The organism is Bradyrhizobium sp. BLXBL-03 (assembly GCF_051853015.1).
In the GTDB taxonomy this organism is placed as follows: domain Bacteria; phylum Pseudomonadota; class Alphaproteobacteria; order Rhizobiales; family Xanthobacteraceae; genus Bradyrhizobium; species Bradyrhizobium manausense.
The window spans coordinates 7,105,761-7,163,431 of record NZ_CP182470.1 but is presented as its reverse complement, the minus strand read 5'-3'; the positions used below and the strand labels follow the sequence as shown (position 1 = coordinate 7,163,431).

The 57,671-nt window shown below is 58.8% G+C and carries 50 protein-coding genes and 4 pseudogenes (1 of these 54 only partly in view); 34 read left to right on the top strand and 20 right to left on the bottom strand.

Annotated features, from left to right (window positions below; translation table 11 throughout):
• The first annotated feature begins 16 nt into the window (after positions 1–16).
• From ACNJX9_RS34090 to ACNJX9_RS34075, 4 genes are all read left to right on the top strand, one after another.
• Positions 17–412 (top strand): hypothetical protein, encoded by a 396-nt coding sequence (locus ACNJX9_RS34090; RefSeq protein ID WP_439406419.1) that lies wholly within the window; start codon positions 17–19, stop codon positions 410–412.
• Positions 413–817: 405 nt separating this feature from the next.
• Positions 818–1,114, top strand: coding sequence for a hypothetical protein (locus tag ACNJX9_RS34085; RefSeq protein WP_439406417.1), 297 nt, complete (start codon positions 818–820; stop codon positions 1,112–1,114).
• A gap of 281 nt (positions 1,115–1,395) precedes the next feature.
• Positions 1,396–1,608: a hypothetical protein gene (locus tag ACNJX9_RS34080; protein WP_439406416.1), complete on the top strand. Its 213-nt coding sequence runs from the start codon at positions 1,396–1,398 to the stop codon at positions 1,606–1,608.
• A 220-nt stretch (positions 1,609–1,828) separates the two neighbouring features.
• Entirely contained in the window at positions 1,829–2,824 is a 996-nt protein-coding gene (locus ACNJX9_RS34075) for a beta family protein (RefSeq protein ID WP_439406415.1), read from the top strand.
• On the opposite strand, the gene ACNJX9_RS34070 is transcribed toward ACNJX9_RS34075, so the two are convergent.
• The 5 genes from ACNJX9_RS34070 to ACNJX9_RS34050 form a co-directional block, all read right to left on the bottom strand.
• Positions 2,720–3,382: a sce7726 family protein gene (locus ACNJX9_RS34070; RefSeq protein WP_439406413.1), complete on the bottom strand. Its 663-nt coding sequence runs from the start codon at positions 3,380–3,382 to the stop codon at positions 2,720–2,722. The two genes, ACNJX9_RS34075 and ACNJX9_RS34070, sit on opposite strands and share 105 nt — an antisense overlap.
• A gap of 87 nt (positions 3,383–3,469) precedes the next feature.
• Positions 3,470–3,628, bottom strand: coding sequence for a hypothetical protein (locus ACNJX9_RS34065; protein WP_439406412.1), 159 nt, complete (start codon positions 3,626–3,628; stop codon positions 3,470–3,472).
• Between the two features lie 88 nt (positions 3,629–3,716).
• Positions 3,717–4,196, bottom strand: coding sequence for a hypothetical protein (locus tag ACNJX9_RS34060; RefSeq protein ID WP_439406410.1), 480 nt, complete (start codon positions 4,194–4,196; stop codon positions 3,717–3,719).
• 125 nt (positions 4,197–4,321) lie between these two features.
• Entirely contained in the window at positions 4,322–4,666 is a 345-nt protein-coding gene (locus tag ACNJX9_RS34055) for a hypothetical protein (protein ID WP_439406408.1), read from the bottom strand.
• A 259-nt stretch (positions 4,667–4,925) separates the two neighbouring features.
• Entirely contained in the window at positions 4,926–5,294 is a 369-nt protein-coding gene (locus ACNJX9_RS34050) for a hypothetical protein (RefSeq protein ID WP_439406407.1), read from the bottom strand.
• 176 nt (positions 5,295–5,470) lie between these two features.
• On the opposite strand from ACNJX9_RS34050, the gene ACNJX9_RS34045 reads away from it, so the two are divergent.
• Together ACNJX9_RS34045 and ACNJX9_RS34040 are read left to right on the top strand one after the other, a co-directional pair.
• The gene (locus tag ACNJX9_RS34045) at positions 5,471–5,923 is read left to right on the top strand and encodes a hypothetical protein (protein WP_439406405.1); all 453 of its coding nucleotides are present in this window, start codon (positions 5,471–5,473) and stop codon (positions 5,921–5,923) included.
• Positions 5,924–6,354: 431 nt separating this feature from the next.
• The gene (locus ACNJX9_RS34040) at positions 6,355–6,942 is read left to right on the top strand and encodes a hypothetical protein (protein WP_439406403.1); all 588 of its coding nucleotides are present in this window, start codon (positions 6,355–6,357) and stop codon (positions 6,940–6,942) included.
• A 102-nt stretch (positions 6,943–7,044) separates the two neighbouring features.
• On the opposite strand, the gene ACNJX9_RS34035 is transcribed toward ACNJX9_RS34040, so the two are convergent.
• The 4 genes from ACNJX9_RS34035 to ACNJX9_RS34020 all read right to left on the bottom strand — a co-directional run bounded on the left by ACNJX9_RS34035 (position 7,045) and on the right by ACNJX9_RS34020 (position 10,077).
• Positions 7,045–7,317, bottom strand: coding sequence for a hypothetical protein (locus tag ACNJX9_RS34035; protein ID WP_439406402.1), 273 nt, complete (start codon positions 7,315–7,317; stop codon positions 7,045–7,047).
• A gap of 54 nt (positions 7,318–7,371) precedes the next feature.
• Positions 7,372–8,193 carry a phage baseplate assembly protein gene (locus ACNJX9_RS34030; RefSeq protein ID WP_439406401.1) on the bottom strand — a complete coding sequence of 274 codons (822 nt, stop codon included), beginning with the start codon at positions 8,191–8,193 and terminating at the stop codon, positions 7,372–7,374.
• 280 nt (positions 8,194–8,473) lie between these two features.
• On the bottom strand, positions 8,474–9,331 hold the full coding sequence (locus tag ACNJX9_RS34025) for a hypothetical protein (RefSeq protein WP_439406400.1): 858 nt from the start codon (positions 9,329–9,331) through the stop codon (positions 8,474–8,476).
• Positions 9,328–10,077, bottom strand: coding sequence for a S49 family peptidase (locus tag ACNJX9_RS34020; protein WP_439406399.1), 750 nt, complete (start codon positions 10,075–10,077; stop codon positions 9,328–9,330). The genes ACNJX9_RS34025 and ACNJX9_RS34020 overlap by 4 nt, the downstream gene beginning before the upstream one ends.
• On the opposite strand from ACNJX9_RS34020, the gene ACNJX9_RS34015 reads away from it, so the two are divergent.
• Both ACNJX9_RS34015 and ACNJX9_RS34010 read left to right on the top strand, forming a co-directional pair.
• Positions 10,042–10,815 (top strand): hypothetical protein, encoded by a 774-nt coding sequence (locus tag ACNJX9_RS34015; protein ID WP_439406398.1) that lies wholly within the window; start codon positions 10,042–10,044, stop codon positions 10,813–10,815. The two genes, ACNJX9_RS34020 and ACNJX9_RS34015, sit on opposite strands and share 36 nt — an antisense overlap.
• 336 nt (positions 10,816–11,151) lie before the next feature.
• Positions 11,152–11,703, top strand: a complete 552-nt coding sequence (locus ACNJX9_RS34010) for a hypothetical protein (RefSeq protein ID WP_439406397.1) — start codon at positions 11,152–11,154, stop codon at positions 11,701–11,703.
• On the opposite strand, the gene ACNJX9_RS34005 is transcribed toward ACNJX9_RS34010, so the two are convergent.
• The 4 genes from ACNJX9_RS34005 to ACNJX9_RS33990 all read right to left on the bottom strand — a co-directional run bounded on the left by ACNJX9_RS34005 (position 11,687) and on the right by ACNJX9_RS33990 (position 13,963).
• Positions 11,687–12,157 carry a hypothetical protein gene (locus ACNJX9_RS34005; protein ID WP_439406396.1) on the bottom strand — a complete coding sequence of 157 codons (471 nt, stop codon included), beginning with the start codon at positions 12,155–12,157 and terminating at the stop codon, positions 11,687–11,689. The genes ACNJX9_RS34010 and ACNJX9_RS34005 overlap by 17 nt on opposite strands.
• 92 nt (positions 12,158–12,249) lie before the next feature.
• The gene (locus ACNJX9_RS34000; RefSeq protein ID WP_439406395.1) at positions 12,250–12,681 is read right to left on the bottom strand and encodes a hypothetical protein; all 432 of its coding nucleotides are present in this window, start codon (positions 12,679–12,681) and stop codon (positions 12,250–12,252) included.
• 107 nt (positions 12,682–12,788) lie between these two features.
• Positions 12,789–13,235 carry a hypothetical protein gene (locus tag ACNJX9_RS33995; RefSeq protein WP_439406394.1) on the bottom strand — a complete coding sequence of 149 codons (447 nt, stop codon included), beginning with the start codon at positions 13,233–13,235 and terminating at the stop codon, positions 12,789–12,791.
• A gap of 389 nt (positions 13,236–13,624) precedes the next feature.
• A complete protein-coding gene (locus ACNJX9_RS33990) occupies positions 13,625–13,963 on the bottom strand; it encodes a hypothetical protein (RefSeq protein WP_439410259.1) in 339 nt (112 codons plus the stop codon).
• Here ACNJX9_RS33990 and ACNJX9_RS33985 point away from each other — a divergent pair.
• Positions 13,905–14,024: pseudogene (locus ACNJX9_RS33985) on the top strand (IS110 family transposase); the annotation flags it as partial. The gene ACNJX9_RS33990 and the pseudogene ACNJX9_RS33985 sit on opposite strands and share 59 nt — an antisense overlap.
• Here ACNJX9_RS33985 and ACNJX9_RS33980 read toward each other — a convergent pair.
• A complete protein-coding gene (locus ACNJX9_RS33980) occupies positions 13,975–14,577 on the bottom strand; it encodes a hypothetical protein (protein ID WP_439410258.1) in 603 nt (200 codons plus the stop codon). The pseudogene ACNJX9_RS33985 and the gene ACNJX9_RS33980 overlap by 50 nt on opposite strands.
• A gap of 1,162 nt (positions 14,578–15,739) precedes the next feature.
• Here ACNJX9_RS33980 and ACNJX9_RS33975 point away from each other — a divergent pair.
• From ACNJX9_RS33975 to ACNJX9_RS33950, 6 genes and pseudogenes are all read left to right on the top strand, one after another.
• Positions 15,740–17,812, top strand: a complete 2,073-nt coding sequence (locus tag ACNJX9_RS33975) for a methyl-accepting chemotaxis protein (protein WP_439406393.1) — start codon at positions 15,740–15,742, stop codon at positions 17,810–17,812.
• Between the two features lie 68 nt (positions 17,813–17,880).
• Positions 17,881–18,186 carry a hypothetical protein gene (locus ACNJX9_RS33970; RefSeq protein ID WP_439406392.1) on the top strand — a complete coding sequence of 102 codons (306 nt, stop codon included), beginning with the start codon at positions 17,881–17,883 and terminating at the stop codon, positions 18,184–18,186.
• Positions 18,187–18,756: 570 nt separating this feature from the next.
• Positions 18,757–19,662 (top strand): annotated as a pseudogene (locus ACNJX9_RS33965) (IS5 family transposase); the annotation flags it as partial.
• Between the two features lie 23 nt (positions 19,663–19,685).
• A complete protein-coding gene (locus ACNJX9_RS33960; protein ID WP_128944741.1) occupies positions 19,686–20,729 on the top strand; it encodes an IS110 family transposase in 1,044 nt (347 codons plus the stop codon).
• 286 nt (positions 20,730–21,015) lie between these two features.
• A pseudogene (locus ACNJX9_RS33955) lies at positions 21,016–21,504 on the top strand (IS5/IS1182 family transposase); the annotation flags it as partial.
• A gap of 181 nt (positions 21,505–21,685) precedes the next feature.
• A complete protein-coding gene (locus ACNJX9_RS33950) occupies positions 21,686–23,374 on the top strand; it encodes a hypothetical protein (protein ID WP_439406391.1) in 1,689 nt (562 codons plus the stop codon).
• A 1,281-nt stretch (positions 23,375–24,655) separates the two neighbouring features.
• Here ACNJX9_RS33950 and ACNJX9_RS33945 read toward each other — a convergent pair.
• On the bottom strand, positions 24,656–25,375 hold the full coding sequence (locus ACNJX9_RS33945) for a GNAT family N-acetyltransferase (RefSeq protein ID WP_439406390.1): 720 nt from the start codon (positions 25,373–25,375) through the stop codon (positions 24,656–24,658).
• 1,338 nt (positions 25,376–26,713) lie between these two features.
• Here ACNJX9_RS33945 and panB point away from each other — a divergent pair.
• The 5 genes from panB to ACNJX9_RS33920 all read left to right on the top strand — a co-directional run bounded on the left by panB (position 26,714) and on the right by ACNJX9_RS33920 (position 32,411).
• On the top strand, positions 26,714–27,586 hold the full coding sequence (panB, locus tag ACNJX9_RS33940; RefSeq protein WP_439406389.1) for a 3-methyl-2-oxobutanoate hydroxymethyltransferase: 873 nt from the start codon (positions 26,714–26,716) through the stop codon (positions 27,584–27,586).
• A 14-nt stretch (positions 27,587–27,600) separates the two neighbouring features.
• Positions 27,601–28,467 carry a pantoate--beta-alanine ligase gene (gene panC / locus ACNJX9_RS33935; RefSeq protein ID WP_439406388.1) on the top strand — a complete coding sequence of 289 codons (867 nt, stop codon included), beginning with the start codon at positions 27,601–27,603 and terminating at the stop codon, positions 28,465–28,467.
• 1,731 nt (positions 28,468–30,198) lie between these two features.
• On the top strand, positions 30,199–31,134 hold the full coding sequence (locus ACNJX9_RS33930; RefSeq protein ID WP_439406387.1) for a S1/P1 nuclease: 936 nt from the start codon (positions 30,199–30,201) through the stop codon (positions 31,132–31,134).
• 462 nt (positions 31,135–31,596) lie between these two features.
• The gene (locus ACNJX9_RS33925; protein ID WP_439406386.1) at positions 31,597–31,800 is read left to right on the top strand and encodes a hypothetical protein; all 204 of its coding nucleotides are present in this window, start codon (positions 31,597–31,599) and stop codon (positions 31,798–31,800) included.
• Between the two features lie 407 nt (positions 31,801–32,207).
• The gene (locus ACNJX9_RS33920) at positions 32,208–32,411 is read left to right on the top strand and encodes a hypothetical protein (RefSeq protein WP_439406385.1); all 204 of its coding nucleotides are present in this window, start codon (positions 32,208–32,210) and stop codon (positions 32,409–32,411) included.
• Positions 32,412–32,653: 242 nt separating this feature from the next.
• Here the strand turns inward: ACNJX9_RS33920 and ACNJX9_RS33915 are convergent, their stop codons facing one another.
• Complete coding sequence (locus tag ACNJX9_RS33915; RefSeq protein ID WP_439410174.1) at positions 32,654–33,694, bottom strand: cytochrome-c peroxidase; 1,041 nt, start codon at positions 33,692–33,694, stop codon at positions 32,654–32,656.
• Between the two features lie 798 nt (positions 33,695–34,492).
• Here ACNJX9_RS33915 and ACNJX9_RS33910 point away from each other — a divergent pair.
• The 4 genes from ACNJX9_RS33910 (at position 34,493) to ACNJX9_RS33895 (ending at position 36,903) form a co-directional block, all read left to right on the top strand.
• Positions 34,493–35,293 (top strand): lytic polysaccharide monooxygenase, encoded by an 801-nt coding sequence (locus tag ACNJX9_RS33910; RefSeq protein ID WP_439406384.1) that lies wholly within the window; start codon positions 34,493–34,495, stop codon positions 35,291–35,293.
• Between the two features lie 548 nt (positions 35,294–35,841).
• Positions 35,842–36,081, top strand: a complete 240-nt coding sequence (locus ACNJX9_RS33905; protein WP_439406383.1) for a type II toxin-antitoxin system HicB family antitoxin — start codon at positions 35,842–35,844, stop codon at positions 36,079–36,081.
• A 280-nt stretch (positions 36,082–36,361) separates the two neighbouring features.
• Positions 36,362–36,661: a hypothetical protein gene (locus ACNJX9_RS33900; RefSeq protein WP_439406382.1), complete on the top strand. Its 300-nt coding sequence runs from the start codon at positions 36,362–36,364 to the stop codon at positions 36,659–36,661.
• Positions 36,658–36,903 (top strand): hypothetical protein, encoded by a 246-nt coding sequence (locus ACNJX9_RS33895; RefSeq protein WP_439406381.1) that lies wholly within the window; start codon positions 36,658–36,660, stop codon positions 36,901–36,903. The genes ACNJX9_RS33900 and ACNJX9_RS33895 overlap by 4 nt, the downstream gene beginning before the upstream one ends.
• Here the strand turns inward: ACNJX9_RS33895 and ACNJX9_RS33890 are convergent.
• Positions 36,869–37,711 carry a GSU2403 family nucleotidyltransferase fold protein gene (locus tag ACNJX9_RS33890; RefSeq protein WP_439406380.1) on the bottom strand — a complete coding sequence of 281 codons (843 nt, stop codon included), beginning with the start codon at positions 37,709–37,711 and terminating at the stop codon, positions 36,869–36,871. The two genes, ACNJX9_RS33895 and ACNJX9_RS33890, sit on opposite strands and share 35 nt — an antisense overlap.
• A gap of 664 nt (positions 37,712–38,375) precedes the next feature.
• On the opposite strand from ACNJX9_RS33890, the gene ACNJX9_RS33885 reads away from it, so the two are divergent.
• From ACNJX9_RS33885 to ACNJX9_RS33870, 4 genes are read left to right on the top strand one after another with little or no spacing between them, the layout of a single operon-like run.
• Positions 38,376–39,905: a Wadjet anti-phage system protein JetA family protein gene (locus tag ACNJX9_RS33885; RefSeq protein WP_439406379.1), complete on the top strand. Its 1,530-nt coding sequence runs from the start codon at positions 38,376–38,378 to the stop codon at positions 39,903–39,905.
• Positions 39,895–40,533: a DUF4194 domain-containing protein gene (locus ACNJX9_RS33880; RefSeq protein WP_439406378.1), complete on the top strand. Its 639-nt coding sequence runs from the start codon at positions 39,895–39,897 to the stop codon at positions 40,531–40,533. The genes ACNJX9_RS33885 and ACNJX9_RS33880 overlap by 11 nt, the downstream gene beginning before the upstream one ends.
• Positions 40,530–43,964 carry an SbcC/MukB-like Walker B domain-containing protein gene (locus tag ACNJX9_RS33875; RefSeq protein ID WP_439406377.1) on the top strand — a complete coding sequence of 1,145 codons (3,435 nt, stop codon included), beginning with the start codon at positions 40,530–40,532 and terminating at the stop codon, positions 43,962–43,964. The genes ACNJX9_RS33880 and ACNJX9_RS33875 overlap by 4 nt, the downstream gene beginning before the upstream one ends.
• Positions 43,965–43,966: 2 nt before the next feature.
• On the top strand, positions 43,967–45,166 hold the full coding sequence (locus tag ACNJX9_RS33870) for a Wadjet anti-phage system protein JetD domain-containing protein (RefSeq protein ID WP_439406376.1): 1,200 nt from the start codon (positions 43,967–43,969) through the stop codon (positions 45,164–45,166).
• Positions 45,167–45,213: 47 nt separating this feature from the next.
• Here ACNJX9_RS33870 and ACNJX9_RS33865 read toward each other — a convergent pair.
• Positions 45,214–45,878: pseudogene (locus tag ACNJX9_RS33865) on the bottom strand (LysR substrate-binding domain-containing protein); the annotation flags it as partial.
• A 479-nt stretch (positions 45,879–46,357) separates the two neighbouring features.
• Here ACNJX9_RS33865 and ACNJX9_RS33860 point away from each other — a divergent pair.
• Complete coding sequence (locus tag ACNJX9_RS33860; protein WP_439406375.1) at positions 46,358–46,666, top strand: hypothetical protein; 309 nt, start codon at positions 46,358–46,360, stop codon at positions 46,664–46,666.
• On the opposite strand, the gene ACNJX9_RS33855 is transcribed toward ACNJX9_RS33860, so the two are convergent.
• Positions 46,656–47,897, bottom strand: a complete 1,242-nt coding sequence (locus ACNJX9_RS33855; protein WP_439406374.1) for a cytochrome P450 — start codon at positions 47,895–47,897, stop codon at positions 46,656–46,658. The two genes, ACNJX9_RS33860 and ACNJX9_RS33855, sit on opposite strands and share 11 nt — an antisense overlap.
• A 449-nt stretch (positions 47,898–48,346) precedes the next feature.
• On the opposite strand from ACNJX9_RS33855, the gene ACNJX9_RS33850 reads away from it, so the two are divergent.
• From ACNJX9_RS33850 to ACNJX9_RS33830, 5 genes are all read left to right on the top strand, one after another.
• Positions 48,347–49,537: an acyl-CoA dehydrogenase family protein gene (locus ACNJX9_RS33850; RefSeq protein WP_439410173.1), complete on the top strand. Its 1,191-nt coding sequence runs from the start codon at positions 48,347–48,349 to the stop codon at positions 49,535–49,537.
• Positions 49,538–52,057: 2,520 nt separating this feature from the next.
• Positions 52,058–52,264: a cold-shock protein gene (locus ACNJX9_RS33845; protein ID WP_439406372.1), complete on the top strand. Its 207-nt coding sequence runs from the start codon at positions 52,058–52,060 to the stop codon at positions 52,262–52,264.
• A gap of 645 nt (positions 52,265–52,909) precedes the next feature.
• Complete coding sequence (locus ACNJX9_RS33840; protein ID WP_157083370.1) at positions 52,910–53,962, top strand: hypothetical protein; 1,053 nt, start codon at positions 52,910–52,912, stop codon at positions 53,960–53,962.
• 966 nt (positions 53,963–54,928) lie between these two features.
• Entirely contained in the window at positions 54,929–55,942 is a 1,014-nt protein-coding gene (locus ACNJX9_RS33835) for a hypothetical protein (protein WP_439406370.1), read from the top strand.
• Between the two features lie 464 nt (positions 55,943–56,406).
• Positions 56,407–57,258 (top strand): YopJ family acetyltransferase, encoded by an 852-nt coding sequence (locus ACNJX9_RS33830; protein ID WP_439406368.1) that lies wholly within the window; start codon positions 56,407–56,409, stop codon positions 57,256–57,258.
• 395 nt (positions 57,259–57,653) lie between these two features.
• Here the strand turns inward: ACNJX9_RS33830 and ACNJX9_RS33825 are convergent, their stop codons facing one another.
• A protein-coding gene (locus ACNJX9_RS33825) for a MarR family winged helix-turn-helix transcriptional regulator (RefSeq protein ID WP_439406367.1) crosses the window boundary here: on the bottom strand, positions 57,654–57,671 show its final stretch. It continues 465 nt past the right edge of the window; only the last 18 of its 483 coding nucleotides appear in the window; the start codon falls outside the window, past its right edge; it ends in the stop codon at positions 57,654–57,656.

Below are 57,671 nucleotides of genomic sequence, written 5' to 3'. Positions count from 1 at the left end.
CAAAAGAGGGGCCAAAATGTCGAAGCCCAATTTCGGTGCCGTCCATCGCCGCATTGAATGGAGCGACGACCGGATCGCATGGGTCCGTTTCCTCGCGGAAGAGCGTCGACTGACCGCGCGCGAAATCGCGCTCGACATCGGCTTGGCCGCGAACCAGGCGCCGCGGATCTTTGAACTGTGCAAGCGCTGCGATATTCAGCTGTCGGGGCAGGGCGGGCGACCGCGGCAGGAAATCGCCGGCGCCCACGTTTATCGCGTCAGCGTTCAGGATCGCAATTCCGGCCTGCTCGCGCGCCTCGCTGGCCGTCACTCGCTTGACCCCGGTCGGATCGCTGAAATGATCATGAATGCGGCATTGGAGACCGGCGACACCTTTTGCGAAAACCTTCTGGACTTAGAAGCAGGTCAATGACGCCGGCGCAGCAAGGCGCGGTTGCTCCGCTGGATTGATCGCGTCGGGATGCTGGCGACATCGACACTCGATTAAAGCGTTGCGCACAAAATCGATCCGCAAAGTGTGTCCTTACCTGTTGGGGCGGCTGGTCGGGATCGCCGCGGGCATCGTGAGCCGGCCCCTCGCTGGTCAATGCCGAGTGCTGATTTCCCTCCTGGCGATGGATAAATTCGAAGAAAAGCACCGTTTGACGTCGGCTAGGCTCCGGCTGCCCACCTCAACACGGGCACCCGTCCGAGCCCCAGCCGCGCCAGCCCCGGCTGGGGCTTCTTCGTGCAGCTGGACATCGCGATCGGTCGCCCGACGCCAGAAACGCTAAGGTGTCCAGTCATGGAGCTGCTACTTTGATTAGGAGAAAATGTGGTGACCTTTGACAATTGGCTGACAACCGGCGTCGTCGCGTTCTCGATTGTTGCGGGATCGGCATGGTTTCGATCTGCAATCGCCAAGGTCAAGGTACCAAAGGAGAATGGCAAGATCGTCGACTATCGAATGTCCCTAGGGGACCTTCCGAATAGCTACCAGCTCATTGTTGACGGGGTCGACGTCTACCTTACGGCTGCGTTGCAGGCAAAGTGGAATGCTGGAGCCGCGGCGGCCGCGTCAATAGCTGCGCTGCTTCAGGCGGTGCAAGCTTGGTTTCACTGGCCGATCTCGTGAGGACGCGCTGATCAGGTTCGGATCGTCTGGATCGTGCTCGACAAGGATCGGCGACAGTGCCGGCGGCGCGATAGTCGAGGGGTGTCAAGGGCGGCTTGCTTCAGCGTGGATCCGGTGAAGGGTTTGCCCTCAAGGCTTACGATGATATCGCCCCTGATGACCGCCGCTGCGCCCCTATAGCCGCAACCATCACGCGTTTTAAGAAGCGAGGTCCGGTAACGGAGGCAAACCCAACCGGACCTCGCAGCCGCCGATCCTGAGGGGAGGGCCGACGAAGGCGAATGGATCGCATAGAGAGTGCGCCGTTTTGCGTCTTTCAGGAGGATCATTTCGACGGAAAGCGTCGTTCGGCCGCGAGCCGAATGGGCTTTGAGGGGCTGGTCTTTAAGCGCTGGAAGCGGCGGGCCTTCATCGAAGCCAATGCAACTCAAAGGCCGCGCGAGCGCGCGCCGGCCGAGCCGCGCCACTTCGCGCAGAAAGAAGGCGGGCGATAAGCGATCAACGCCGATTATCGTCAGGGTTGCGATGCTAGCCGTTCGCCAACCCGCTCCGGGGTGGGTTGGTGAAGGCTTTCGCAACGCGGCGGCGGTGGTCGCTCTCGCTATGATCGTCGGCAGCAACTCTGTGCCGCCGGCGGCTTCACTGCGCGCCCATCTGCGGGATGACCATCCTCTACGGAGCGGACCCGAGTACTGCAATAATTTGAGGGTCCTAATGCCATTCATCTATCGCCCGATGCTCAAGACGAAAACCGGAGAGGCTACCGCTCTGCTGCAGCTGGCGCCGGCTCAGAGAGACAGGATCGAACCCGTCTTTCATGTCGGGGAGAAGCCGCCGGCGAAGTTTGTGGCACGCATGGCGGCCGCGTGGTCCAGCCGGAGGTGCTTCCTGGACGGAGCTTTCAATTTCAACGTCACAGGCGGACCGCAGAACTTCTACAGCATTCTCCGAGGATTGGTTGCGGCCGGGGTACAGGTCATTCCAGTTATCGAGATCGGCGCTGTCGCTGCCTACAATCAGGCGGCGCGCTCTCAAATCGGCCGCGGCGGTCCCGGCGCGATGTTGAAATGCACGCCAAGCCAGCTGCCGGGAGCAATCGGATACGCGCAACAGCAGCTGCAGCTCGCGCCTTCCGACGTCGATCTCCTGGTCGACGCGGGCCACGTAGCCGAGTTCGATCCAACATCTTTCGCCGGCTATCTTGGCAGCATCCTGCAAGCGAACTTGGGCGCATCCTGGAGGTCCGTTACGCTGGCGAGCTCATCAGCTCCGAAAGACTTCGGCCAGCTTGGACCGGGCCTGACCATCGTGCCGCGAATAGACTGGCTGACCTGGCGCCAGCTGCCGCAAAGCGATCGACCTATCGATTACGCCGACTTCGGGATCTCGCATCGAGACCTTACTGAACCGCCAGGGATGGCCATGGCTTCGGCAACAGTGAGCGTGCGCTACACGATCGATGACAACTGGATTATGATCAAAGGAAAGCGCACCACGGGAGCGTCAGGCATTCCAATGGGCGACCAATACCGGGCGCATGCGCGAACGCTGGTACGAAGGCCTGAGTTCGGTGGACTGCCGGGTTGTTGGGGCGACCAGAGGATATCAACGATCGCAGCCAACCCCAGCGTGAGCGCAGGCGGAAGGTCTCAATGGGTCGAGATCGACGCCAACCGCCATTTCGCGTTTATCGTCGACCGACTTCCTTGACCAATTGGTCCGAGCTTTCAGCGTTTCGCGAACCTCAAGCCTGAGGAGATCGATCGGAAGTTCCGAAGCCAAGCGGCGGCATAATTTCTCGGCGGCCGCACTGCGAAAGCCCTTGACGAGCCCGTGGCGCTCCAAGATCGCCACGGCCTCTGGCCGCCAAAGCAAGCGAGCCACCTGCAGAGCATCAACGGCCGGATTTCCATAGCTCGGCCGATCTTCCTGCAGACACACTGAAAGATCATCGGCCATGCTGGCGATCATAACTCCCCACCACTCGGGGATAAGCACCGACGCCTTCTTCGAATGATGATCGGCGACAACCAAAGTGACGCGATCGAAAACCTGGCTGTAGAGAGCCTGCTGAGCCGGGAGCCGCACGAGTGTGTCGCGGGCGCTTTTTATCTCGTAGCCGGAAAGCTCGCCGTTGATCACTGCGATGTCGACGCGGACGGAGCCAGCCCAAATGCCCATCTCCTCCACGATGCGCGTTCGCGCGTCGTCGTGGTGCTGTTCATCGAGATCCCGCCGCAGGGCCTGTCGGACGTCGAAATCTCTCATCTACGGTTCTCAATGCCTCCTAGCGCCCTGCATTAGCGCACATAGGACGAGTCTACAACACAGGCGTTAACCGGAGACGAAGCGGCATCAAAGGCCGGCGCAGACCGCCGTCACACCAGGCTCGCAGCGCGCGCGAAATCCAAGCCAGACGGCAGAGAACGTCGGGACGCTGAGACCGCAATAGGCGGCCGCCTGATCCAGCCGCAGCGCCGCGGGCCAGAATGGTAGGTCGGAAAACTCAATCATGGGGCCGCCCCTTCAGGAAACCATCCGCTGTATTCTGACGCGCCGGTCGCCGCGCTGACCGCGACGACCGGCGAAACGGCAACGCGCGCTATCGCTCGCCTTTGATTTTGCCCGGGATCATTGTAACGCCCGCCGGTGGGTGGATCACTTTCCGCTGCTGAAATCCCGAGACGATATCGTCGTCGACGTCCTTAGCGCCATAGATGAACTGCGGGTTGAAAAGGCACTTGTCCGACGTCACGGCGACCTTCAGCTGGTCGCAGTATTTTTCCAGCCACTCCCGAGCCGAGGCCGGTTCAACGACGGCCGTGAAGATGGCAAGGAAAACAGGGCCTCCCGCGGTGCAACGGTAGTCGTCCACGTCCGCGTAGTAGCAGTGCATCCTTTTGAGCAGGATAGGCTTGTCGAGGTACTTCCGCGTCCCAATGAAGAGGTCGCTGGGGTCAACGACTTTGTAATCGACGTCGCCTGATTTCTTTTCCGCCGGCGCGGTGGTCGACGTTTGTGCTCCGGCTGCCGAACTGAGCATGATCGTCGCTACCGTGGCGGCCAAAATATTTCGTATCATTGCATTCCCCTCTATCCGGGCTGGCTGCGCGCGCGCCCGGCTCATTCATGCTATCGCCGCGTGACCGGCGATTTGCAGAATTGTTGTGCCAAACTGCGCACAGAAACGTCCGAAGACGGTCAACATCAATCTGTCCGCGCCGCCGATCCAGCCAGCGCCAGCGTCCGATCGTATCGAAGCAGCATCGCTTCCCAGGAGCCCGGCCGGTACGACGTGCGCGTGACCGCCTCGGGCGTCCACTCAACGTGAAGCACAAGCTTTCCGCAAAAACGGACGTCGAGGGTCGACGTCCGGTCCTTGTCATCGGTGGGTCGCGAAAGCGTCAGCCGGAACTCATTGTAACGGACTTCCGAGATCCGATAGCGGTCGCCGGCGCGAACAATATTGCAGCGCTCTCCGCACCTGCGGATGATGCCCATCGCCAGCTTGCTGATGGTTTTCATCCGTCCGGTGCGGTCGGCGTTTGTCATGTGGTGCAGCGCATCTACATGCCTGTCGGCCCGCGCCACTGTATTTGGAAGTACATGTGGCCGTGGTCCTGTTCAGCAGCGCAGCATGTATCGCCAGTAGCGGGCGAACAGGCTGTCGCTGGTTGCGCGGTCGGGAGTGCTCGTGCAGCGCTCCCAGTAGAACCTTCGTATGTGATCGAAGTGGTGCATCGTCCGGTCTCCGGTTTGGTGACAAAGCGCCCCATTTTCATGGGGCGCCCCGCGGGGAGCGGGTCGATCGCTAGCACTCGGCGATCCTTAGGATTTCCTGAACGAAGCGTGTTAGGTCCTTTGGCCGGTATTGGAGAAGGCCTTCCGCGCCACGTGCCAATAATACCTGGGCCTGGATCGCAGCGTCTGCCTTCGATGCTAAGGGGGTGGCTAGGATCGCATCAGCGACGGCCTCCAAAGCGTCATACGCCGCGTCGCAGGCGGCTTCGGCCGCGTCAGAGTAGTCGGTATCGGCAGTTTGATCCGCTAGAGCGTAGATTTCTCTCTTTGCATCGGCCGTCGTCTGAAACTGCTTCCAAAGCAATTCAATCGGTGTCGGCTTCGTTAGGGAGTGCGCCCAAGGTCCGACAATGATATTGGTCCGTTCAGCTTGCTGCATGATCTAATCCATCGTGTTGCAGGTTAGGGCCGGTCATCAGTTCGCAGCTGATGGCCGGTCCGGTTGAACCTACTCAAAAAATCGGCAAATGCAACGCGGGAAGAAACCCGTAGCCGTATGTGCAGTACCGGCACAATTCCCGGTTTATTACCGGTTTGCCGGAGCGGAAGGCGCCCTTGATCTCCAAACCGCCCACAACAGAGCCGCCCGATCGATCCCCTGAGGAACAGGAAGCGATCGGCAAGTCGATCAGAAACTCGACCTCACGTGATCAAGCCAGACAGCGACGACTGAACGGCGACACAATCAAGGACCGGCATCGGCGACAGGTCACACTCGAAGACTTGCCACTGTTCGCCAGCGAGATGGACGTTTCCGTCGCGCTGATGGGACCGGGTCGCTATTCTGAATTTCGCGCGATTGTCCCGCTGCTCGAACGACGCGGCTTTCCGAAGATCGATGGGCTAATGGGCGGTCGTTACACGCCGGCTGTGCGGGCGTTCTTCGATCTGGAATATGGCCTCTACGCACAGGGCCGGGGTTCAGTGTACGGTGCGATTGACGGGCCGGAAAATTTCGGATCGTACCAAGGTCGCGCGAGAAAGCGGAAGCCGAAGACGGACACCTGATCGCCGCCGTCTATCGGGCGCAGGCCGACGCGCTGGATATCGAGGCGCAGGCTAAGCGGCGGCTTGCGGATGAATACGACGCGGCGCAGGCGCGGGGCGAAGTTCAGAAGCGCGGGGACCACCGGCGCAAAGAAGTCCGCGGCGGGGACTTCAAGCCGACAGCCGCTGATATTGGCTTAGATCGTAGGGCAATTCAGGAGGCCCGCCAGATCGGAGACGCCGAAGCGCGTGACCCGGGCATCATTCGGCGGACGGTCGATGAGGCCGTGAAAGCAGGCAAAGAACCGACGAAGGCGAGCGCAGAACATTCAAATCGCCGTCAGTTAACCGGGTATATTCCCGGCGTGGATTGCGGGAGTAACCAGTTCGCCACGCATCGACTTAACAACTTTTCTCGCCCTTCATCGTGCCTGGTGAAGGGAGGCCGGCAAATGAAACGCCAGCGGCGAAGCAAGTACGAAGGTCTCAACGCATCGGATCGGGCCCGGGCACGAATTCAGTTCGAAGGACGCACCCCGGACGGACATCCTCTGTGGACCAAAGAGGAGGATTATGTTGTTGGAGAGCTTTTCCCCGACTATCGCGCGATGCAACGGAAGCTGCGGCGTCGATCAAAACAGGCGCTGTATTCGCGAGCCATGAAGCTCAAACTCACTCGGTCAGTCTCCCATTGGACAACGAGCGAGATTGCGCGCCTGCGGGGGCGCTGGGGAAATGCAACAAAGGCTGAGCTGATCGCGGAGTTTCCACGGCATAGCTGGGACGGCATTCAAGGCAAGGGCAGAACTTTTGGCATCCGAAGACGGCCATGGCAGCCCAAACTGACCGGTCAACAGATGTTAGATGCGATCCGGCAGAGGGCTGCCGATCTCAGAATTTCGCTGCGCGATCTCGATCGAACGTGCGCCGGACGACGTTACTTCGCCAATAGCAGTCGCCGGTCTCAGAAGCCGCGTCGTAACGTCCTACTCCGAGCAATCGCCGCCCTCGGCGGGCGCGTCGAGATCGTGTGGCGATGAACCTTAGGCGTGCATACCGATCAAGTCATGGTCGGCGTTACAATGTCGTCGCGGCCGTACTGGAAGTGATGCTTGATCGGCGTGGGCCGGTGTCCAAGACATTCACGAAGGCCGGCACGCACCGATCTTCGCCCGAACCCGCGCCTCAATGTTGTCTGCCAGTTGTTGAAGGTACTCCTCGACGGCGAGCTTTTGAAATTCATCGAGTGTCGGCATGTTTATGCCAGTTCGAATGCCGTCGATTACCTCGCGACCTAATCCAGACTCCAAGGCTTCCAACAACGGTGCGGTGATTTGCACGACGACCGCCTCAGCGGCGGCCAACCTCGCTGTGAAGCGGTCGATTTCGTTGAGGACGTCGCGTGGCGCATCCAAGTCACCAACTCCCGCTTGCGCCGCCGCTGTTGCCCAGCGCCGGCCTTGCCCCGCTCAAATGTCAGTCGGGAAAAACCACGTCGGACCCGACTTATTGCCCTTGCCGCCGCCGGCGCCCTCGCCGTCATAGGCGCGCGGGTCGACAAGGTTCAGCGTCGCAATGCTGCCGCCGTCGTTTTGGCTGTAATCGACACTTTCGATCAGCATGTCCTGCGCGATGTCGAGGAACGGGCTTTCGGTCCAAGTCAGATTGCCCGGCGCCCAAAGCTGGCCGCCGTCGTCGTGGAAGCCTTGGACAACGATCGTCGCCTTGAGCGCGTTGCCGGCCGCGCGATCCTTGCGGTTTTTCGCGCGCTTCTTCGCGCGATCCTTGGTCGTGTCTTCGTCCTGGATGATGATGATTGGGCGATGCCGCTTGACCGCGCCGTCCTGTTCTTCGGCTTCGATTTCCAGATTGTCGTCGCCGTGACCGAAGGGGCGCTGACCGCGGACGACAATCTTCGAATGCCGGTTCGATCCGTTATGGTGCGCGGTCCCTGACAGAATGTTCTGACCTTCGATCAGCGGGCCGTTCCGCCCCTGCGCGCCCTTCGTGATCTTGGCGTTACCTTCCGGCGTACCCATGATCGTCATGCCTTGCTGGCGCGTCAGCTTTTCGACGCAGCGGAAGCATGTTTCGCCGGGCGTCAACTGGTACTGCTCAACCTTTTCCAGTTGCTGGTCGGTCTCGAATTTCGGGGCGAAGTTGCTCGAAATCTCTTGGCCAATTTCTAGAGGGTCTTTGTTTTCGAACTGGCCTGTTTCGTGTTCGCCGCTGCCGTCGATCAGGTCGGCCGACTTCCCGCGACGAAATCCGCGGCCCAAGACGACGTCCATGCACCGAAACCAAGAACGGCGTGAACGTCGGAATGCTTCACAGTCCCGCGCGTTTCGATCGGCTCCACGCTCGTCGACGCAGGCTGGACACCAATTCTCCACGATTTCCCCCCGGATCGCTGGCCCGCCGTCAGTCGCAGGACCAACCTCGGTCGCAGTGAAAACACCCCATCCAACCGGGCCCGCGCCAAGCGTCCATTCCTGTGAGGGTCGTTTCCGCGCCGCAAATGTCGCAACGAATTGTCGTGGTTTCGCTCATCAACGAACCTTTCTGGGGAAGTTACGCAGCATCGGATGCGGCGTCGTCGGTAGCGATGAATTCTTCGAGTATCGGCCGGGCGGCCTTTCCCTTCTGGTTCGCCTCGATGGTGCTCAATGCATCTGCGACCCTATCCGGAAGAACGAATGCCCCATCAAAGAGCGGGCCGGCGCTGTCCCATCGAGGGAAGCGAAGATCGGTCGAAATCGGCGCGGCGTATCGCGGACCTTCCGCGGGATGGTACCGAACGTGTCGGAAGGTTCGTTTTTCGCAGTATGACGCCTGCTGTGCGCCAAATCCCGCATGCAAACTGCCGCCCTGAACGGCATCTTGATCTCCGACGCGCTCCCCAGTTGAAGAGTAAACCCACTGCTCGACTGGCCTGCTCGAAATGTCGTGGCGAGGCAGCGCCAGAGCGCCGCGCGCGAGATCGTCCGCGTAGGGAAGCTGGGAAAAGTCGCCTGGCGCGGCCTTGTTCAGAAGATCCGTGGCTGCCCGCGCTTCCGCCAATTCTCGAAGCGTCGGGGCTAGGACATCCCAAGCCTTGCGAAGTGCCTTTTGCGCAGCAGCGGCTACCTTTGCGTTCGCTTCCTGCTGCGCGGCATGGCGTCGCGCGAATTCTTCGCGCGCTTCGTCGGCGAGAGCGTTTTCGTGCTCAGCAGCAAGAATGTCGCGACGCTCAGCCTGTAGCACCGCCTTGCGTTCTGCGGTGGCGATGCTCTCTTCGAACTTGCCGGCCGCTGCGTCGTTACCGTCGCGGATCGCCTCGCGACGCCTTGTTTGCAGATCAGCGAGGGCAGCGGCGCCGGCAGCAATTTCCTTATCGAGCGTATCGATCCGGGCGCTCAGCGCTGCGGACTTTGATTTGTTGAAGATCATGGTGTTTCCTTTCCGTCGATTACAAGACCGAGCGGTGTGTCGCCCGAACGGCGACAGTCGGCGCGGAGGACGTCAGCCTCCGTCGGCGATTGCTCCAAAATCGCTGTGATATTTCCGACGGGGATGCTGGTCTGGGACGCAAGGTGCTGAGCAAACTTGCGCCGGCCGTGCGCTGCCGGCAGGCTCAACACCGCGTCGATACGAGCCATCGCCGCGGCAAGTCCGTCGTCGGTCACGCCGAGTTGGAGGCCCTCCGCGCGCCCTTCAGCGCGCGCGGCTGCAAGATCGGCCGCGGTGAACGTCAGCGCCGCCGGGGGCGGGGGGAGGCGGTGCAATTGCGCTGATGCCGTCAGTTCGGAAAGCACGCTTTCGAAACTGCCGACGGCATCGGCAAGACCAACCGCGACAGCGTCGGCCCCAATGTAGGTTCGCGCTTCGGTCGCGCGAATTGCGGCTTCGTTCATGCCCGGCCGCCCCTTGGCGACGCTGCCGACGAACAGGTCATAGAACCGATCAATTTCGGCTTGGAGTTCGCCTTTAACTTCCGTGGTTAGCGGTTCGTACGGATTGCCGTCAACTTTGCGCGCTCCGGCATGGATTAGCGTCGGCTTGATCCCCTGCTTTGCGATGGCAACCGAATAGTCAGCGTGCAGCATGACGACGCCGACCGATCCGCAAATTCCTGAAGACGTCGTGACGATCCGCGTCGCTTGCGCGGCAATGGCGTAGGCGGCGCTTGCCGCCATATCCAATTCGGCGCCAAGTCCACATTTCTGACGCCGCAGGATTTGGCAGTTGCCCAACAACTGAGGGGCCTTTATGGGAACGATATCCCGGCTGCTCTGGCTAGCAGTGAAGCCACTGGCCTACGCTTCAACGCCACCATCAAAGAGTTAGCCAACCTCGGCCAGCAGGTAAACAGCGGATTCTTGGTAGACTTCGAAACCAAGATCCGCAACGGGGCGTCCGCAATGGACGCGCTTAAGGAGGCCGGTCTTAACGCGCTGGGCAAAATTGCTGACAAGTTGGCGCAGATGGCTGCGGATAATCTCTGGTCGTCTGCGTTTGGCGGCGGAGGCGGTGGCGGGCTATTTAGCCTATTTGGTGGAGGTAGTGGCATCAACGCGAACGGATCGATTGCAGGTGCAATTGGGCCAACGTCGGTTGGTGGTGCTCCACTCGTTGGGCAATTCGCGTCCGGTACTGATTCTGCGCCTGGCGGTCTGTCCCTGGTCGGCGAAAACGGCCCAGAGCTTATGAACGTCCCGCGCGGCGCTCAGATCATTCCTAACGATGTTCTGCGCGGTGGTGGCGTGGGAGGTGGAGGTGTCACTGTTCACGGTGGATCTGTCTACATTCAAGGCGATGCCAGCGAGAAGACGGTTGCATTGATTAAGGCTGCGATGACGCGGCAGAACGCGGAATTGCCAATGCGTGTTGTGGCTGCGGTGAAGGATGCGAAGGCGAGAAGGGTGTTGGGGTGAGCAGGCTTATCCGCAACTATTTGATGCTTGCGGGCCCCGAATACTTGAAGGTATGCGCGTGAACCCTCTATGGTTGATTGAGGAAATCATCAGAGGGAGAAGGGTTATGGCGGCTGCGGGCCACGGCTTGCTGATAAAATACGGGCTTGCGAGCGAACCAAACGATGCGCAGACTCGGCGTTGGGCAGAGTTAGTCCGCGAGTTAACCCGCCAGGGCATGTCAAGAGACGTTGCCGGGGACGCTGCGGCCAAGCAGATTTTTCCAGACTACCGTACTCGCTACTATGCATCGGAGAGCGATACGATCGATACCCTATTGCGCCTCGCTGAACAGAAGTGATCGACCTCGCACACTTGTTTGAGCTGGCCAAGGACAATTTCTCTCCGGTCCAGTGGATTTTCGGGGGCGCCATTGGTTTTTTGGCGACTCGTTGGACACTGACAAAGAAGGAGCGTTTAGACGCCGAGCAGAAGCTTTTCGAAAATGGTAGAGACCTGATGCTGGCGCAGAACGCGCGCTACCAGGAATTCACCACGGTCTTTCAGAAATACATCAGCAAGAAGGACGACCCCACGTTCGACGACTTCTTATCGATCGCGACCGCCGGAGATAACTATTTTCATCAGCTCGCTATAATCAGCAATGCGATTTTGGCTGCCAAGGTTGATAAGCAGTCGCGGGATGCGACGTTAGTTCCAAGCATCGAGCGCGCCATAAAAAGCAATCTACCTGGTTACTATTCAACGCTCCAAAGCATTGCCGCCCGCAAAGGGTACGAATATCACGGCAAGCTTGAGCGAGCAAAATATACGGCGCTTTACGCAGTGGTTGAGAAATACGGTAGGATAGAGACCCTCGAAGAGAACGATGTTACGACAGCGGGATAGTTTGATTGCCGCCGTCCATCCCATACGTGTACTTCACAAGCTTGTTGCCGCGCTGGTTTTCCTGCAGCTCCACCACTTGGACAGGAGTTGCCACCGATGCATCGATATTTCTTGAGCACATGAATGCAATCAGAGACTCGAACGTATCGGCAATGTGATCGGTTACCTGAGACGTATATGCGGAAATCGGTATTCGCGGCTGAGTGAACTTGGGGTGGTACACGGCAATCGATGGAGGAACGATCTCGTTATTTGGCGTTAAAGAGAAATCAAAAACCTCAACACGCTCATTTGGTTTCCTGTGCTCGATGCAGTTGCGAGTGGTCCTAATTGATTTGCAGAAATTCGCCACATCTGACGTCAACCCAATGTATTGGCTGTCGCCTTCGTGTTTTCGCGCTACTTCCTCCGCAAGTCCTTCAAACCAGCCCTTAAACTTGCTTCCGTAGAACATCGAAGCAATCGCAAAGAGTGCTTGGAGCGAGTGATCGGCGCGTTGAATGAACTCTTTGCAGCGCGGCTCTAGGTTAGGCGCCGATGGGAGCGCTAGAGAACGCCCTTGATCTGCAAATCTGCAAGCCGACTCTCTACGTCATCATCCTGCCTTCTGAACTCGGTTGCAAGGTCGGACATCGCAGCCAAATTCTTCAAGCATTCGAAGCTTAGCTCGATTGCCTTCGCAGACTCGAAGTCGGGACCGAGGAATCCCTTCTCAAAAAGCTGCTTGGCGGTTAGCAGCGTTTTGGCTACCAGCGGCGAGTCAGAACTGTAGTCTAAAACCTTCTGCTGCGAGTTTGGCACATTGATATTAGTGCGACCGGGATCAATTTCGTCTGCCAACATGACCCGATAGATTGAGTCGGTCTTTACGGAGTGAAGACGATCGCCAATCTTAATCATTCCCGTGATGCGGCTTCCGGATGAGCCCACCTCCATGGACATCGCGGAATCGCGAAGATGATCAATCGGGCGCTTCATCGGTGCAACTTTAGTAACTGCGGTTGCGGTCAACGAGGTAAATGCCAGCGTGTCATCGGGCGGGTCTAACTCCGCCCGATGACTTGCCTCAAAATCGCTGCGAGACTTCAGAGCTTCAGACCGTTGAGCAGTCCGAAAGGCACCCCCAGCCTATTCGCTGCCGACACTCCGCCGGACAGCCCCATGACGCCACCGAGACTTGCAAGCGAGTTGTGCTGCTTGTTCAAGGGCGGGCACAGCGTACGGATGAGCCGCTCTTCCACCTCGTGAAAATGCACCTTGCTCTGTGCGTTGGTGCGGTGGACCCATAGCTCGGTCGCTCCATCGCGCTTAGCTTCCTCAATACGGTCATGAGAGCCGATCCGAGTGGCGAGATCCTCGGCTCTTCCGATGTAGTGCACAAAGCCGTAGGGCGAGACGAGAGCATAAACGCAGTCGCGCCCTTGAGGCCTGGCATCAATCGGGTATCGCTGAAACTCAAACGTCCACTGCGAGTCTTGCAGCGAGCGTTTTTCCGCAAAAGGGGGATTGATCAAAGCGTCGTAAAGTGACATCGGTAGTTCTCCATTGCGAGAGCGCCCGGTTTCCCGATTCCCCAAGAAAAGGCCCCGGGCGCGGTTCGCGACACGAATCATTTCGCGCCGCACTTTAGAGAACACACATAGAACAGAGTCGACGCAACCCCGTCGCGACCCGGGGCAGGGGTTATTCGACCTTTTCACAGCATGCTGTGCAAAAGATGCCGAGCCTCATTACTGGCGTCGCCCCACAGGCGGCGCCACTACCTCAATCCTGGAATCGCGCCGGCCCGTCAGCTCAACTCGCGTATTGTCCAACGAGACGTGTTGCCAGCCTTAGAAGAACGCGACCACCGCAGGCCAGCCGCTGCTAGACCAGCACGATTGGATTGCCCTCGATTGGGCCTTCTAGTTGCGCTTGTACGCTAGCCTTGTTTCGATAGATCTTTCAGTATTATTCCATCATGATCCCCGTCCGCATTGTCATAGCCGCCGCTTTTATTCTTTGCCTGGCTCGTCCAGCTCAAGCCGAAGTCATGGATTTCCTGCTCGGCTTCGCCGCCTGTAGGCAGATCAAAGAGGACGCCCCGAGACTGAAATGCTTCGACGAGTTGGGGGTTAAGAAAGCTGCGGAGTCTGGGGACAACAAGACCACCAAAGTCGTCGGTTGGTCTTACACGGAAAGCAAATCCCCGGTTGCCGGTGAAGACCGATCGGAATGACGCCCGTGGGATCGCGCAGGTGGTGAGAACGGGATGGTTCAAGCCTGTTCACGTCAAGAGCATCGGCAGCCAAAGGGCGCGGACGCTGGCCGCGGCTCGCAAGCATAGGATCGGACCAAATCGTCTGGATCCGAAGCGCTTTTCAATCTGGCTGTGGTTTCGGTTAGAGTAGAGAGCGCGGCTTGCATTTGATTGGGCTGCGAACTGAGCGTCGTTCGAAAATACTGTCGCTGCTGCTCTGTGGCGCGATCGAGCGACGATCCATAGATCGCTGCAATAGCAATTTCCTTTGCTAGGCGCGTATAGCTCTGCCACATGAGATAGAACATCAGCGGGGGGACTTGGCGGTTCGCGAGCATCTCGTAGCAGCGCGGTCCCGCATTTTCGATCGCCCACCACTGCTGCGCGAGCACCACGAAATGGCGGAAGTCTCGGCCCGTTCGCCTGAACTTGTCAGGGTCGACGCCGGCGAGGAATGCGCAGTGATCGAGCCAATTTAGGCCGGCAATGATCGCGGTCGGATAATCGTCAAAAGGAACGCCCCTGAAGTCGACGACAGTTTCCTCGTGCGGAAGCTGCCTAAGAAAGGCATCCATCATTTCGGCCTGGCGCACGGCGCTAACCAAAAGCTCTACGTCGCGCCTCGGCACCATCATGACGTAGCGGCAGGCCTCAAGCCGAGTGTGCCCCAAATTGCCCGAACATTTCCATCGGCATCGTTCAGCGTGCGGTTACACGCCGGATAGACTAGCCGCCCTTCATCCGTCTCTTTCAGGTACCATGGAAGCAGCTTATCGAGAGCTGACAGCAGCGCCAGAGGTTCGAAGAGGTTGCCTAGAGCCCCTTCGGCCGAAGGCAAGGCCGGCTTCTTTGATCGTCCCCATCCCAACATCGTAGGCGCCCCCGGTCACGCTCCATCGACGCCGATTACAGCGGAGCTTGCCGGAGGACGCAAGGCCGCCGATTTCTAGCCGCTGATTGGTCTAGGGGCGGCCCGAATTGGTTAGCGGATTGTTAACTGGTGTTCGGCAGGTTTGCGGTCACTGGAGCGCATCGCTGCCTAATTCGTCGCGCGATGGTCGCTTACCCGCCACACCCTTGTCGTTGTGGTTTAGAAGGGCCTTGACGTAGTCGACCGGCAGACGTGCTGATTGCACGATTGTCGCTGCCGTTCGCCGAAGGCCCTGAGGCGTGAAGGCCGCCAGTTCTATGTTTTCCAGTAGGTGGCGGACGGGTGCGAGGTCTTGCCAAGCTCTTGGTGTCACGCCAGCGCGTCGGCGGCGAAGGCGTCGGCGTCGTCCTAGTTATTGAACGTGTCCTCGGTGACGGTACCCCACTTTTGTTCAATCCGTTTCAGTTTCCACAGACATTGTTCGCGATTCCTCGCTGAGGCTAGCCAACGGACCAGTCCCAATGCCGAATGAATGAGCCCGTTCGTTTGGCCGAATTCCTCGAAAAGTCCGCTGCTAACAGGCAAAAGCTGAGATCAAAAAGGAATTGGAAAAAACGAAGCCTTCCCGCCGCGATGAGTGTTACCGATCTCGACGCGTGAATCCGGCGCAATAGCGCCTAAGATCGCGTAATTTAGGCGCGGGCTGCCGCCTGCGCCGCGAGTCTGCAGCGCCAGGGGCATGATATGCCGATATCGTAACCAGTCTTTCGACTGTCGATGATCGGCGAGTAGGCCGATAGACCGCGCAGAGCAAGCCGAAGGACAAAGAACGCAAAACAACCGCCTGCCCGCGCTTGTCACGGCATGCCCATCGAGCCCAGTCTCTCCGTCAATCTCGTGTAACAAACCCAAATTAGAGGCTACGAATGGTCAGCATCTCGCCGAGCCATCGTTTCGATCGTGCTGATCAGAAATGCCGAAATGACAACGGATTGATTGGCAATCTGATGCTTGCTCCAGTCGTTGCGCTGCGGCTCATGTTGCCAATTTTTGGTCGGCTTCGGCCAAGCCTGCGAACCAAGATTGCCATGCTTGGAATAGGGGGCGTGCTCGTCACAGGGACGACTTGCATTCTTGGGCTCAATTATGTTGCAGAGGTTCAGCGGGAGGCAGACCAGAGCATTCACCTTCGTGCTCACTTGTCGGCGATTTCAGAAGCGTTTCTTGAGTCACAGCAGCTTGCACTGGAGTTTTTGCGCAGCCACGATGAAGCGTTGATCGCGCGCCACTCAGGCGGCATCAGGAAGGAGCTGGCCAGCCTAGACCAGATCGAGGCGTATGTTGCTTCCTTGTTGGAGAGCGATCCTCTGAAAGATGTGTCTTTCCTGCGTGCCGGAATCGGCCTTTATGCAACACGTTTCAACAACATCGTTTCGGCGCAGCGCGTGCTCGGGTTCACTGAGAATGATGGCTTGCAGGGCAAGCTGCGAAATGCCGTGCATCACGTTGAATCCTACCTTACGCAGATCAATCAGCCGCAGCTAACTGTGTTGATGCTGATGATGCGACGACACGAAAAGGATTTCATGCTGCGGCGTGATGAGAAGTACGGGGCTGAGCTGGATAAGCGCGCCGCCGAGTTCGAGACCGCCCTTGCTGCTTTGGAGTTGGCGCCAGCCGCCAAATCAGAACTGAACAAGCTTATCGAGTCCTACCGATCGAGCTTCGTGGCGTTCCTGGTCGCGCAACAAGCATTGGACGAGCAGGTCGATGATCTCGGGCAGATCTACGGTCGAAATCGTCCCCTGCTGTTGAAAGCGATTGCGGCGGCTGATGCCAGCGCTGCCGCTGCGGAAGAGCGCGCGTCGCGAATCCGCCATATGCTGGCTTGGGGAATTGGGCTTGCCACGCTCGTCATCGGGTTCGTTGCCATCGTTGTCGGGCAGACAATGGCCGGGCTGATCACACGCATGACCAAAGCGATGCGCCAACTGGCGGCCGGCCAGTTCGAGGTGACTCTACCCGGACTTAGCCGTTCTGACGAGATCGGCGAAATGGCGCAGGCCATGGAATCGTTCAAGCTCAAATTGAGTGAGAAGGCTCAGGCCGAGTTTGCAGCGAATCTGGAACAGGACCGCTTGGCGGGGATGCGGCGGAAGGCGGAGCTTGAGAAGCTTGCCAGGACATTTGAAGATGCGGTAAGCGGCGTCCTCGACACACTCTCATCCGCCTCGACCGAGCTGGAGGCTTCCGCTCGCAGCCTGGCGGATACGGCGCACGATACACAGGAAGTCTCTGACAAGGTAGCTTTAGCCTCGGAGGAAAGCTCAAGCGGTGTTCGGGTTGTCGCTGCACGTACCGCCGAGTTGATGGCGTCTGCAATGGAAGTTGGACGCCAGGTCGAGCAATCTGCTGAAATCGCCAGGGGAGCGGAGCGTCAAGCCGAAGAAACCGACCGAAGGATAAAACACCTATCCGCCACGGCGCTAAAGGTTGGTGGCGTGGTCGAGTTGATCGCCGCAATTGCCAGGCAAACAAACCTTTTGGCTCTTAACGCAACGATCGAGGCTGCGCGTGCGGGCAAGGCCGGCAGCGGCTTTGCCGTTGTGGCGCACGAGGTAAAGTCGCTGGCAAGGCAGACTACCAAGGCGACCTCGGACATCGCAGGACAAATCGCAGATATTCAGGCGGCCACCGAGGAGTCGGTTACTGCGATCGCGGAGATCGGCAGCAACATCAGTAGGATCTCGCAAATCGCGTCCACGATTGCTGCTGCCATAGAAGAGCAGGGTACAGCAACTCGGCACATTGCGGAGAATATTCAACATGCGGCAGAAATGTCGTCGCAGGTAGCAACCAACATCCGGCAGGTTGCAGGGAGCGCCTCGAGTACAGGGGCCTCATCCTCCCACATGCTGGCATCTGCGAATGCGCTGGCCCAAAGCAGCCACCGTCTCAAACTCGAGGTCGATGGCTTTCTCGCCGGAGTCAGGTCGTGACCATCTGAATTTCCTAAGGAAAATTAGATGATGTGGTGTAATTATTTGCTCTGATTGAGGGTCTGAGAATGCCTGCCTATCTTGCGTCGTATGATTTGAAGGAGACCAAGCCTGATCCACACCCAACCTTTTTGAAGCAAGCAGCGGCGCAGGGCTGGAAACTGTGGATCCTTAGCTCAAACAACGTTCGGTATCGGCTTCCAAACACAACGCTGATCGGCACATTTGATAATTTGGCCGTTGCCGAGGCCAGGCTCGAAGCAGCCCGCTTGGCAACAGAGAACGAAATGGGCCGCAACGTCACGACGAGCAAGTGGATTGTTGCGGAATACGGACCCACCCGATTCAATTCAGACGAGCGGCAAAGCGCGTAAGACCGTCGGAGCGTACATCCAATCCTCGCACTTTGCTCGTCGGCCTGGAGCTTGCGTCAGGGCCGGGATTTGAGAATAGCGTGGGGTTTAAGCGAGTTCGCTAACCACCTGCGGCGATGACGGCGCGGGGAAGGCAGCATTGTGGAGCGGCCGAATCGGCCTGCTCTGGATGCACCTTTCGACAACGCATGTTATCTTCTCTTGGTCTGTCGCGAAGAGTTTGGTGAGGTGTCGCAACGTTCCTTGCTCATCTCCTCTCTCCTTTATGTGTGGCCCAGCGGCCGTTCCGGCGAGCGGGACACAGGCACCGCGCCCGTTAGGTTAGCGCCGGCGCGAGGGTTGCCCTTTCGACGGACGGAAATCCGCGTCAGATCAGCCGATTGCATGGCCAGCGGATGTTTAGTCGTCCGTGAAGAGCGGCTAAGCGATTGAGCTGGGATCGCAATATTCGTTGTGGCCTGTTTTGGGATTGCAGGGTTTTGATGCTTCGGGCATCGGAACCCTGCAATTTTGTTTTGAGGATTCCATCGAATCGCCAGTCATGATTCCGTCCTCGCATCGGAGGTGGCGATGCGACCGAAGAAGCCCAAAGCGACGGGATCGGGCGATCTGTTCCGAGCCAGGCTGGACCAGATCATCAACATGAAGCACGAGCTGGTTCAGCTCGCCGGCAAGGTCGACTGGGACTGGATCGACGGCGAGATCGCGCCGCTCTACAGCGAGAACGGTCGGCCGGGCATCGCGACCCGCTTCATGATCGGGCTGCTGCTGCTCAAGCACATATACGGCCTGTCCGATGAGGGGGTGTGCGAGCGCTGGGTCCACGACCCGTATTTCCAGTACTTCACCGGTGAAGAGTTCTTTCAGCACGCGTTCCCGCATGAGCGCTCGGACCTGAGCCACTGGCGCAAGCGGCTTGGCGACAAGCTGGAGCTGTTGCTGGCCGAGAGCCTGCGGGTGGCGCACGAGGCCGGCGCGTTGCGCAGCCAGGACCTCAAGCGGGTCACGGTCGATACCACCGTGCAGCCGAAGGCCATCACCTTCCCGACCGATGCCAAGCTGCTGCACGCGGCAATCAAGGGGCTCAACCGCCTGGCAAGGAAGCACGGGGTCAAGCTACGGCAGTCCTATCTTCGCATTGCCAAGACCGCGGCGATGATGGCGGGACGCTACGCCCACGCCAAGCAATTCAAGCGGCATCAGCGGCAGTTGCGCATCCTGCGCAGCCGGCTGGGCCGGATCATCCGCGATATCCGCCGCAAGATCGAAGGTCAGGCCGTACTCGAGAACGCCTTCGCCCTCCCGCTCGGCCGGGCCTCGCAGATCCGATCGCAGCAGCAGCGCCAGCGCGGCTGGAAGCTTTATTCCTTCCATGCTCCGGAGGTTGAGTGCATCGGCAAGGGCAAGGCCGCCGCGCCCTACGAGTTAATGGCATGGACCACGCCCGCTCTCAGCGGCAACGTGCAGCCCGGCGGGGGGCAGCAGCAGGAGCGCAAGCCATGTCGAATACGAACCTTGTCACAATCGGCATCGATCTCGGGAAGAACACATTCCACGTCGTCGGTCTCGATGCCACAGGCGCAATTACGCTACGCAAGAAGCGGTCGAGAAATCAGCTTGACCAGTCGCTGGGCAATATTCCGCGTTGTCTGATCGGAATGGAGGCGTGTGCAGGCGCACATCATCTGGGGCGCAGGCTCGAGAAATTAGGCCATCAAGTACGGCTCTTGCCGGCGCAGTACGTCAAACCATACCTCAAGGGTCACAAGAATGACTTTCGGGATGCTGAAGCGATCGCCGAGGCCGCTCAGCGGCCGACAATGCGGTTCGTTCCAGTGAAGTCAGCCGAACAACTTGATTTACAGGCACTACACAGAGTTCGCAGTCGATTGGTGACGCAGAGAACGGCGGTCATCAATCAAATCCGGGGCTTTTTGCTTGAGCGAGGGCTACCAGTGCGGCAGGGAGCGGCAGCACTCCGACTGGCACTTCCTCAGATTCTCTCAGCGCCAAACGACAACTTATCGCCTCGCGTGATCCAGCTCATTCAGGACTTAGCCGAGGACTGGCGCTATCTCGACCGACGGGTCGCGTCAATGACGAAAGAAATCGACGAACTCGCTGATCAAGATCCACACTGTCGCCGCCTAATGAGTGCGCCCGGCGTCGGGCCGATCATCTCAAGCGCGATGGTCGCCGCCATCGGAACCGGTGATGCCTTCCATAAAGGCCGAGACTTTGCAGCATGGCTTGGTCTGGTACCAAAGCAAATCTCGACCGGCGATCGAACCATTCTCGGGCGCATATCGAGGCGCGGTAATCGGTACCTGCGAACGCTGTTTATTCAAGGTGCCAGAGCGGTACTTCTGCAGCGTCAGAGTTGGCCTCGGCATGGCTTCGCAGCCTGGTTAGAGGCAGCGTCGAAGCGGCTCCACTCCAATGTCTTGGTTGTTGCCCTGGCCGCAAAACTTGCGCGCATGGCCTGGAGCATGCTCGCAAAAGGCCGTGACTACGACGCCAACCTCCTGGGCCGCACCGCATAAGAAACAGGGCCGGAAAGGGAAATCCAAGGTCGGGATCAGAAGGCACAATAACCCGCCGAGGTTTGCGAGACGGAAAGGACGAATGGAGAAACGGTTCCACCGACACTTCTGAAGCCTGGTTCGACTCCATGGCCCTTCTTGAGGCCGGCGAGTTATTGAGGACAGAAGTGAGCGGATATCCATGATGGCTCGGGGCAACAGCCCCAAATTGAAGCCGGATAGATTGGCGCAAACCGCTTCATCCCTTTGTCGATTCCTCTTGCAACGCGGGCGTGGTCCATAGATCGGTGTCAAAGCCTCCATCGTCACCAACAACCGCCGTGCTCCCGGCGGCCTGTTCGTGCTGCACGCCAGGGCGCTACCCGATAACCCGTACGATGGTCACACCTTGCGAGACGTCATCGACCGCACCGAGACACTCACCGGCTGTGCGATCGAGCGGGCCTATGTCGACAAGGGATACCGCGGCCACGACGCGCAAAATCCTCGTCGCGTCTTCATCTCCGGCCAGAAGCGCGGCGTCTTCGGTGTCATCAAGCGCGAGCTGCGCCGCCGCTCCGCCATCGAGCCCATCATCGGACACCTGAAGACCGATGGTCACCTCGGCCGATGCTATCTCAAAGGCCGCCCCGGCGATGCGGCTAACGTCATCCTCTCCGCCGTCGGTCACAACTTCCGCCGTGTCCTCGCCTGGCTGAGAGCTCTTTGGTGCCTGATCCTCACCACCCTCATCGCGCCCGCCAGCGACTGCTCACCGCTCAAATCGGTTTCTTAACGGACGACTGTTTAGGAGAGATCAACGCACACATGAGCAGACAGAAGCACTGACTTAGAGAATAGGGATCCCTCCGTCGGCCATGCTTGTCCCGCGCTCGGGCTCTATTTCAGTCAGCTTCTCGAAAGTTAGCCCTGGTAGTTGCGATCCTTTTCGACGATCTCGTGAAGGTAAGGCTAGCGTGGAAACAAACAACGTTGATCCATTCGATGTGTCAGGCCGGCTGGAGGCTCATCACGCCGTGTTGCAGCATGAGCAAGCGCGACAGGCCGGGCAAGATGACTTTGAGCAGCGCTTGGCCGAGGGGCGCCAGGCCAATGCCGCTCTGGCCGTGGGCGCAACTCAAGACCCCCGCTATCCTCATCTAACAGAAAAAGACCGAACCCTCATCGACGCCTCCGCCGAGCACTTTGCGAGGAACTTACAATCAAACACGGTCGGCACTTATACTTGGGCTCTTCGCGTACTTGGAAATCATCTTGGGTCTCGCAGCCAGACGATTGACGCGCTGGATCACGAATCGTTGGTCTGGCACGCTAATGCGTTCTTTCCGGCTGATGGATCAATGGTTACCGCATTGAATGCGCTTCGCAAGTACCGTGAGCCCAGGGCTTCAGACGGCTGTCGACGTTATATTCCTTCTGTAGAAGATGCTAGCCTGATCGAGGCAGCCATCCGCGCAGCTGCTGGACGTCGAAGATGGACGCCTATTACCGCCGAGAACAATGAGAAGCTTCTTCGCAGATTGGCGAAAAGTCTCGAGTCTCGGGGGCGAGCAATTGCTGCGTGCGATCACAATTCGCTGGTCGCTTACGTGAAAGAGTACTTCGGGGATGACGTGAAAATGCCCTCCGTGTTGGAGGTGCTTCGCGAGTACCGTGAGCCCGATATTTTAGCTGCTCGTGTCCCTCGTCGAGAGGATGAATATATTCCATCAACGGAGGACAAGAATCTCATCGATACTGCGATTCTTGCCAGCGGGCGACCCGAGCATACCGTCAAACACTATACCGACAAACTTTACAGGTTTGCTGGAGTGCTCAAAGATGAGGGCCAAGGAATTGCTAAGTTAGATCACGAGTCTCTGATCAGGCGGGCGAAACGCCTATCCTCAAAAAACAAGAATCTAATCACCGGGCTGAACATCATCCGCGATTACCGCAACGCGCAAGGCTCCGCCGCGGACAGCTATCAACACGCGGAGGCTCTGACCGTGCAGTCACCGGTGCCAAGTGTCAACTCAGAGGAGCTTCTGCGGCGGCTGGATGATCAACCCATCCCCTCACGGTCAATTTGCGTTTCTGCGGAACTTCGGACTACCTCGGATCAAACTGGCCTGCTGCCAGCCGAAAGTTTGGACACAGCAGAGCTTTTGGAGATTCTTGCTTCACCCACGCATTCGCGGGCGGACAGCGTTGATCAGCCAAGCCCAGCGTTACCCTTACCAGTCCAGGCTGTCTCTCCCGAGGAGATTTGGCGGATAGCGGATAAAGCAAATCAGCTACCAACTGAAAGTTTAGACACAGCGGAACTCTTGGAAATATTGGCTTCACCCACCCATTCGCCGGCGGACAGTGTTAATCAAGCAAATCCTTCTCCGCTGTGGGACATCGGGACATCGACCTCCGATCCGGCATATCTCCCGGTTCACGCGCCGCTTGCGGTGCCGAATCTAAATTTGTACCTTCCCCAGGGCTGGCAGCACGGCGACCAGTGGGCGACGGAGGATTTCATTCACGGGATGCGCTTGCATAACGTGCTGCCGAGCGTGGCTGAGCCGCAGACAAATCTCACCATTCAAGGCGTGAACTACACGGCCACTATCGGGAGTCCAGGAAGAGAGCGTGCGATTTTCCTCCGCCGAAGCTGAATAGGGCACAGCCATCGTTGACGTTCATGCTACCGTTTCCATGGCTCGTATCGATAAAGACTCCAATTCCGCAGCCGCGAATGGTTATAGCTGCGTAGGTGTCGCGATCGTAACAGTTCAGCTGGTACTCTCTATCTCGCCTTGACCAGCGCCAATAATCCCGATTACTGCCGGACAGGACTTTCGCGGTGTACCCCTGCCAGGCTCAAGGTCATTGATGTCGAGCTTGACCTCATTACGGCTGCGTTTCCACAAACATGGCTCTTGAGCTCGTCATTGGTCATATTCACCACGAAAAATTGGTGCCTTCGCCCGTCATCGCTCCCTTTTCGCCTCCTTCTCTTTTCGCATCATCCAACCTCTGGCTCTCCTCCGCGTGTACGGCTACGGCAGATTCGTCGGAGTTTGCTGGCAAGATGCTGTAGTCTCAACTCTCTGATTTGGTGGGCTAACAGTCACCCCCATCGCGCACTCCGCTGATAGATTTCGCACATCTCATAACGGCGACATTACTTCGTGGCGACGTGAGCGGCATTTGTGATGGGGACAATGCGTATGGCTGTGCATGGGCGCAGAATGCGAGATGCGAAAGTGTTTCGGCGGCTGGAGCAGAGTTACTTGCTACAGGCTGAGCACTCGACGGGAGAGCTCGAACGAGACAGCTTACTCAATCTCGCGCGAAGTTTCGGATATGCGGCCGAGCAAATCGAGAGACGCGCACTGGTTAGCAAGGCATTGGTGTTCTGCGCTCTTGCCGCGATCGTACTATTTGCAGTCTTCTATATTCCTTAATTGCGCCGCCGCTGCCGTGCCGAAGGCTCGCCCTATTGCAGGCGCCAGGTGGGGCGCTGCTCAGTGGTGAGGACGGAACGCTTTTGCGTAACTTGCCGGGCGTTGCTTTGACGCGATTGTGGTCGCGGCTGCGAAGCCAGTAGCGGCGGACAAAAATCGCGCGCAGATAGGTTCCTGTGTCGACGGATGTGTTCTGCGGCACACCAGGCGCGGCATATCTTCTGGCAAGCTCGGTAATTTCCGGCTCTTGTGGATGCGGCCCGAGCCGGAGTGCATCAACGTAGTCCGGATCATGAAGAGTTCCCAGGACTGACACCACCATGTCTGGGACGTTTTCAGTGGGCAAGATAAACTGGTTACCGGCTGCGCTCTCCAATCCGGTCCGGATCTCGTTGAGCCTATCCTCCACCTCCCTTGAGGGCTTATTCGTTCCGGCCGCATTTGCGATAAGAGCCCCAGGGTTGGATGAGGCCGGTGTCATGTGTAACGTTAGCCAGGTCGCGGAAGCCTCCTTCGTCGCCGCTCTCCAGCCGATGTGAAGCCCATCCTTTCATAGAATGCGACCAGCCTCTCAGCGTCGGGACGGTCGGCCATTGGAAGAGACACCTCGATCATGGGCCAGCCCCGCGCCCGCGCCTCGCGGTCCACCGCAGAGAGAAGCCGTCTCCCATTTTGAGCCGAGCGATAGCGCGAATCGACCCAGAGCTCCTGCAGGATGCCATAGTGGCCCGACGCCCTTACCGCGGTGACCTGCGAGACGACCGCAATGCCAATCACTTCGGCGGTCAGCACATCCTCCATGACCAAGGCGAAGCCAAGCCGTGAATCCTTCGCGATTTGCCCAGCGACGCTGACCGCTGCTTGCGGATTGAATTGCGGCCCCGGTCCTCGGAGCTCCGTGAGAAGCGTATCGACACATTGTGCGATCGTGTTCCGGTCCTCGAATGTCGCCAAGCGGAGACGATGTACCGAATCGGGTACCGCCTGGTCGGCAACATCGTCGCCCGCTCCATGGATCTCGACGCTATGATCCGGGTTGCCGGTGATAGCCTCGACAATCGCACGGATCGGCTGGCCTGCCTTGAGGAGAATCTCTTCAAGGCAACGGATGCCCCATGAAAATGGGCGATGGATTGATGTCTTAAGCACACGCCCAAGACGAATTTCGCTCTGGCACTGTGTTACACAAGACAATGGCTTCCCTACCATTCACCTCTCCGACCATCTGGGCAATGTTGAATGTAAAGGAGTCGAAGTTGTCGATCAGGATCACCGATCTCTCAAAGCCTCTCTCGGTTGCTGCCATCTTCATTGCCTGTTACGGGCTAATCCCATCGAAAGGAGAACTCAGCTGCGCTGAAGGGCAGCGGAATGACCGAGCGTTGCTGTAGATGCCGTGCTTTTCTGGGCTTCTCGGGGATCTTCCATCGGTCGAGAAGGGCGCGAGCTCTTACTCCGCAGGATCGAGCCCGAGGACGCTCTATTTCTGCAGCGGGCACGTCAGCGCATCGTCCGCTTTTCGAGAGGGGACTTTGGTTGCTGCGAGATTCTTTGCAAAGAGGTTGGGTCAGCCCAACATTCGTGAACCGATTGTCCCCCTAACTTTCATCTCGGTCAATCACTAGCGTTGGTAGTTGACGGGGGCGCAAAGTTACCGGCCTAAGATTCCGCCATGTTGAACAGGCGGCCATCGGCACCCTCGTCGTGACCGGCGAATTACAATCTCATTCGGCAGGAATGTTGGTGGAGAGTTCTCCTCGATCGCCTCCCTGCGCGGCCTCGACGATATCCGCACCTGCCCAATCGGCGTGCGATTTCGCCGATCCGGAAGATTTCCCACAGGGCACCCGCCACTCCGACGACTATGATCTAGTCGTAAAGGAAGATCAGGCAACGGTCGTGCGCGTCTTCTGAAATTCCGTCACTGATGAGGAACGGCTGCGTAACCTCGTCTTGCTTGTATTGCAAGAATGATATGGGCCATCGACGCAGCATGAAGAGGATATTTCGTGCGGACTGGCTCCGCGTCCGACATTTCGCAGAGCACAGGATCGCAAAGAAAATGCGCTCTTGACCCCGTGATCGCGATTAGGTTGGCGCCTCAAGCGGGCGAGTGCTGGGAGCTTTTGCCAGCGGGCGCCGCCGCGCTGGGTTGGATGCGTTCGGCAGGCTTGGTTTGCTCTGCTTTCGGCAACCGTTTGATCTTGATTGCCAGCGCTCTCAGCTGGCTGTTGATGTGCGAGGCGTGAGCCCGATACCCTGGGGTCGACGGTCACCGCGTTGCCGGGATCTTCCCGGTAATGGCAGGATGAGAAAGGTCGTCCAGCCGGCAGACCGGCGCGCACCCGCCGCGCGATTGGTCCGTATGTCGCTGACGACCTGGAAGGTCTTGTTCGATGATTGCGCGATCATTGGATGTTTCTGTGCGCGCGCCGCTAACTTTGGAGAGACAGCTTTCTTTTTTCTCTTCACCGTTGACAAATTTCTCTCGCCTTTCTTAGGAAGCGACGACCCTAGGTGTGGGTCAGTCGACCGATCGGACTTTAGATGAGCCATATTTCGGACCCGCCTTTCGCGCGCGTTACCATTCCAGTGCTGCAGCGGTGGAAGGGGGAGGGGCGGCGTGTCGTAATGACCACCGCTTACGATGCGGTGACGGCACGCATCGCCGACCCCATCGTCGACATCATCCTTGTGGGCGATAGCGTTGGCAATGTCTGCCTCGGATTCGATAATACGTTGCCCGTCAGCATGGCGATGATGAACCATCACCTCGAAGCCGTGGCGCGCACAAAGCCTCATGCCTTGCTTGTAGCCGACATGCCCTTTCTAAGCTTCCACCTCAGTCCCGAGGAGACGATCCGCAACGCGGGAGGCTTTCTGCAGCGAGGGGCCGACGCCGTGAAGCTCGAGGGCGGGGCCAAGCGCGTTGAAATCGTACGTGCTTTGGTTGATTGTGAGATTCCCGTGATGGGCCATCTCGGCCTGACGCCGCAGAGCGTTAATGTTATGGGTGGTTTCAAGGTGCAGGGCCGGAACGCCGACAATGCCTTGCGCCTGCTCGACGACGCCCACTGTCTGCAGGAGGCCGGATGCTTCGCTCTCGTCCTGGAGGGTATCCCGGCCGAGCTCGCCGCCCGAGCGACCAAGTCACTGACAATACCGACGATTGGAATCGGAGCGGGCCCCAACTGTTCCGGCCAGGTGCTTGTATTCCACGATGTGCTTGGCTTAACTGAAAGTCATCGGCCAAAATTCGTTCGCACCTATGTCGAGGGTTTTCCGCTATTGCAGGAGGCACTGTCACGCTGGGCCGCAGATGTCCGGAACGGTGCATTCCCGACGCCACAAGAATCCTATCGACTTCCGGAAGGGTTGAGCGATGCGATCGCAAACTGGGTGCCTTCCAATCCAACCTGATGTAAAGCTTAAACATGCAAACAATTACGACGGTATCTGAGCTTCGTAGCACTCTTGCAAAAGCTCGTGACAAACGTGTCGGCTTTGTACCGACAATGGGCTACCTGCACGACGGCCACATGGCGTTGATCGAGGCGAGTCGTGCGCGATGCGACCTCACCGTCGTAAGTATCTTCGTCAATCCCACTCAGTTCGGGCCAACCGAGGACCTCAGCGCTTATCCGCGCGACTTTTTACGCGATGAGAAGCTGTGCCGCGAGGCCGGTGTCGCGATCGTCTTCGCTCCAGATGCGCGCGAGGTCTATCCGGCTCAGTTTGAGACCTTCCTCGAACCTGGCGAACTCGCAAAATCATTGTGCGGGGCATTCAGGCCCGGACACTTTCGCGGTGTCGCAACCGTCGTCTGCAAGCTGTTCAACATGGTGCAGCCGGATATCGCATTTTTTGGACAGAAGGATTTCCAGCAATGTGCCGTCGTGCGTCGGATGGTAGTTGATCTCAATCTCCCGATCGAGATCGTCACCGTGCCAACCGTTCGGGAGCCGGACAGACTCGCCATGAGCAGCCGCAATCGATACCTCAATAAAGAAGAGCGCCAGCGAGCTCTTGCGATCAGTCGCGGTCTATTCGCTGCGGAGGCCGAATTTCGTGCAGGCGAGCGCCAATGCGAGAAGCTTATCGCAATCGCTAGGCAGCATTTGGATGAAGTCGACCGTCTGCAGTACATCGAGATCGTCGATTCCGACACGCTTGAGCCGGCCCTAAGTCCCTTGCGTCATCCTGCAGCCCTGTGTGCTGCGGCCTACGTCGGCTCGACGCGGCTGATCGATAACCTAATTCTTAGGCCGGAAACGAACGCGGAATACGCGATCAAGCTCTAGCGACTACATCGAGCGGGCGACGGTGCGTAGTAAAAAGGCATGACCCTCTAGGCGCGACGCTTACTGCTGAGCACGACCGCGACGTCACAAGCGCATAGAAACAACGGCCGATCGAGCGACCGCCATCCTGCCTCTGCCCGGTACGACCGGTCTCGTCGTGTGGTGGCTGTGCGTTGCCGGCTGCCCGCGCAACCCACCTTTTCTGAAGGGAGTGCGATATCGAAACGCAGATACTAAAATATCATGCGACATGCCGTCCGCCTTCTTAAAGTAACGCAGCACGTCAGCTCGCAAACGCAAAGGTCACACCTCAGCTGTCCGCAGTGGCCATGCTGATCGAGCAGGTCGAGACGGGAACCGCTTGCCTTTTGGCAGTGCGGATCGTGCTAACGGTCCGCAGCGCTGCCAAATGCGCGTCATCGGATCAATCCAGTTAGAATTCGTCAGAAATTGGCGGCAGAGCGCAGGATTTAGGCTTTGGACGGCTATTGATTGCACTAATCAAGATTGAACTAGGCTTATTGTGAGCAGCCTTGGCGAAGCCCTCCAATGGAGCGTTGCTTCGTCAAATCGGTGCACATCAAGTGATTTGCGCGGTGTCTGAACAAGCCGGACGAGCTGGACGCCGGCCGAAGTCGTACGTCGCATGCGTAGTGCTGCGCCAAAGGAAAAGTCAGGTGACGCCAACAGGAGGCGAGAATGCGAAACAGCTTCCATAGTTCGGAGCATGGTTCAGCAAAGTGCTGTGCGATCTGTGGTGGAAGATTCGGTCTGATCCGCTACTATTACTGGCGAACGGCTCTTTGTTCCAAGAAATGCATCGACCGGTTCAAGGCACGGCGGGAGGCCGATCAAAAATGGCTTCGCTGGCTGCGAGCCGCCTAATACCGCCGGGTATCATACAGATCTTGAAGAAGATTGCATTGCGTTTCATTTTGGATCTGTCTCTCGAGTGACCAACCGGGCCATAGTCAGTTGTGACTGCGAGTCCAGAAATATTCGTCGCAATGGGCCCGGCGCTTTCGCATGTGATCTGCGGTCGCCCGAGATCGGTGCCCTTTGGAAACTCGAATCGCGGGCAAAATCTTAAGGCCGGACGGAGCACATAACGGGCCTATGCTATGAAATTCATCCTGGTGAATCACCGGACGCCGCACGGCGAGCGAACCTGCACGATTTGTTCTCGGCCGTTAGGTCCTGGCTACCTGCGAGATGTAGTAACGCGGAGAGAATATTGCGGCTACCATTGTTACCGATGCTGTCACTTAGCCAACGTCGCCTTCCTTTACCGCAACACGCGTGCCTTCCCTGGGCGCGATACGCAAGATCTCGTTCCTGTTGGGCTCGCTGCCTTGCTGACTGCCGCGTCATGCTGGCTTCAGGTTGGGGTCGCCACAATGTCGTGGATCAACAGCGCGGCGCATTCCGGCGAGCCTTCTAGGTCTGAAAGACCTCCGTCGGCTTAAGCTCTTAAGGTTTCGTTCAGAGCGCGCCTCACGGCGGTGGTGAGTGCTGATTGAAGTGATTGGGAGCTTGCGCGATGGTGGACGGCGACCGGGCGGTAGTTAAGGCAAGACCTCGCCGGCAATACGATCCCCCCTTGATTTGAGCTCGCTTTTGCGGTCTGCGTGGCATGAGCGGTCCTTCTTTTTGAAGCCTTCAATGACGTGTATAAAGTAGTATTCGCAACGTAAGCTAGTTCTTTCAATTCTTCATCAGTGAGGATTTTCCATGAAAACACGCGTCTGGATCGCGCTGGGCTGTGCAGTGCTCTTTGCGGCGCCCGCCAAGGCCTGGAATAACTTCGGACATATGGAGGCAGCTGCGCTGGCCTGGAATCAGCTAAGGCCCGCCGCCAAGCAGGAAGCCACACGCCTTTTAAAGCTCAATCCTCAATACGATGGCTGGATCCAGGGCGTGCCGGCGAGCCAGCGCGACCAAGTCGCCTTCGTCAAGGCGGCGACCTGGTCGGACCAGATCAAATCGCTCAGCGACTATCACAACGATGGTGACAGAAACGGCGATGTTGCGCCGCAGACACCCGAAGCGTCCCAAAATATCGGCTATGCCGACCACTTCCGCCACAAGTACTGGCACTTCATTGACGAACCGTTCTCGACAGATGGTACCCCATTGCAGCAGCCGCAATCGCCCAACGCGCAGACTCAAGTCGCTGTCTTCAAGAAGACGCTTACGGATAAGACGGTATCGGATGACATACGCTCATACGATCTTTCCTGGCTGCTGCATCTTATAGGTGACCTGCACCAACCGCTGCATGCGACCTCCCGCTTCACGCACGCCGAGCAGGATGGCGATGCCGGCGGGAACGACGTGAAGATCAGTTGCACCAAATGTGGAAGCTCCAGAGAGCTCCATGCCTTTTGGGATGGGTTGTTGGGATCGACCAGCGCGCCACCACAAGATGCCATCGACGCCGCGGCCGATCTTCGTACCGTGGATGCCGGATCGACGGACGAGAATGACTGGATTCAGGAGAGCTTCGAGATCGCCAAGACGTCAGTGTACGCGCCGCCGATCCGCGGCGGCGACGGCCCGTACAAGCTCACGGGGGCTTATCAATCGAGGGCCCACAGGATCGCCAACCAGCGGATTGCGCTCGCCGGCGCCAGGATTGCGGCGATCCTGAACGATGCATTCAAGTGAGCGTCTGTCTGGGCTCGTCATAAGTTGTTGCGTACGATGGTCCGGCGTGAACGTTGCTAAATGCTATTCGTGTTTCACGGCTCCTTGCCGGATCATTTCGAGTAAGAACGAGCATGCCAGGACGGATCATTGTTCCATTTAGATGTGTGCCAGCGTTTTCGGAACGAAAGCCGCCAATGATACAGTGAAGGGTTTCCTGCCATTTGGCAGCCGCTCTGGCATTGGTCGCTCGCGTTGGGTGGGGCCGCCGCTTCTAGGCGGGGCCCCTTGCCGCGAAGGCCCCGGTTACCCGAAACATCGGCACCTTCGCGCCCGCTACCAGAATGGGCGTGGTTGGCGCATGGCGACAAGAAGCTTTGCTCGTTAGTGTTATCAATCAAGGTTTTTCGCCGCGCAATGCTCCGCGCGCTATCGTGATCTGCTAGATTGATCTTTTGGGAGCGTTGTTTGTTTGGGTGATATATGTCGTATTCGGTTGAGTTGATCGTCAACGGCTATGTTAGGCTAAACGATCGTGCCGCGCTGGAGAGGCTTCTTGCACATCGGCGGGAGCTGCTGAGGCAACTAACGAGTGTCACCGGCATCGATCCAAGTCGAGCCGTCGCGCAAGTCAGCCAAGAAATCGCAATCATCGAAGCTGGGCTTGCGACGATCGCGCCAGAGTGAGGAAGGTTGGTCGTTCAGTGGAGCCGAGCTACTTGGTGTCGTCGTCGGTCCACGGCCTCCACGCCCAGAAGGGTCAAATCAGCAACGACTAGCGCGAGCAAAGTGGTCCAGAGACAGTCGCAGAAACGGCGGACAGCAGCTTACGCGCACGATAACTCCTTTCGACCAAACGAAGCGCCGCGCCGAGTATATTGGCGCGACGTCTTCGCCTTGGGTGGACCCGGACGGGGCAATGTCCGGTGCGCTGAGCCTAGACGCCGCGCTGCGCCACAGCAATCAAACCCTTGCATTAAGCTTGATGTCGCTGCTGCAGGTTAATTTTGGAACCGCCATTTTGCGCAGACATTGGCTGACGTTTCAGCGAGGGCGCGACGTTGAGGCCCGGCAACAGGATCCAGAGCAATTCATTGTTGGAAAACCAGCAGCTCTACATTCAGATCGCGCAGGGCTTTGGTCTCGCGTTCTCACTTGCGAGCCTGCTTAGGTCGATCAAGAAGGTCAAGCGCAGTGTTTACCTGCTCAAGCTGACGCTCAATCTCCTGGCGCTGCTCAACGTCTTGGGTCAAATCAAGTTGCTCAATGAGCTTCTGCTTTCGGGCGAGCAGATTTGAATGACTGTCGACATCTGACCTCCGTTACAGCTCTCAGGCCGATCGCGGGATGCTGCCTGTTCTTCACCCTGATTCAGCGCCTCTGTCGGCCGCCATAGAGCGGGTCGCGATGTTTAGGGGTAACTTCATGGGCCTCAATGCGCTCGGATCGCGACCGCCGCCAAGCGCAGCAGCCGCGCCGCAAGTAAACCGTAGGCAAGATCGGGCCGACGCCGGACGATCCCGTTTGTAGAAGAACGACACTATCTGCTTAGAGAAGGTGGCGGCGTCTCCTTTGTGCGCGTTGGCAAGATCAGATACTCGATGTTGGGTAGGGGCCCGCTCAGTGAATGTAGAAACGCAACAATATCGTTGTTCTCCGTCTCGCTGAGCCTGGCGCCGAGCTGGACTTCGCTCATAATTCCTACGGCTTCCTTGAGAGTCCAAACTTGACCCGAATGGAAGTAGGGAGCCCGCAAGGCAACATTGCGCAAGGGGGCGACACGGAACACGTATTGGTCGCTGGAGGCCTTGGTGACCGCGAACCGTCCCTTGTCGGCCGCAGGAAGCAATTTGATATCAGGCTTTTTGATTACACCAAACGGGAAAAAATCCTGTCCCCCAATATTGATTCCGCTATGGCAGGAGGCGCACCCTTTGTTCATGAACAGCCGCAATCCCGCCTTTTGTTGGTCGTTCAGAGCGTTGGCATCGCCATTCAGGTACTGGTCGAACGGAGCCGCCGGCGTCGTGAGAGTAGCTTCAAAAGCCTCGAGCGCCTTCGCGAAATTGTCGAAGGTGGCCGGCGGTATATCACGCGGGAAGGCTTGCTTGAATTTACCGACATAATCTTCCATCGAATTCAACGTGCTCGTCACGTGATCCGGAGTCGCATTTATTTCGGGGCTCGCCTGAACGGGACCCTTGGCTTGTGTTTTTTGATCCGTCGCGCGTCCGTCCCAGAACTGCGCGACATTGAACACCGCATTGTAGGCGGTTGGTGCCCGACGCGCCCCCTCTTGCCAGCCGTGACCAACGGATGTGGGACCGGCGTCGACCCCGCCGGTGCCGAGATTAAGGCACGTATTGCAGCTATTGACTCCACTCGCCGAGAGCCGAGGGTCGAAAAACAGCATCTTGCCGAGCTCGGCTTTCTCGGTCGTGACAGGATTGTCTTTTACCGCGGGAATAGCAGATGGGATCGGTTTGAAAATCTGTTTGGCTGCCACCATCAAATCATCGTTCGCGATATCATGGGATGATGAGACGAGCACGAGAATGGTAGCAATAGACACCTTGCGCATCATGTGAGACTTCCGGCTCTTTCGACGCCGCTACCGAACAACACTTCTTCAGGGCGGCACTCACTACATGATGCCTGCAACCATGCAGAAACTGAGCCAATTCTCGCGCTGCAAGTTTTTCTGCTAGATGTCCGCTTCGTGACACATTGGCAGTAGCTCGACACAAGTACGTCGGCCTCACACGAAGGATGTAGTTTTGCCGCTCTTCGAGAAGGCAGAACCGTATCTCTAACGGCACGTCAATTGCATCACACCGCGACATCACAGGCACCTGTCTCGCGAGGTCAGATGAAGGTTGCGCAATTGGATCCCAATCAATGTCACAGACGCTACAGTATGAAATGGATCCCGCTGCTTGAAGTTTTGCAGATCCGTCGCGCTGCCAAGGCGCGCTCCCAATCGCTTGGGACTCTGTCCCGTCTGGAAGGCAGGGGCTTTGCCTGTCACGCCGAGATGAGGCGTCGCGGAGCCCGATAATGGCTTCGCGGCGCGCGAATAAACTTAAGCTAACCGTCGGCCTGGATGGATTGGTGGCGCGCGTCATGAGCTCCTGCACCACGACATCTTAGGTGACTTGCTACATCCCATGGCACGCCTTGCCCGCAAGAAGAAAGCGTAACGGGGTGCCAAGGAGAGCGGATGAAAAGGTTTCTCATGTCTAAAGCGAAACGACTTGAAATAGTCAACCCGCCACCACCTTACAGCTCAGTTGGCCTGCATACGCGCCGTCATTGGAATGGCCCTCGGTATTGGAGAGAGCGAGGTGTAAGCGAGCGCTGCCTGGCAGCGGGCTGTTCGGTGGCCGCCTACGGGGCCGAGGTGCCTGATGGCAGTCACCTGGTTCGGTCTCACGGCCCTTCTTCGACCGACAATCCGACAATTGCGAGGAGAACGACGAGGCATGAATTTCGACCCTGGTCCAGTGCGCTCTTCGGCGGCGCGGCATCGCTGTTCGTCGTTGCGAGCGCGTTGGCGCAAGGTCGCCTCACCGAGCCAGCCTCACGCGTCGTGTTGTGTGCCGAACACAGGAATAAGGATTGTCCAATTGATCTGCAAAGGGCAAGCTCGATGGAGAGCGGTAAGTTCTTCCCGGCAATCAAGGGAGGGCTGTTAGACTTGACCGCGCCGACCGATGTGCAGAACGCAGCGCCACCAGAGGACGGCCACATCGCCGGCAGCAGCGTACGCGGTGATGTGCCCTTGCTCAATGAGCAGACGCCGACGCGCTGGGAGAAGATTGTTCTGCGCCCCGGCGCGAAGCAGAAGTTCAAGTGGGAATATGGGGCGGTTCACCTGACGAGGCGTTGGAACTACTTCATCACACGGATGGGTTGGAATCCGTCCTCGCCGCTCACGCGCGCGCAGTTCGAAGTGAAGCCATTCTGCACGGTTCAGAATCCCGGCCAGCCCTTTTGGGATCCGAATGCCAACCTTATTCCCCAGGAGCCCACCGAGCACATGTGCGACCTGCCAAAGCGCACGGGCTATCAGGTTATTTTGGCTGTGTGGGAAATCGCCAGTAGCCCAATGTCGTTCTATCAGATCGTCGATGCGACGTTCGAGGAACGCAAGTCGTCGAGCGCCAATGGCTCCGATTGACGGGGCGGAGTGTCGCCCGCCGAAATGAAGCGGGCACTTGGCTGACCAAGCGCTGATCCACCACAAACAGGTGCGCCGACTGCGGGTCACCTTTCTGTGGGCGATGAAGTCATGTAACGTGCGCCTCAATTCAAAGTAGGGCTCTCAAGACTCGGTGCGTCGTCTGAAAGCCTTATTCACGATCTCTGGGCTGCGGGTACTGGCCCAATAGGCCACCGCGTATTCCAAAGTAGGCCGTTGGCCAGATAGTATAGCTCAAGGAGTTTTTGAATCTCGATTCCCGCCGGAAATGCTACCTTCCCAATGGCCAACGACCTCTTAGAGCGAATGACCCGGAACCTCAGGGGGACTGGACCATTAAGGATGTGGAAACGGTTTGCGCGGAACATAACGTGTCCTGCAAGCCGCCAACGGAACGGGGCGTGGATCACACTATAAGGTGTCACACCCGCGTATTGATCACATTCAAACCCTTCCCTCTAAAAGGCCCATAAGCCTGTATATATACGCAGATTAGTGAAGTTCCTCGAAGTGGTCAGGGGGATCAAGTGAGTATCTCGACTGAATACGCTGTGACAATCCGACCGCTTCGTGTTGCCGATGGGGGCGGTTTTATCGCTCTGGTTCCCGATCTTCCCGGATGCATGTCCGACGGCCAGACGCCCGAAGAGGCGATGGCAAACGCTCAGGACGCTATCGCATGTTGGATTGAGGCCGCCCATGAAATGGGACGCCCGATTCCGCAGCCAACTTCGGAAGAACCAGTTCAGATGCTCAAATTCGGCTGATTAGCCATAGAAAAAGCTCGCCGGTTGGCGGGCTTTTTCTAGGGCAGTGCGAAATTCAATTTAGGCCACTGGGGGTTAAAAGGTTAAAACAGGCCAGTGCCCACGCTGCGCGACGGTCGGATTTCCGTCTTCCCGCGCAGAGAGGTCGAAGCGGCGCTCGCGGCTACAGCCACCGCGGCCCGATGAGATCGAGCATCCCGCGCGCGTCGGCGCGCGCGTTTCCGCAGACCTGAAGAGGCAAGCCGTCGAAGCGGTGCGAAGCGGGCTCGCGGCGCACTAGGTGGGAAAGCGCCTCGGGATCCACCACAAGACCGTCGCCAAATGGGTCGAACACTTCGCCAAGACCGGTCGGATCGAGCCCGCCGGCAAACTCGATCCCTACGCCGAACGCATCGCTGCGATGACCGAGGCGGATCCGGCGCGCAGCACCAACCGTCTTTGGGCGGAGTTCAAGGAGAAGGAAGGGTGCGAGGTAGCCTACAGCAGGTTCTCCCGTTTCCTCGCGGAGATCGGGTTTTCGCGCGACCCTGCGACGAAATTGCTTCAGCGGAACCGCCCACTGAGCGACGAGGGCGGATGATCGCGATCACCGCGATCGGCGTGGTCGCGATCGGCAGCGCGATCGACATCATGACCGGCACCATGATCGGCACCGGCATGGTCGGCGGGGATCATGCCGGTGCCGTGATACGCCATGCCGCCGATGCCGAAGATCAGCGGCAGCAGCAGCGGCAGATGGGGACGGGAGCCGCAGCAGGCGGGCGTCGACATGTCGACGAAGCCGCTGTCACTGCGTCGGCGCGGCGGTCGGTCTCGCTATAGAGACGCGCGCGAGAAGACCATCCTTGCCGCCCGTGAGTCCGTACTCGTCTGCCGGCTCCCCGTCGAGTTTGGCCGCTTCCGCTACTCCCTTGGAGAGCATGGCGAATGTGTCGTCAGAAAGACGCAGAGCGCCAACGCCGAGGCGACGTCGCCATCTCGCTCCGCGTTCCCAAGCCTCCATCCACGCGAAACCCAGGTCGCTGTTGCGCTTGACGGCATCGAATGCCTGAATGAGTGCGCCCGCCTGGTTGATATCCTTCTTGGCCTTGTCCGCAAAGAACACGTTTCGTTTGGTGGCGACGATCAACTTGTGGATGGCGTAGCGCTCCGGCGCCGGCACAAGAACCGGCACGCCGGCGTCGTGCAAGACCACGGAGCGGATCGGCTCATGGATCAGGTAGTCCAGGAATCGCAACACCTGCGCCCCTACGGACGGCCCCAACGACGGCATCGGCGTCAGCCTGGAGGAGTAGTCCTCGTCGCCGCGGTTTGGCGTAAGGAACTCGACCTTGAAGCCGGTGGCGTTGGCGAAACCGCTGAATAGCTTGGTTTCGTCGGGAGAGAACGAGGGCGCAAACGTCGGATCCACCTTTTTCAAGATGTCTTCGATGTCCGGCATGCTTTCATCGATGGAGATCGAGATGCCGTAGAATTTTGCGATGTCCATGTCCTCGGTCGTGACGAGTTCGTCGGGGAGCCTGACGCCGAGGACGCCACTATACGTTTGATAGGCCATCGAACCGACGAGCGTGGCGCGAAGTCGAAAAAGTCCCGCGCGCGCGAGTTCATTGACGACGAGACCTTCCATGTGAGGAGGGCGGGATAGCCAGCCCGCCTCAACTTGGCCGCGAGCTCGCGACGAGCGCGATAGCCGATTTTGGTGCGCTGAAATGCTTCGGCGCGCTTGGCAATCTCCGGATCGTCGGCTGGTCCCACGTATTTGAGGGCCGTCTTCGTTGGTCCCTCGCCGCCGGACGGCTGATAGGCCTTGTAGTAATAGTAGTCGCGATTGGCCCGCTTCTGTTTGAGAAAGGTCCCGTTCTCCGGGAAATTCTCGTCGAAGTCCGCGTCAGTCGCTTTCTGAACCAGGTCGGAGAACATCACCTGGTCGATGTTTGAAAACTGCTTCATAGGTCTTTGTTACCATTTTGGCGAAGTGGTAACAATGTTTTGTATCCATTCTGCCGAAATGGTAACAAGGCTTGTTGCCACTTTGGCAGAATGGTAACAATAACAAATTCAACGGCTTGCGATGAAATTGTTCCGCTGGAACTGGAACCGTCTCCAGCCTGCGTTGGCACCTTGCGACTTTCGGGGGCTCGACAGTGCCCGGCCCAGAAGGCTATATAAGAACATACTAAGAACCATTCCTCCGGTTGTACCCTTCCGAACTCGCTCTCAATAACCAATATTCTCCGGCACATCATGAGTGTAAGGGGCCGACCCGCAGTCGGCCCGAGGAGCAGTGTCCATTGTCCTTGTTCCGCCATTTGCATGACGACGCGTTTCTGGCCTTTTCGCGTGATCACAAGCACCTGTACGCGGCGTGTCTGCTCGACCTCCACGAACGCTTCTTTTCGGGCGCACCAGCGTTCCCGACGCCGCAGCAGGTTGTCCACGCCATCTACGACGTCATGCGGGCCAATCCCGCACTGTGGAGCGAGGGCGATGATTTCGGCAACCTGCCGGAAATGATCTCGGCCGGTCGCCGCCGCATCCGCAAGGCGGATGTCGCGCTCGCCTCCGAGAAGGGCGACAAAGCGCTCGGTCTGGCGCGGCAGCTTTACGCACGGCTGCTCGCCTGGGGATGGCTCGAAGAAGAGGAATATGGCCTTCGGGTCACCGTGGATATGGCGATGGGACCTCTCCTGATCATCCAGCGGCTGGCGAGCCTCAACAAGGATCTCTCGCAGCGGTTCGGCGGCTTGATCGTGCAGATCCGCCTGAACCTGGAAGCGGTCGAAAAGCTGAGGCCCGAGATCACCGACCGCAAGCAGCGCGAAGCCGCGCTCGCCGTCCGCGAGGCGCGCAACCAGGCTGACCAGTTCACCAAGAGCCTGCGGGCCATTCTGGCCGACCTGAAGCGAATCCGACGGACCGTCATGGAGTCGAAGACAGTGGCTACCCGGTTGGAGGCCTTCTTCGAGGAGTTCGTCGATCAGCTCCTGCTGAAGGACTTCGAGTCCATCCTCACCGTCAACCATCCGTACCGCTTCCGTGACGCAATCGTCGATCTTGCGCGGAGGATCTCCTACACCCCGGACACCATGCAGGTCCTTGCCGAGGAGTACACCGCATCCAGCATGGCAGCGGACGTCGAGGATGGGCGGATGGCTGCGGCGGACGACCTGCTCGCCATCGAAAACATCTTCGAACAGATCGGTGAAATGTTCGAACGGATCGAGGCCTTCCGCAGGCAGCTCGAAGCCCGGGTCCGCAACACGATCAAGTACGCCGAGCGAGGCGGGCAGGGACTCGTCGGCCGGGCCGGCGACCTCGTCCGTCGACTTGACGCCCTGCTGCGGGACGGCAGGCACGAGAAGGCGACCGTCGAATGGAGCATCGAGCCGCTACGGTCGCCCTGGTCGGAGCACCATCAGGCGCCGGCCAGACAACCGCGCCGCCCCGTCGAGGCAAGGGAACTCGCCGGGCCGCCCTCGGACCCGCTCTACGAGCTGCGGAAGAAGCTCCGTCTCGAATACATCGCTCGCATCGCACCCCGCCCCGAGGACGTCAGACGATTCCTCGAGGGCCAGGTGCCGCCATTCGCGACCAAAGAAGCCCGCTTCATGGAAATCGATTCCGTGGACGACTTCCTCGCCTTCGATTGCGCCCGCCGATACGCACTGACGGGCGAGGTCCCGGGGCTGATCGCGGCCGGGTTCGATCTGGAGCCGTGTCCGGATACGCCGCCACACGACAGCGAATGGCTAAGGTGCGCGAACTTCGTGGTCAAGCGATCCGGCCCGCACCGAAACGCGAGGGCGGCCCATGCTCAGTGAGTTCGAAAACATCGAGCGCTCCTCCGGCGCGGAGAAGGCGGCCGACCTCCGCAAAGCGCTACACTTCCTGCTGCGGCGGCAGTTCGTGTTCGCGGGAGATCCCCGGACTGGGACTGTCTACAACATGCTCATGGACGGTCGCTTCCGCGACGTGGTCGACGGGTTCTTCGACAGTTGCGGATACCGTGTCCATCGCGATCCGGAGGCGCAGTGGGCCGGCATTGTCGCCATGGACGAGGACGTGCCGCTGCCTCGGATGAAGCTCGACGAAACCATCGTCATGCTGGTGCTGGCAGCAAATTGGCAGCAGGAGGTGAACGTCGGAGCGGTCGAAGACCGTGCCGTCGTGGTCGCCACCTTGAATGACCTGTTCGACCGCTACCGGGAGATGGCCCAACATGGCGGCGGAGGCGCGATCTCGGCCGCCCGCTTCCGCGACATCCTGCGCGAGGCCGCCCAGCGCAGCCTGGTCGAGATCGGCGACTTCGACGACGAACAGCAGGACTGCGAGATTAGGATACGCCCGATGATCAAGCTGATCAGCGGCGGCGACGCCCTCCAACGGCTCGAGCGCTATGTCCGCAGCGAGGAGGCCCGGTTTCCGCAGCCCGCGGGACACGAGGCATGATGCAGCTACGCCACGTCACAATGGTGAACTGGCACCTATTCGACATCGCCGATATCGACGTGACTGGACACGTCGGGGTCCTTGGCGAGAACCGGTCCGGCAAATCCACGATCCTCGACATGGCGCAGGTCGTTCTCACCGGCGGCAGCCGGCGGTTCCTGCGCCTGAACGCAGTCGCCGGCGACAGCGGGAAGTCGCGCAGCGGCTCGAAGCGCAGCGTCGTCGACTACTGCCTCGGGACGCTCGGCGAAGACCAGCGCCGGCGCGACGAGGCGCGCACCTACATCGCGCTAGGCTTCGAAGACACGGAAGGCACTCGGCCGCCGGTCACGATCGGTATGGCGCTCGAGGCGCGCAAGTCCGACAGCAGGGAGACCGTGCTGGCGCTGTTCGTCGTCATCGGGGCCGTTCTGAGCTCCAAGGATTTCATCGAACAGCGAGGACAGTCGCAGTTCCCCGCGCAGTGGGAAGAAGTGCGCGCCCGGGTCGTCGCGATGGTCGGCGACGGCAACTTCGTTAATCACCGCGACCGGGCCGGCGACTACGTCCGCGAGTACATGCGCCATCTCCTGCCGCATTCGCCCTACGGCGAGCAGAACGCCAGCGCGCTGCAGAAATCGATCGTCAACGCCATGACGCTCGATCACAACCAGACGGCTACGCAGTTCGTGCGGAACTACATCCTCGAGGAAAGTTCGATCGGCATCAAAGAGCTGCGCGAGTCGATCCAGACCTACCGCAACATCAGCGAGACCATCAGGAAGATGCGCCTCAGACTCGAAGCCCTGAGCGCGCTTCGGGTCGTCCTCGCAGCTCTGCAAGAGGCGCTCGAGACCAAGTTCAGGGAGGAGTGGATCGCCAAACGCGCGGCCTGGCTCGCCGCCCGAGCGACGAACTTGGACTTCAAGACCAAACGGCGTACCGAGATGGCGCGCCGGGATGCCGCAGCAACCGAACTCGAATTTATCGACGAGGACGTCAAGGCCATCGATAACGAGATCGAACGCCTCACCGCCGCAATCGCCGAGCACGATGCCAAGACCGGAAGAAAGTCGCTGCAGCAGACGGCCGATGTGGCCGCGCAGGCGGCGCACCGCGCCTCGTCGGACTTCAAGGCGCGCCTGGACAACATCCATCGCCTGCATCCGCTCCGGGCAATGTGTGCGGACGCTTTCGAGGACTTCGTCCCTGCGCTGGAGCGGCTTCTGACCGTTGCCACGGGGCTCCACATCGCGCTGGTCTCCGACGAGCTTTCCGCGGCCGAGAAATCCTTCGCGGTCAGCGGCGCGAAATGGCTGCCGAAGATCGACGAAGCGCGTCAGATGATCATTGCGGACCTTTCCGGGCTCCGAGGCCGGCGCGACGAGGTGCTCGAACGCATCCGACAGCATGCCTCCGGAGGGGCGCGGGCCTATCTCGGCGATGACACCGAACTGCTCTGCCGCAGGCTCCGGCAGAAGGGAATGGCCCCGCGCGTGCTCTGCGACATGATCGAAGTCGCCGAACCCGAATGGGCGGGAGCCGCCGAGGCGCTCCTCGGCCGCGACCGGGAGGCCGTATTCGTGGACAGAGCGGACATCAGCGCTGCCACGGCGATTTTCAAGGAAGGCCGCCGCGAGTTCCGCCACGCATCCCTGGTGAGCCTGAACAAGCTCGAGCAGTTTAGGGCCAAGCCTGAACGCGGCACTTTCCCGTCCATTTTCCGGAGCCAGGATCCGGACGCGATGGCGTTCATCATGCGCCGCTATGGCACGGTCCGTCTCGCCGACACGCTCGACCAATTCAACAGGCCCGGCAGGGCCATCATGAAGGACGGCCTCTATGACGACGGACTCGTCAGGACCCATCGCTGGATCGAAGCCTCGCAGCACAAGATCGGAAAGGCGGCCCAAGCGAACGCCCTGCGCGCCCTGCAGGATCAGGCCGAGGAACTGGACCGGATCCTGACCGACAAGAGCAAGGAGGCCCAGGCCGCGGAGCAGGCCTTTGCCGCTCTGAAGAACATCTGCGATGGACAAGACGATCTGAAGGCTTGCGCCGCAGCCTTCGCGGCCGCGCAGACCGAGATCGCCGAAGCGCAGGCCAGGCTCGATGCGCTCGACGGCGTGGGCGACGGCGGGCTTGGCGACAAGAAGAGAGCGCAGCAGAAGCTGAAGGACAAGAGGCTCGGCGAGAGAAAGACCCAGCAGAGAGTGTTTGGCGAGCATGACGGCGAGGTCAGATCGGCGGAGAGGAGGCTCGGAGAGGGCGAGAACGTGCCCGGCTCCGAGCTGAACCTCCGGGTCGCTCGGTCGATCTACCGCAAGACGTTTCCGCTCTATTCCGCCGCGAAGGGCAGGGTCGTCTACCGCGAGCGCCTCGATGCCGTGGCCCAAAAAGGCTTCGCGGAGAAACACCGCGCCATCGCCGACAAGGCGCTAAAGGATGCGGACAATTCGGACACCGAGCGCTCTCGGATCGAGCGACGGGTCCGCGAGCTCCTTTACGATTACTTCGACCAGTTCGGGATGAGCTCGCAAGTCGGCGCGGAAAGCGAGCCGCTACGGGAGGTGAAGCCTTGGATGGAGCAGCTCATCTCGGATATCGAATCCAACGAGCTACACCAGTACGAACGGCAGGCGCGGGAAGCGGCGGAAAAGGCGTCCACCCTTCTGCGCGGCGAGTTCATCAACGCGCTCACGGCCCGGATCGGCAAGATGGAGCGGGAGCTGCAGTCGTTGAACCGTAGCCTTTACGCACATCCCTTCCACAACGAGCGATATTCGTTCCACCGCACGCAGGTGGTGGAATTCCAGCCCATCCTGAAGATCATCGAGATCGCCAAGACGTCTCCGGAGGCGCTTGACATGCTGTTTCGGGGCGACGTGCCCGACGACTTTCCGCACAAGGATACGATCCTTGCGCTCGAGGCGCTGCTCGAGGACCCCGACAAGGACTTTACCCAGTTCGAGGACTACCGCAACTTCTATACCTTCGAAATCCACATGGAGGATGTCGCAACCGGCCGCTCGACCCGCTGGGAGCAGCGGCGCGGCACCGGATCCGGCGCCGAACAGCAGGTGCCCATCTACGTCGCCATCGGCGCTTCGCTGGCCGCCGTCTACGGCAGCGCCGAGCGTCGTGCCGGCAAGCCCGCCGGCTTCGCCCTCGCCATGTTCGACGAGGCCTTCTCCAAGATGGACGGCAAGAACCAGCGGCAGATGATGAGCTTCTACAAGAACCTCGGCCTTCAGTTCGTGATAGCGGCGCCGTTCGAGAAGCGGGTCGCCGTGCTCGAGCACATGGATACCATCGTGGAGGTGGACCGGATCGGCGAACAGTCCAGGGCCACCGTGGTTGAACTGAAAGAGAAGGCCAAGCGCGAACTGATGGCAATCGATCCGGACCTGATGTCCGAAGATGAACTCGCCACCCGTCTGGCCGCCGAGTAGCCATGGCGCGGCGCTTCACGGACGCGAACGGGCTGCTGAACGACCTGGTCGACCGCTTCGAGGCCGGAGCCGCAAGTCCAATCGCCCACCCGGACTATGCCGCCTTCCCATCGGTCGTCGTGGCGGACGCCTTCCTGAAACAGATCAGGGACGCCGAAAGTGCCGGCGCGGTCTTTCTTGGCTGGGGCCGCGGCGCCAAGCGGGACCAAGTCGCACACGTGCGGCTGGCCTCGGCGGAGATCCTATACCGATACCTCGGTCGCACCCCGGCGTCGCGGATTGCGGAGGACGCCGCCGCGCGGCTTGTCGCCGGATCGGCGCTGGACGGCCAGCTGAAGAACAGCGCATCTCAAATCGCCGAGTTATGGGGGCGGGGCAAGACGTGGCACGGATTCGCTTCGTCCGACGTCGACACGCTGCGCCACGCGTTCGTTCTCGCCCAAGCGATTCTAGACAACAAGCATCTCGATGTCGACTACAAGACCTTCTCGCGACGGACAGTGGGGCACAGCAAGACGCTTGAACGCATCGAGGGTGCCGTGGTCCGGCTCCTGAGCGGCATCATGCAATTTCCGCCGGGCGCGCGGCCCCGCGAGGCACTGCGGGCAATCGGACTGGAGCGCTTCGCACCGCCGCTGCTGATCGCGGGCAAGATCGACCTCCAAGGGGCCGATCTGTCCACAATCGCTCCGCTCTATCTCGGGATCGCACCCAAGGAGGCAGATCGCGTCCGCTTCCGGGAGCCGCCAGCCTACGTTTTGACGATCGAAAACTTCGCAAGCTTCAACAGGCACATCGCCGAGGCCGACCCCGGTCGACTGGGAATGACGATGTACGTCGGCGGATATCCCTCGCTCGCCACCCAACAGGCCTTGCGGACGATCGCAGGAATGGTGTCCGAACAGACCCCGATCTTTCATTGGTCGGACATCGATCCGGACGGCACCTGGATCTTCCACACGATCGAGCGCGCCATCGGACGGCCGATCCGTCCGCACCTGATGAGCGTCGAAATCGCCGAGCGCTCGGGACAAGTGCCGTCCAAAAAGTCCGCCCCCGCTCGATGCCCACCGGACTCTGGTATCGCAGCGCTGGCAGCGTACCTGGCCGAACATGACGCAAAGACGCTCGAGCAGGAGGAGCTTGACCCGATCTTGCCCGGAGTCGCCACACTCACGTCGGCGCAAACCAGGCGAGACTGACATTTTTCAGATAACCTTCGGGTAGCTTGGCGCGAAGATCGCGGGCGTCACGCCATGCGGGACGCCTCCTGTAGCATGATTCCCGCATCCAGATGCTTGCCTGATCATTGTTGCGAAGCGCCGGCCATTGCACGGCCTCCGTAAAGGCCGATAGCGGCAGCAGAAGATCAACGATCCGCAGCCGCATCGTCGTTGCGAAAAGCCGAGCCAGCCGTGAATGCATGGTCGCGATCCTCTCGGTGCCCAGCAGCAGCGGTGGTCTGAAGCTCGGCAGGGCAACCTCGATACGCCGCTTGTGGCCATGCTGGAGCAGGAGCCACGCCTCGATCGAAGGCTTTCCCGTTGGTCCGAACTCCGCCGCAACGTGCCCCATCGACATGTACCGTTCGAAAGTGAGCTTGCGTGAAAGCTGCTTGTTCATGTGACAGCCCACGCACACAAGCGTCTCGTCAAACAGCTTTGCCTTGGGGTGCGCGTTTGACATGTACATTTCTGGAAAGATCAGGAAATCCACCTCGCCGCGCCGCAGCGGCTCGACCGGTTGATCGTCAAGCGGAACCAGCTCGAACGTGATGCCAGGGGCCTCGCGCCCGACACGCGCAATCACGGTCCGGAAGAACACCAACGCCATGAAGTCAGACAGTACGACCCGGAAGCGCCGATCCGATTTGGCCGGGTCGAACGTGTCACCCCCGGCAATCGAGAGCTGGATGCAGCAGCGTGGCGAACTGGAACGCGCAATTGAAGAAGCTCAGGCTGAAAAGCAAGGCTGCCACAGTCGGTGGCCTGTCCTATTCAATCTTCATTTCAACCGGCTGATCGTCCCCCGTCGTAGAACTTGGGTTACGTTCATGGCGAACGTTTTGAACCATCGAAGACGGTGAGCCGCAGGCCACCTCCTTTCTGGCTCGTATCTTCTCCAAGAGTGCGAGTAATAGCGCATCAAGATGCAAGCTGTCATCACCGCCTCCTGCACCGCCGTTATCCGAGCCGTGGACGAGATATGCTGCCTTGCCGATGACGACGTTGCAGGCGGCTTGAGCCGCTTCGTCGATCTTCCTTTGATGTGCTCTCTGCTGAGAGATCGGGCTGTGGGGCCACAGCTATGGCGGGCTCCTCGCGGCGTTAACCGATCTCCGCGACAGCCGTGTTCATGCCTCCTGTATCAATTCGGCGCCACCGCGCTCGGAGGTGCCGCCGTTCCGCACGGCGCAAGAGCAGCTCGCGGCGATGTTCGGCTGCCACGATCCGGATTTACTGACCGAGCGCGTTTCCGCGCTTGACTTCGACGGCCGCCGCGTCCCTATCGCCTGCGCGACACTGCTGCTGGAGGGCGGCACCGATGCCTTGGTCAAGCCTGGATCTCAGAGCGCTTTTCGGGAAGGCAACACCAACCCGCGGTCGTGCCTCAAGTCCTGGCCTGACGGCGAGCAAACAATAGGGGACGGGACCGTGCTGCTGGGTGACTCTCAAGCCGGATCATCACAGCCTAAGCTCTAATCTGCACAGGGAGAGCGGAATAACCGTGCACGAAGTTCGACGCAATTCGCTGGGGTTCGCCGACAACCCTGATCTCCAGCCGCGCATTCAAGATTTCTTCCCAGAGGATTTTCAACTGCAGCTCCGCAAGATGTCGCCCAACGCAACGATGGATACCGAATCCGAAGGAGAGATGCTGCCGCACATTCTTGCGGTCGATGACGAAGCTGTCAGCGTTCTCGATGACCTCTTCGTCGCGGTTACCAGAAATATACCACATGACGACCTTGTCGCCCTTCCTGATTTGTTTCCCACCCACGACGATATCGGCCGCGGCGTTGCGCCGCATATGTGCGATGGGCGTCTGATACCGAATAATCTCCGACACCGCGCTCGACACCAGCTTGGGGTTCTCGCGTAGTTTTCGCAGCTCGCAGGGGTGCTGGTTCATGAACAGGAGGCCCCCGGTAATCGAATTGCGGGTGGTATCATTCCCGCCCACGATCAGCAGAATTAGATTCCCGAGAAATTCGCTCGGCTCCATGTGTCGAGTTGCAGGCGAGTGTGCCATCATGGAAATCAGGTCCAGGCGGGCCTCGGCATTCACGCGCTCGTTCCAAAGCCGCGTGAAATAATCCAAACACTCGGACAAGATCGTGCTGCGCTTGTCCCAGGTGTCGATCGCATGACCTACTTTCGGAACAGAAACAGCTACGTCCGACCAATAGGTTAGGAGCCGGCGATCCTCAAATGGAAAGTCGAACAACGTCGCGAGCATCTGCGTCGTCAACTCAATGGAGACCATATCCACCCAATTGAAGGTATCATTCAGCGGCAAGCCGTCCAGAATCGTTCTAACCCGACGGCGGATCAAGCCTTCGAGCTTCGTCAGATTTTCCGGCGCGACTATCGGGCTTACAGTAGCGCGCTGCTCGCCATGTTTGGGAGGTCCCATCTTGATGAAACTTTGAGTCCAGTGCTTATCCGGCACATCGACAATTGTGACGCCTCGCTCTGACGAAAATGTCTCATGATTTGCATCTATCGCGACGATATCTCGGTATTTCGTTATGGACCAATATGGACCATAACGGCTGTCTTGGCAGTAGTGAACGGGATCTTCCATTCGCAATCGCTCGAAGCAGCTCCATATGCTGTCATCCTGAAAGCGCTTGGCTTCGCTTACATCCAGATTGCTCAGCGGCATATGACACGCATGATCGCCTCTATAGCCTGCCAATCGCGTTTTCATGATCCTCTCCGCAGAATCTTCTCTCTCGAAAGCTTGCGGATCCACAGGTCGCGATTCATGGTTCGAACCGCCGCCGCGTTTTGGTTGCGAGCGGGTCGTCGCCAGAACAGAGTATCCCAAAGTGAAGACAGTCTCTCCCTACCATGTCCGGCAGTAAGGTCGCATTGACTTTCTAAATCGATCGGCTGAGCGTTCAAGCAGCTCAGCAAAAAGTGGGGCCTCTCAATCCTGGTAGCTGAACAGAATCCGAAGGTCGCGGTACGATTATCGGGGCCCATGCAGTCGTCCCCTCGAACGGCCATAGCGTCCTGTCCGGTGCACCAGCGCACTTGCGTAACCGCGACGACATCAAGGCGCTTTACCTTGGCGACTCACCGCAAACTGACTTCAGAGAGGAAAATACTGACGCACGCCGCTGTTTGAATTCGTCGGCAAAGGATCAACTGACCATGATTACAGCCGGGCTGGCACACAACTTCGAGCTCTATTCTCGGCTGGATGCTGCCATTGATGCGACCGTAAGGCGCAACGCCGACCGCAATGATCTCGAAAGCCGCTTTCCCAAAGAAAATTTGAAGGCGTTGGCGGACGTGGGCTGGACCGGCGTCTTGAGCGAAACCCGCTTTGGCGGTCTTGGCCTCGGTCATGTCGATTTCGCCGAAGCTGCTTATCGAATTGGTCAGATCGATGCATCGACCGGGCTTGTCTACGTTATGCACGTCGGCGCGGCTCAGACCATCAACCTGTATGGCAACGATGACCAGAAGGAGCGATGGCTCAAAGCGAAGAACGGCACCCTTCTTGGCACATATTCGACCAGCGAACGCGCGACCGGTGGACACTGGTGGTACAATCTGTCCGAAGCGTCACGCGACGGCGACGACTATCTGATTGATGCCAAAAAATCCTTCACAACGAGCTCCGGTCAGGCCGATTTCTATGTGGTCCAGACACGCACGCCCGGCGCCAAGGACCAGGCCGACATTGTTTTCTTCATTGTGCACGGAAAGTCTCCCGGGATCGAATCGAAGCCTTGGAACGCGCTCGGCGTGCGCGCCAATCACTCAGGACCCATCCGCTACAACAACGTGCGGGTACCGCGGCGGGACCGGCTCGGCGCGGAAGGGCAAGGAAAGGACATCATCTACAACGGTGTCTCGCCCGTCAATCTTATCGGGCTCGGTGCCGTCTGGGAAGGTTTGGCCCGTGGCGCGCTGAATGCCGCTGTCAAGCACACTGAAAGTTTCGTGCATAAGGATCGGAACAAGAGACTTGCAGATTATCAGGCGATCCGGCAGGAGCTCGGCGCGGCCAAGGTGCTCGTCGAGTCGGTGCGCCCGTGGCGGCTCGAATTGGCAACGAGGTTGGACGAACTCTGGCGCGCCGGCAAACCGCAAAGCGAAATCCTGATCCCGCTAACCGAGTTTAAGGTGCATGCCGCCGAGGTCGCGAACGAGGTTGCAGGCGCTGCACTAACAGTGACCGGAGGTTACGGCTATCGCCGAGGGCCGATCGAACGTTTCTTCCGCGATGCGCGCGCGGCCATTGCAATGGGCCCATCGAACATTATCGCTCGGGACTGGATCGGAAAATCTTTGGTCGGACTACCGCTTGAGCTCTTCTACGAAGGGGGAGAATAGGTCGAGTTCCCGGGTTTCGAAATGCGTCCATGCCGCGGGAGATAAGGCTGATCAGATTCAAGGTGGTGAACGGCACGTCAGGGCGTCCAGCCCGGATCGCTATCCTTCGGATTTGCCTCGAGAACGAGAGCGCGCCAAGCTCGCGCGCCGCGCCGGCGCGGCGGGGAGGGCAGCGGTCCCGGTAGGGTTCTCTGCCACGAGCTCGAGCCATTCCGTGACGAAACGCTTCGCGGCCAGATTGCCCTAATGCGCTCGCCTGATGAGACGATCGGGCCTGGGGGGTAACAGCTATGGCGGGCTCCTCGCGGCGTTAACCGCCATTCGCGACAGCAGTGTTCACGCCTGCTGTATCAATGGGGCACCACCGCGCACGGAGGTGCCGCCGTTCCGCACGGCGCAAGAGCAGCTCGCGGCGATGTTCGGCTACCACGATCCGGATTTGCTGACTGAGCCGCGTTTCCGCGCTTGTCTTCGACGGCCGCCGCGTCCCTATCGCCTGCCTGACACTGGTGCTGGAGGCCGGCGCCGATGCCCTAGTCAAGTCTGGATCTCAATGTGCGTTTCTCGAAAGCAACACCGACCCGCGATCGCGCCTCAAGTCCTGACCTGACGGCGAGCCTACAACGATGGGGACGAGCGATACACGCTGGTAGCGGACTGATTCAGCGCGGTGCTCACAACGTAGCCGGAGGTAGCTGGATCGGGATGCGCGTCGGGCCGAGCCAGTTCAAACGGTCTGGACGGCTTGAACGAGGATGCTCGCTTACGCTTGTCGTGGTAGCCGACACGGGCGTACTGCCTTAAAGGTCGTGAGCTTGCAGGAAGACGTTATCGTTCTGGAGGGCCAATACCTCACGTGAAGATCCTATCCGAAGGACGCCGCCTCAAGACAGCTGACTCGCAGCGAGAGATACCGCCGGTTGGCGACGTGTTCGCCGCCATGAAAAAGCGGCCGCAGGTTGCCCGCGCTATCGTGACAAGTCTTCCAACCTTTCCGCGGCGTTGAATAAGTATCGTCTGGAGAATGGATTGCGGCCGACCAAAGAACACGCGGTTTATTCGCTGCGGGATAGCTTCAAGGATCGGCTAATTGCTGATGAAGCGCCCGATAGTCTCATCGAGAGTCTCATGGGCGAAGGCGAGCCAATGCTGGACTTCCCAGCGCGTAAGCTTGAGAGGAACGGCGGACAGAGTTGCCGGCGGCGTCACGGGGCGCGCTGATCATGGGTGCTGCCTGTCACCGGCTATGGTCGCTGCCGACTGGAATTTTCAGCCAACTGTTCCACGTTTCGCGAAGTTGCAGAGTCATCTTCGACAGTAGGTCGGCCACACCGTAGGCTGATATATCGCTCATCATTTTCGTCTTCTTACTAATGAGAGGATCAATCAGTTCTGAGCACCACCGTTCATCGCTGCTCACAGGTCACTTCAACGCCGGTCCGACGGCTGCCCGGTTCCCGAGATCGATTCATTCCTTCACGTCGATCAACCGTTTTCGGTACTGTGCGGCAGAGCCGTCAAAGAGGTGTCGCAACCGTGCTGCTGGGCGACTCTCACGATCAATGCTGACGGTCGCTTGTCCGCTCATGCCTGCTGTCCTCGCTCTATGGACAACGAAGCGTTGAATAGCGAAACGAGGGAACCAGGTGGCCGGTGGGGTCAGGGTTGAAGCGGCTTGTTGTCGACGTCATGTTAGGCAAACATCTGCCAGCACCGCGAAGGGAGGCACACGACGCGGATCTTAGCATTCGGCTCAACGTGCGCCTGCCAGCCGGCGGCACCGAGGTGCGCCTGCATGTTCTGTCGAATATCGTCTCTGTTGCCGCTCTCGCAATGGGCCAATTGATCGATGCGGTGAGCCGCCGACCCAGAGATCGCGATTGTCAACCTTCACGACTAGCCAAATATAGTGAACTTTGTGGTCGCCGCGATATTCGCGCTTCTCGACCGCCGACGACGGGAGCTGGTGGACGTAGTCCGACACGAAATCGTAAGGTGCTCTTCCGCCCGGAACCGGCTGCGACCGCTCGCTTTCACCTCCGTCGTCGTGGCATGAGTTGTTTCGTGTGCTTCACCCGAAAGGAGACCCGCTTGGCAGTATCTTCGGCTGCCCACGGATCATGGCCCACGACGGCAACGTTCGAGAGAATTTCTTGCCGATTTATCACCCGTTACGGCGGAATATTACGCGAGTGCGTTCGCGGGATCGTCGTGATGTTGTAATACAAGCAAGCGATTTCGATCGTTTCCGTTTGCAGAAAGACCGGTCGGGCCCCGTTGATGTGAAAATGGCGTAGATGTCGGCGCCGAGCTCGCTCTCCGAGATCAAAACCGTTCCCGTAAGACTCTTCCACGCCGTGCAGCGTCTTCCAGCGTCTTCCCGCTCTCCATCTTCGACATGCAACACCTTCCGGCTACGTTGTCCTCGCCCAGCAACACGCAGCTGGTACATTGCGGCGGTCTTGATGCTCAGCAGGAACTCTGGCTATATCCCGCGCGTTCAATCTGGAGTTACTTTTGGTGGCAATTGGTATAGTGAAATGGTTCAGTCCGACTAAGGGCTACGGCTTCATCAAGCCAGATGATGGCGGCCCCGATGTCTTCGTGCACATCCGCGCCGTAGAAAAGGCCGGCTATGCCGAGTTGGCAGAGGGCGCGAAGATCAGCTACGAGACAAGGGTCGGAGCTTCTGGCAAAATTTCTGCCGAAAATCTTCGACTTGGATGAGCTCGCTCGCGCAAAAATAAAAGGCAGTCCTACCATTCGTCATTCTTGCTCCCCCCCGGCTTGTCCGCGAGGCGTAGGTACGGCCTCATCATATCCCCTGGAGCCGCTGAGGCCGTTTCCTTGTCTGACGCTGTGAGTAGGCGTGCTTCGCAATAGGAGGCGAATTGTGTGAGTGCTTCCGCAAGACGATTGGCTCGAATGTCAGTCCTCAGCCCTCCAAAGGCAGCCTGGTCCTTAACTCTCCAACGCATCGTCGGAATGATTTTCACAGCGTCATTCGTTTTTCTAATTCTAGCATTAGGTCCAGTTCATCGTGGCGTTCGCGCGCCGGTGACGCCAAGTTTTCAGGAGGCATCATTCGCGTTTGCAACTCCTGGCGAAAGCAGTCTAGCCACTCTTGCAAGGCGTGCGAGCTGTTCTCTCGAACCTACTGAGTTTTGACTCGTCTCGTGCAGCGGAGGGCCGACGTTTAATCCGACGAAAAACTGCGCACGCGCGCGACCCAAAGCAGAATTTCGGCGACACATGGCGCAATACCGGCAAGTTTTCTCCTGCGTTGCCAGGTACAATCTGCGACACGTGGAGCTAAGCTGGCATTCGCAGAACCGGCTATCCATTGAGATCCGCACTAAGGGGCGAAATGGGATGGACGGCGCTGCGTGGCCTCAGGTGAGGGGCGATCTTTTATCCACACGGTGGGGCGCCGCGGCGTTCCTCAACAATCTCGAAACTGCCTGCACAACCATAAGTCGAACAGAATGGGTCGTAAGATGGCTAAACATCGGAGACGCCCACTGCGTTCTTGGTGATACCAATAAAGAGAAAGGATACTTTGATGAGGTGGCAGAAGATTGGCTATGCGCGCTAACCGCCTTTGAAGTTGCCAGGCGACTAGCTTGTGAAGACGCTTCGAAAATTGAAGTCGTTTCGGCGAAGATCAACGTCGTCATTCAAAAACTCGGAAAGCTGGGACCGAAGGTCGAGCGGGTACAAATCGAGTGTTGCGATCAATTTGAGATTTCAGCGCACTTCTTGCCTGCTCGTGATCGCAGTTCAGCCGCCCCAGCAATTATTTGCATCAGCACGGAAGCGGAAACAGCAACGACACTGCTCGGAAGGCTCTTGCCTGTCGTAATGCATAGAGGCATGTCCGTCCTTGTAGTCGCTCATGACGACCTCTCAGATACAGGACGCAGCCAATCGGACCTGTTCTTGTCTTGCTGTGTGGACTACTTGTCAACCCGGTCTGACGTCGATGCGGCTCGTATTGGCGTATACGGAGATGGGCTGTCCGCTGCCCTGGCAACCGACCTTGCCGCATTTGACAGTCGTGTGGCCGCAGCAGTGTGTGACGGCGGTCTTTGGAATTTGGCTCGAATGCTGGCGTCTGTCGGCTGGCTCACCCGAACAGCCGACGTGCAGGACGAGCAAGTGATCTCAGCCCGCCGCTTGCGCTTGCTCCGGCAACTAAGATGCCCAGTTCTCGTGGTGGCTGGTGGGCGCGGCATCATCAGTGCAGCGGAAGCGATGAAACTACTAGTTGATGGCGCCGCTGCACCTATTGATCTACAGTTGGCGATACCGAGAATGCTGACGATTGACGGAGAAGAGTTCGAAAATTTTGTGACTGCCGACGACCGCATCTTCGGGTGGCTTGAGCATAAACTTGTGCGGAATACGCTCTCTAACCAGTCTTGAGTCGCATAGCAGCGGAAGCCTTTGTGATCCGGGCTGCCGTATGGCGATCAAGCCATAGGCGATGTCCTTATGTATCGCTCCGGCGTAGTTTCAATTATGGACATTCTCGAGCAGGCTTGCTCCCAATCTGAATCGGGCGTTGTTCTGTCCGCGACGCCGAATCAATGCGGCGTCGCGTGAATGTTGGATCGGAGCCCGGCCACGTCGGCTGGCAACTTGCCGAGTCGGGGGTGGCGAGTCTTGAGGCTAAACGTCTGCAACGTCCTTCGACGGCGGTTGCTGGAGCAGCTTTCCGGCGCCTCGAGTAAGCCGGTTCCGGCAACCTGCGGCGGATTGGGCTGCGACGAAGACGGCTTATAGGGTATTCGACCATCCGCAGCGTTACCGAACAGCGTGATGGCGGGAATTTCGCTGCGATTGGAGCGCGTTTCCAAGGCAGCGACGGGCCTGTTCTGATCCTGCAGGACACGACCAAGTTCCCGCCCGGCAAGATCGGCTCCACAAAAACCATCACCGCTGGGTGCTACAAAGCCGGACAAACCAGCAGCCGTCCTTGTGCAGTGTGTTGATGCATTCGAGGTCGTCACCACCAGTAGGACACCGCTCGGTCTGTCGGCCGTAAAGTTCTGGACCCGCAGCAAGTTCAAAGGAACGGCCGCGCTGGCGGCTCATCACGCAAACGCGCGTTCCAATCGAGATCCTACGCCCAATCCGGCCGCCGCCGTCGTCGGTTCCTGCGCGGCGCGCAAGAGCCGGCATAATCGAGATCGGGCTTGGCGGCTGTCGTACTCGCCTGACAGCGACGTAGACAAGGCCAGTGCCGACGCTAGGTGAACAGCAGGCGTTGAGCTAGTCCATGCCGGGTGCCGAGAAGGACACCTCTACGCCTTCCAAAGCGCAGGGTTCGTCAGCTTCTCGAAAGCTGGTCTCCCTATTAGAACAAGACGACCCAAGGTGGGAGACGGAATGAATAACGACTCATGGAGCCCGGCTGACTTCGCCCGACAGCTACCGGCCGACATGAGCGCGCAAACCAGCCCCCTATCATGCCCGTCGCCGAATCAAGCGGAATTTGATCAGCAGCTAAGTGAGTTGCGGTCAGCCCATCATTCAGATTCGGCCAACCTCGAGCGGGAATCGCCTGCGAATGTGACAAATAGCAATACGCCACCACGCACTATCCTGCAGAGCGAACGATGTACCGCGGCAGTCTTTGTCAGGGGACGCGCCGAACTTGCCGCATCGCTGGTCGGAGCGAGCGTTGAGGCGCTCAGCAACGAGATCGGGCTGGCTGAGCGACGAACAGCACAGTGGCCAACAACGGCTGAGTCTTCCGCCGGCAGCGTCGATGGCAGAGATATTCTAAATGATGTCTTGGCTTCGTCATATTCGCAGCTGCACCGCTTTCAGAACAAGCGTAACCACTGCAAGCCGCGTATGGACGACGATGTAGCGGCAATGGAGCATGTACGTTCCATGGCGGATTTACGTTGTCACACTAGAGCGCATGTTGCTAAGGCGTTCTGCAACGACGACATCGACGAAATCGATATGGCACGCATGGCTGCAATGCACGCCTACGGTTATGCCAAATTGTCTTCTTTCGTGTCGTTGGCCCAGGAGCCCTCACAACTGCTCGTTTCGGATGGCGATGCTCGTGCGAAGGCAATCGCCCAGAGAGCTAAGGAGTTGCACACCTACACGGTACCGAAGGTTGCCGCTTGGTCAACCAGTCGAATCGACGGTGTTCTGGCGCGAGGAAGCGATCCCGAAGATTCGAAATTGCGGGAGTGGGTGAATGGAATACCGACGAAAGAGACGGAGGTCTTGTTTCTCGGCGGCAATCTGGAAGATTATCGGACGGGAAGCCAACCGAATCCCTACAGGATCTATCGCCCCGGTACCAATCAAGAGGCTCAATCTCGCCGGTATCCTCCGCTGTCGGAGTGCGCTTCTGCGCTGTTAGGGGCGGGTCAATGACCGGATGCCTCTTGCTTGTCAACGCTAGTGCGGTTTGCCCAGCCTTGACTTCGCTTGCCGACGAATATCGGGCTACGCGGCCCATTGCTTCCCTCGTGATTCGTTGCGCAGATCGCTAAAGACCGCGCTCAATGCGCCATCACGACTTCAGTCCCTGGTCGGATGATTGATCCTTTTGGTTAGGAGTATAGATTATGGGCTGCTGCATTTCACGACCGAGCGTACGGCACGAAACCTCTCGGGATGACGGACACGCCCTGGAGGCCGAGTTTGGCACTCAGCTAGATTTGGTGCGATCGAGTCCGCCTCGATCCAGTATTGAATCACAGCACGCGCCCGGATCATCTCGCCAGGCCGGTGACGCAGCCGCTTCGCATTGTATTCCGGCCCGCGTTGACCAGAAGCTTCGGTTACTTGGGCAAACACTTGAGCGTGCCAACCAAGCGGGAATTTCGTCCGGTCTCATGGAATATGGTCAGCAGGTGGCTCACTATATGTCTGCCGACAGACAGCCCGACCAGGAATTGTTGTCCCTTGATATCGCCAATCTTCATCGCCTGGCGGACAGCTATAACAAGCGCTATCCGAAACTCAATCTTAAGTATATGGACTCGCCCGCCAAGTTACTTAGCGCGTTGGCGGACCGGTCGTCGGACAGTTCTTGGCGTGCTGTCGTGCGGTTGGCGGACGGCGAGATGCACCACTTTGCTGCTGATGTGCGAACCCGCGCCGGAGCACCGCCGACGGTTATCGTGATGGAGCCAGCCGACCTCTACACCTTCCTGACCCCATACTCCGGATTGCGAAGGCAAGCGCTACAGCAGCTGGGCACAGAGCCGAAATGGGCATTTATTGGAGTTGGTGCACAAAAATCTTCCGCCGATTGCGTGATATTCGACATGCAGTTTGCGCTGGCAGCACACCAAGAGTTGTCCACCTTCGACGGCTGGCATAGCAATCTTCATCGGCACGGAACGATTGCCGATGAGGGGGACGATTCCAACAACTACGTTCCCTCACCCGACGCCATGCTGGAATTTGCCGACATACGCTTGTTTCATGGGGAAATGTTTCTTCCAGCGTTGTTCTATAAGCATTCCCACTCGAAAGGAGTCATCGAGGAGGTCGCAATGTACCAAGCTGGTATTAAAGACGAAGATGTAAGCAGCAGCAGACGCGATCCCAAAACGGAGTCGTTGGCCGAACGGCTCGAAGCCTTTGCTGTCGAGCGAGGCCCCCTTAAATATAGCGCCTCTATCGAGGCTTCGAGAGCAACCAAGATCCGCACGACTTTGGACACAATGTTATCCGACTGATACGATCTTTCGTGTTAAGGCACGCACGAATTTAGCCTTATCGGCTTTCGATGACTTCATCACTGCGGCCTTTGAAAGCTTCACGTCATCCTCTACGACCTCAATAGCCACAAGAAAACGAACATTGGCTCGAGACCAACGTGCATTCCAATTCAGACCGGCAGGTGCGTCTGACCGGCCACTGAGCTGGTCCCGATTGTCTGACCAGATTCCCGCCTCGATTGGTGGAGGCTCTGCCGAGGTTAGCCTCGCCTTCCAATCCAATTGCGCTGCCGCGTCCATCCTCGCAGGACACCACGTGCCCACTACGAGATTGGAGGTCGCAGCCGCAAGGGCTTCCCCGTTCCAAATGGTGCCAGGCGAGCAAGCTGTGATGCTTGCACAGGACAAGTAATCTACAATATTCCAATACT

Bases quoted from the DNA above. Each gene is read 5' to 3' on its own strand.
- ACNJX9_RS34090 (WP_439406419.1), top strand. From the start codon at position 17: ATGTCGAAGCCCAATTTCGGTGCCGTCCATCGCCGCATTGAATGGAGC.
- ACNJX9_RS34080 (WP_439406416.1), top strand. From the start codon at position 1,396: ATGGATCGCATAGAGAGTGCGCCGTTTTGCGTCTTTCAGGAGGATCAT.
- ACNJX9_RS34075 (WP_439406415.1), top strand. From the start codon at position 1,829: ATGCCATTCATCTATCGCCCGATGCTCAAGACGAAAACCGGAGAGGCT.
- ACNJX9_RS34070 (WP_439406413.1), bottom strand. From the start codon at position 3,382: ATGAGAGATTTCGACGTCCGACAGGCCCTGCGGCGGGATCTCGATGAA.
- ACNJX9_RS34065 (WP_439406412.1), bottom strand. From the start codon at position 3,628: ATGATTGAGTTTTCCGACCTACCATTCTGGCCCGCGGCGCTGCGGCTG.
- ACNJX9_RS34060 (WP_439406410.1), bottom strand. From the start codon at position 4,196: ATGATACGAAATATTTTGGCCGCCACGGTAGCGACGATCATGCTCAGT.
- ACNJX9_RS34055 (WP_439406408.1), bottom strand. From the start codon at position 4,666: ATGACAAACGCCGACCGCACCGGACGGATGAAAACCATCAGCAAGCTG.
- ACNJX9_RS34050 (WP_439406407.1), bottom strand. From the start codon at position 5,294: ATGCAGCAAGCTGAACGGACCAATATCATTGTCGGACCTTGGGCGCAC.
- ACNJX9_RS34040 (WP_439406403.1), top strand. From the start codon at position 6,355: ATGAAACGCCAGCGGCGAAGCAAGTACGAAGGTCTCAACGCATCGGAT.
- ACNJX9_RS34030 (WP_439406401.1), bottom strand. From the start codon at position 8,193: ATGGACGTCGTCTTGGGCCGCGGATTTCGTCGCGGGAAGTCGGCCGAC.
- ACNJX9_RS34025 (WP_439406400.1), bottom strand. From the start codon at position 9,331: ATGATCTTCAACAAATCAAAGTCCGCAGCGCTGAGCGCCCGGATCGAT.
- ACNJX9_RS34020 (WP_439406399.1), bottom strand. From the start codon at position 10,077: ATGGCGGCAAGCGCCGCCTACGCCATTGCCGCGCAAGCGACGCGGATC.
- ACNJX9_RS34005 (WP_439406396.1), bottom strand. From the start codon at position 12,157: ATGTTCTACGGAAGCAAGTTTAAGGGCTGGTTTGAAGGACTTGCGGAG.
- ACNJX9_RS34000 (WP_439406395.1), bottom strand. From the start codon at position 12,681: ATGAAGCGCCCGATTGATCATCTTCGCGATTCCGCGATGTCCATGGAG.
- ACNJX9_RS33995 (WP_439406394.1), bottom strand. From the start codon at position 13,235: ATGTCACTTTACGACGCTTTGATCAATCCCCCTTTTGCGGAAAAACGC.
- ACNJX9_RS33980 (WP_439410258.1), bottom strand. From the start codon at position 14,577: ATGATGGTGCCGAGGCGCGACGTAGAGCTTTTGGTTAGCGCCGTGCGC.
- ACNJX9_RS33975 (WP_439406393.1), top strand. From the start codon at position 15,740: ATGGTCAGCATCTCGCCGAGCCATCGTTTCGATCGTGCTGATCAGAAA.
- ACNJX9_RS33970 (WP_439406392.1), top strand. From the start codon at position 17,881: ATGCCTGCCTATCTTGCGTCGTATGATTTGAAGGAGACCAAGCCTGAT.
- ACNJX9_RS33960 (WP_128944741.1), top strand. From the start codon at position 19,686: ATGTCGAATACGAACCTTGTCACAATCGGCATCGATCTCGGGAAGAAC.
- ACNJX9_RS33945 (WP_439406390.1), bottom strand. From the start codon at position 25,375: ATGGTAGGGAAGCCATTGTCTTGTGTAACACAGTGCCAGAGCGAAATT.
- panB (WP_439406389.1), top strand. From the start codon at position 26,714: ATGAGCCATATTTCGGACCCGCCTTTCGCGCGCGTTACCATTCCAGTG.
- panC (WP_439406388.1), top strand. From the start codon at position 27,601: ATGCAAACAATTACGACGGTATCTGAGCTTCGTAGCACTCTTGCAAAA.
- ACNJX9_RS33930 (WP_439406387.1), top strand. From the start codon at position 30,199: ATGAAAACACGCGTCTGGATCGCGCTGGGCTGTGCAGTGCTCTTTGCG.
- ACNJX9_RS33925 (WP_439406386.1), top strand. From the start codon at position 31,597: ATGTCGTATTCGGTTGAGTTGATCGTCAACGGCTATGTTAGGCTAAAC.
- ACNJX9_RS33915 (WP_439410174.1), bottom strand. From the start codon at position 33,694: ATGCGCAAGGTGTCTATTGCTACCATTCTCGTGCTCGTCTCATCATCC.
- ACNJX9_RS33895 (WP_439406381.1), top strand. From the start codon at position 36,658: ATGATCGCGATCACCGCGATCGGCGTGGTCGCGATCGGCAGCGCGATC.
- ACNJX9_RS33890 (WP_439406380.1), bottom strand. From the start codon at position 37,711: ATGGAAGGTCTCGTCGTCAATGAACTCGCGCGCGCGGGACTTTTTCGA.
- ACNJX9_RS33880 (WP_439406378.1), top strand. From the start codon at position 39,895: ATGCTCAGTGAGTTCGAAAACATCGAGCGCTCCTCCGGCGCGGAGAAG.
- ACNJX9_RS33875 (WP_439406377.1), top strand. From the start codon at position 40,530: ATGATGCAGCTACGCCACGTCACAATGGTGAACTGGCACCTATTCGAC.
- ACNJX9_RS33870 (WP_439406376.1), top strand. From the start codon at position 43,967: ATGGCGCGGCGCTTCACGGACGCGAACGGGCTGCTGAACGACCTGGTC.
- ACNJX9_RS33855 (WP_439406374.1), bottom strand. From the start codon at position 47,897: ATGAAAACGCGATTGGCAGGCTATAGAGGCGATCATGCGTGTCATATG.
- ACNJX9_RS33850 (WP_439410173.1), top strand. From the start codon at position 48,347: ATGATTACAGCCGGGCTGGCACACAACTTCGAGCTCTATTCTCGGCTG.
- ACNJX9_RS33840 (WP_157083370.1), top strand. From the start codon at position 52,910: ATGGACGGCGCTGCGTGGCCTCAGGTGAGGGGCGATCTTTTATCCACA.
- ACNJX9_RS33835 (WP_439406370.1), top strand. From the start codon at position 54,929: ATGAATAACGACTCATGGAGCCCGGCTGACTTCGCCCGACAGCTACCG.
- ACNJX9_RS33830 (WP_439406368.1), top strand. From the start codon at position 56,407: ATGGAATATGGTCAGCAGGTGGCTCACTATATGTCTGCCGACAGACAG.